At 69.2% G+C, this 55,885-nt stretch carries 52 protein-coding genes (1 of these 52 cut by a window edge); 27 read left to right on the top strand and 25 right to left on the bottom strand.

Going from position 1 to position 55,885, the window contains the following annotated elements; genetic code table 11:
* From ACYQ8L_RS03120 to mobB, 5 genes are all read left to right on the top strand, one after another.
* Positions 1-799 carry the 3' portion of a sigma-54-dependent transcriptional regulator gene (locus ACYQ8L_RS03120; protein ID WP_459940308.1) on the top strand. Its footprint begins 560 nt before the window's first position, so only the last 799 of its 1,359 coding nucleotides appear in the window; its start codon lies beyond the left edge, outside the window; the stop codon is at positions 797-799.
* A gap of 239 nt (positions 800-1,038) precedes the next feature.
* The gene (locus tag ACYQ8L_RS03115) at positions 1,039-1,782 is read left to right on the top strand and encodes a 4Fe-4S dicluster domain-containing protein (RefSeq protein WP_459940307.1); all 744 of its coding nucleotides are present in this window, start codon (positions 1,039-1,041) and stop codon (positions 1,780-1,782) included.
* A 32-nt stretch (positions 1,783-1,814) separates the two neighbouring features.
* Entirely contained in the window at positions 1,815-5,000 is a 3,186-nt protein-coding gene (locus ACYQ8L_RS03110; protein ID WP_459940306.1) for a molybdopterin-dependent oxidoreductase, read from the top strand.
* Positions 5,001-5,089: 89 nt separating this feature from the next.
* Positions 5,090-5,344: a hypothetical protein gene (locus tag ACYQ8L_RS03105; protein ID WP_459940305.1), complete on the top strand. Its 255-nt coding sequence runs from the start codon at positions 5,090-5,092 to the stop codon at positions 5,342-5,344.
* A gap of 9 nt (positions 5,345-5,353) precedes the next feature.
* Positions 5,354-6,460: a molybdopterin-guanine dinucleotide biosynthesis protein B gene (mobB, locus tag ACYQ8L_RS03100; RefSeq protein ID WP_459940304.1), complete on the top strand. Its 1,107-nt coding sequence runs from the start codon at positions 5,354-5,356 to the stop codon at positions 6,458-6,460.
* A gap of 145 nt (positions 6,461-6,605) precedes the next feature.
* Here the strand turns inward: mobB and ACYQ8L_RS03095 are convergent, their stop codons facing one another.
* The 9 genes from ACYQ8L_RS03095 to merA all read right to left on the bottom strand — a co-directional run bounded on the left by ACYQ8L_RS03095 (position 6,606) and on the right by merA (position 15,864).
* Positions 6,606-7,040, bottom strand: a complete 435-nt coding sequence (locus tag ACYQ8L_RS03095; protein WP_459940303.1) for a PIN domain-containing protein — start codon at positions 7,038-7,040, stop codon at positions 6,606-6,608.
* Positions 7,037-7,297, bottom strand: a complete 261-nt coding sequence (locus ACYQ8L_RS03090; protein WP_459940302.1) for a DUF6364 family protein — start codon at positions 7,295-7,297, stop codon at positions 7,037-7,039. The genes ACYQ8L_RS03095 and ACYQ8L_RS03090 overlap by 4 nt, the downstream gene beginning before the upstream one ends.
* 189 nt (positions 7,298-7,486) lie before the next feature.
* Positions 7,487-9,664: an MGH1-like glycoside hydrolase domain-containing protein gene (locus ACYQ8L_RS03085; protein ID WP_459940301.1), complete on the bottom strand. Its 2,178-nt coding sequence runs from the start codon at positions 9,662-9,664 to the stop codon at positions 7,487-7,489.
* A 10-nt stretch (positions 9,665-9,674) separates the two neighbouring features.
* Entirely contained in the window at positions 9,675-10,400 is a 726-nt protein-coding gene (locus tag ACYQ8L_RS03080) for a TVP38/TMEM64 family protein (RefSeq protein WP_459940300.1), read from the bottom strand.
* 40 nt (positions 10,401-10,440) lie between these two features.
* On the bottom strand, positions 10,441-11,259 hold the full coding sequence (locus ACYQ8L_RS03075) for a DUF547 domain-containing protein (protein ID WP_459940299.1): 819 nt from the start codon (positions 11,257-11,259) through the stop codon (positions 10,441-10,443).
* A gap of 82 nt (positions 11,260-11,341) precedes the next feature.
* Positions 11,342-11,518, bottom strand: a complete 177-nt coding sequence (locus tag ACYQ8L_RS03070) for a hypothetical protein (RefSeq protein ID WP_459940298.1) — start codon at positions 11,516-11,518, stop codon at positions 11,342-11,344.
* 237 nt (positions 11,519-11,755) lie between these two features.
* Positions 11,756-13,222, bottom strand: coding sequence for a dihydrolipoyl dehydrogenase family protein (locus ACYQ8L_RS03065; protein ID WP_459940297.1), 1,467 nt, complete (start codon positions 13,220-13,222; stop codon positions 11,756-11,758).
* Positions 13,223-13,913: 691 nt separating this feature from the next.
* A complete protein-coding gene (locus ACYQ8L_RS03060) occupies positions 13,914-14,438 on the bottom strand; it encodes a hypothetical protein (protein WP_459940296.1) in 525 nt (174 codons plus the stop codon).
* A 19-nt stretch (positions 14,439-14,457) separates the two neighbouring features.
* The gene (gene merA / locus ACYQ8L_RS03055) at positions 14,458-15,864 is read right to left on the bottom strand and encodes a mercury(II) reductase (RefSeq protein ID WP_459940295.1); all 1,407 of its coding nucleotides are present in this window, start codon (positions 15,862-15,864) and stop codon (positions 14,458-14,460) included.
* Positions 15,865-15,978: 114 nt separating this feature from the next.
* On the opposite strand from merA, the gene ACYQ8L_RS03050 reads away from it, so the two are divergent.
* Positions 15,979-16,179 carry a type II toxin-antitoxin system VapB family antitoxin gene (locus tag ACYQ8L_RS03050; protein WP_459940294.1) on the top strand — a complete coding sequence of 67 codons (201 nt, stop codon included), beginning with the start codon at positions 15,979-15,981 and terminating at the stop codon, positions 16,177-16,179.
* A gap of 196 nt (positions 16,180-16,375) precedes the next feature.
* On the opposite strand, the gene ACYQ8L_RS03045 is transcribed toward ACYQ8L_RS03050, so the two are convergent.
* Genes ACYQ8L_RS03045 through ACYQ8L_RS03030 form a run of 4 tightly spaced genes read right to left on the bottom strand, consistent with a single transcriptional unit; the run spans position 16,376 to position 17,884 of the window.
* The gene (locus ACYQ8L_RS03045; RefSeq protein ID WP_459940293.1) at positions 16,376-16,672 is read right to left on the bottom strand and encodes a 4Fe-4S dicluster-binding protein; all 297 of its coding nucleotides are present in this window, start codon (positions 16,670-16,672) and stop codon (positions 16,376-16,378) included.
* The gene (locus tag ACYQ8L_RS03040; RefSeq protein ID WP_459940292.1) at positions 16,669-16,989 is read right to left on the bottom strand and encodes a metal-binding (seleno)protein; all 321 of its coding nucleotides are present in this window, start codon (positions 16,987-16,989) and stop codon (positions 16,669-16,671) included. The genes ACYQ8L_RS03045 and ACYQ8L_RS03040 overlap by 4 nt, the downstream gene beginning before the upstream one ends.
* A gap of 21 nt (positions 16,990-17,010) precedes the next feature.
* Positions 17,011-17,397, bottom strand: coding sequence for a mercuric transporter MerT family protein (locus tag ACYQ8L_RS03035; protein ID WP_459940291.1), 387 nt, complete (start codon positions 17,395-17,397; stop codon positions 17,011-17,013).
* Positions 17,387-17,884: a MerR family DNA-binding protein gene (locus ACYQ8L_RS03030; protein WP_459940290.1), complete on the bottom strand. Its 498-nt coding sequence runs from the start codon at positions 17,882-17,884 to the stop codon at positions 17,387-17,389. The genes ACYQ8L_RS03035 and ACYQ8L_RS03030 overlap by 11 nt, the downstream gene beginning before the upstream one ends.
* Positions 17,885-18,162: 278 nt before the next feature.
* Between ACYQ8L_RS03030 and ACYQ8L_RS03025 the strand changes: the two genes are divergently transcribed.
* The 6 genes from ACYQ8L_RS03025 (at position 18,163) to ACYQ8L_RS03000 (ending at position 22,038) form a co-directional block, all read left to right on the top strand.
* Positions 18,163-18,393 carry an SHOCT domain-containing protein gene (locus tag ACYQ8L_RS03025; RefSeq protein WP_459940289.1) on the top strand — a complete coding sequence of 77 codons (231 nt, stop codon included), beginning with the start codon at positions 18,163-18,165 and terminating at the stop codon, positions 18,391-18,393.
* A gap of 147 nt (positions 18,394-18,540) precedes the next feature.
* A complete protein-coding gene (locus tag ACYQ8L_RS03020; protein WP_459940288.1) occupies positions 18,541-18,789 on the top strand; it encodes a type II toxin-antitoxin system Phd/YefM family antitoxin in 249 nt (82 codons plus the stop codon).
* On the top strand, positions 18,786-19,181 hold the full coding sequence (locus tag ACYQ8L_RS03015; RefSeq protein ID WP_459940287.1) for a type II toxin-antitoxin system VapC family toxin: 396 nt from the start codon (positions 18,786-18,788) through the stop codon (positions 19,179-19,181). The genes ACYQ8L_RS03020 and ACYQ8L_RS03015 overlap by 4 nt, the downstream gene beginning before the upstream one ends.
* A gap of 221 nt (positions 19,182-19,402) precedes the next feature.
* Positions 19,403-20,617, top strand: coding sequence for an ATP-binding protein (locus tag ACYQ8L_RS03010; RefSeq protein WP_459940286.1), 1,215 nt, complete (start codon positions 19,403-19,405; stop codon positions 20,615-20,617).
* A 48-nt stretch (positions 20,618-20,665) separates the two neighbouring features.
* Positions 20,666-20,830 carry a hypothetical protein gene (locus tag ACYQ8L_RS03005; RefSeq protein ID WP_459940285.1) on the top strand — a complete coding sequence of 55 codons (165 nt, stop codon included), beginning with the start codon at positions 20,666-20,668 and terminating at the stop codon, positions 20,828-20,830.
* A 167-nt stretch (positions 20,831-20,997) separates the two neighbouring features.
* Entirely contained in the window at positions 20,998-22,038 is a 1,041-nt protein-coding gene (locus ACYQ8L_RS03000; RefSeq protein ID WP_459940284.1) for an RluA family pseudouridine synthase, read from the top strand.
* Between the two features lie 23 nt (positions 22,039-22,061).
* On the opposite strand, the gene ACYQ8L_RS02995 is transcribed toward ACYQ8L_RS03000, so the two are convergent.
* Positions 22,062-22,871 carry a DUF3108 domain-containing protein gene (locus ACYQ8L_RS02995; protein WP_459940283.1) on the bottom strand — a complete coding sequence of 270 codons (810 nt, stop codon included), beginning with the start codon at positions 22,869-22,871 and terminating at the stop codon, positions 22,062-22,064.
* On the opposite strand from ACYQ8L_RS02995, the gene ACYQ8L_RS02990 reads away from it, so the two are divergent.
* From ACYQ8L_RS02990 to rho, 3 genes are all read left to right on the top strand, one after another.
* Positions 22,863-23,570: a purine nucleoside phosphorylase YfiH/LACC1 family protein gene (locus ACYQ8L_RS02990; protein WP_459940282.1), complete on the top strand. Its 708-nt coding sequence runs from the start codon at positions 22,863-22,865 to the stop codon at positions 23,568-23,570. The two genes, ACYQ8L_RS02995 and ACYQ8L_RS02990, sit on opposite strands and share 9 nt — an antisense overlap.
* Before the next feature lie 26 nt (positions 23,571-23,596).
* On the top strand, positions 23,597-24,214 hold the full coding sequence (gene coaE / locus ACYQ8L_RS02985) for a dephospho-CoA kinase (protein ID WP_459940342.1): 618 nt from the start codon (positions 23,597-23,599) through the stop codon (positions 24,212-24,214).
* Between the two features lie 354 nt (positions 24,215-24,568).
* Positions 24,569-25,822, top strand: a complete 1,254-nt coding sequence (rho, locus tag ACYQ8L_RS02980; protein ID WP_459940281.1) for a transcription termination factor Rho — start codon at positions 24,569-24,571, stop codon at positions 25,820-25,822.
* A gap of 95 nt (positions 25,823-25,917) precedes the next feature.
* Here rho and ACYQ8L_RS02975 read toward each other — a convergent pair whose 3' ends face one another.
* Positions 25,918-27,354, bottom strand: a complete 1,437-nt coding sequence (locus ACYQ8L_RS02975; RefSeq protein WP_459940280.1) for a putative nucleotidyltransferase substrate binding domain-containing protein — start codon at positions 27,352-27,354, stop codon at positions 25,918-25,920.
* Between the two features lie 348 nt (positions 27,355-27,702).
* Between ACYQ8L_RS02975 and ACYQ8L_RS02970 the strand changes: the two genes are divergently transcribed.
* From ACYQ8L_RS02970 to ACYQ8L_RS02955, 4 genes are all read left to right on the top strand, one after another.
* Positions 27,703-27,963 carry a DUF4212 domain-containing protein gene (locus ACYQ8L_RS02970; RefSeq protein ID WP_459940279.1) on the top strand — a complete coding sequence of 87 codons (261 nt, stop codon included), beginning with the start codon at positions 27,703-27,705 and terminating at the stop codon, positions 27,961-27,963.
* A 33-nt stretch (positions 27,964-27,996) separates the two neighbouring features.
* A complete protein-coding gene (locus tag ACYQ8L_RS02965) occupies positions 27,997-29,787 on the top strand; it encodes a sodium:solute symporter family protein (RefSeq protein ID WP_459940278.1) in 1,791 nt (596 codons plus the stop codon).
* Positions 29,788-29,974: 187 nt separating this feature from the next.
* Entirely contained in the window at positions 29,975-30,361 is a 387-nt protein-coding gene (locus ACYQ8L_RS02960; RefSeq protein ID WP_459940277.1) for a hypothetical protein, read from the top strand.
* Between the two features lie 112 nt (positions 30,362-30,473).
* On the top strand, positions 30,474-30,881 hold the full coding sequence (locus ACYQ8L_RS02955; protein WP_459940276.1) for a hypothetical protein: 408 nt from the start codon (positions 30,474-30,476) through the stop codon (positions 30,879-30,881).
* 79 nt (positions 30,882-30,960) lie between these two features.
* Here ACYQ8L_RS02955 and ACYQ8L_RS02950 read toward each other — a convergent pair whose 3' ends face one another.
* The 7 genes from ACYQ8L_RS02950 to ACYQ8L_RS02920 all read right to left on the bottom strand — a co-directional run bounded on the left by ACYQ8L_RS02950 (position 30,961) and on the right by ACYQ8L_RS02920 (position 42,860).
* The gene (locus ACYQ8L_RS02950) at positions 30,961-31,128 is read right to left on the bottom strand and encodes a hypothetical protein (RefSeq protein WP_459940275.1); all 168 of its coding nucleotides are present in this window, start codon (positions 31,126-31,128) and stop codon (positions 30,961-30,963) included.
* Between the two features lie 97 nt (positions 31,129-31,225).
* Positions 31,226-31,957, bottom strand: coding sequence for a DUF72 domain-containing protein (locus ACYQ8L_RS02945; protein WP_459940274.1), 732 nt, complete (start codon positions 31,955-31,957; stop codon positions 31,226-31,228).
* A 113-nt stretch (positions 31,958-32,070) separates the two neighbouring features.
* On the bottom strand, positions 32,071-37,602 hold the full coding sequence (locus tag ACYQ8L_RS02940; protein WP_459940273.1) for an Ig-like domain-containing protein: 5,532 nt from the start codon (positions 37,600-37,602) through the stop codon (positions 32,071-32,073).
* Between the two features lie 26 nt (positions 37,603-37,628).
* Complete coding sequence (locus ACYQ8L_RS02935; RefSeq protein ID WP_459940272.1) at positions 37,629-39,782, bottom strand: PilX N-terminal domain-containing pilus assembly protein; 2,154 nt, start codon at positions 39,780-39,782, stop codon at positions 37,629-37,631.
* A 2-nt stretch (positions 39,783-39,784) separates the two neighbouring features.
* A complete protein-coding gene (locus ACYQ8L_RS02930) occupies positions 39,785-40,408 on the bottom strand; it encodes a type IV pilus modification PilV family protein (protein WP_459940271.1) in 624 nt (207 codons plus the stop codon).
* Positions 40,408-40,974 carry a GspH/FimT family pseudopilin gene (locus tag ACYQ8L_RS02925; RefSeq protein WP_459940270.1) on the bottom strand — a complete coding sequence of 189 codons (567 nt, stop codon included), beginning with the start codon at positions 40,972-40,974 and terminating at the stop codon, positions 40,408-40,410. Before ACYQ8L_RS02925 ends, ACYQ8L_RS02930 begins: the two co-directional genes overlap by 1 nt.
* Positions 40,971-42,860, bottom strand: a complete 1,890-nt coding sequence (locus ACYQ8L_RS02920; RefSeq protein ID WP_459940269.1) for a GspE/PulE family protein — start codon at positions 42,858-42,860, stop codon at positions 40,971-40,973. The genes ACYQ8L_RS02925 and ACYQ8L_RS02920 overlap by 4 nt, the downstream gene beginning before the upstream one ends.
* Positions 42,861-43,124: 264 nt before the next feature.
* Between ACYQ8L_RS02920 and ACYQ8L_RS02915 the strand changes: the two genes are divergently transcribed.
* The 8 genes from ACYQ8L_RS02915 to ACYQ8L_RS02880 all read left to right on the top strand — a co-directional run bounded on the left by ACYQ8L_RS02915 (position 43,125) and on the right by ACYQ8L_RS02880 (position 52,994).
* Positions 43,125-44,885 (top strand): LysM peptidoglycan-binding domain-containing protein, encoded by a 1,761-nt coding sequence (locus ACYQ8L_RS02915; protein WP_459940268.1) that lies wholly within the window; start codon positions 43,125-43,127, stop codon positions 44,883-44,885.
* Between the two features lie 196 nt (positions 44,886-45,081).
* Positions 45,082-46,905, top strand: coding sequence for a TonB-dependent receptor (locus ACYQ8L_RS02910; RefSeq protein ID WP_459940267.1), 1,824 nt, complete (start codon positions 45,082-45,084; stop codon positions 46,903-46,905).
* 75 nt (positions 46,906-46,980) lie between these two features.
* A complete protein-coding gene (locus tag ACYQ8L_RS02905; protein WP_459940266.1) occupies positions 46,981-47,736 on the top strand; it encodes a hypothetical protein in 756 nt (251 codons plus the stop codon).
* A gap of 69 nt (positions 47,737-47,805) precedes the next feature.
* On the top strand, positions 47,806-48,699 hold the full coding sequence (locus tag ACYQ8L_RS02900; RefSeq protein WP_459940265.1) for an NHL repeat-containing protein: 894 nt from the start codon (positions 47,806-47,808) through the stop codon (positions 48,697-48,699).
* Between the two features lie 33 nt (positions 48,700-48,732).
* Positions 48,733-49,308 carry a TlpA family protein disulfide reductase gene (locus ACYQ8L_RS02895; protein ID WP_459940264.1) on the top strand — a complete coding sequence of 192 codons (576 nt, stop codon included), beginning with the start codon at positions 48,733-48,735 and terminating at the stop codon, positions 49,306-49,308.
* 2 nt (positions 49,309-49,310) lie between these two features.
* Positions 49,311-50,867, top strand: coding sequence for a cytochrome c3 family protein (locus tag ACYQ8L_RS02890; RefSeq protein WP_459940263.1), 1,557 nt, complete (start codon positions 49,311-49,313; stop codon positions 50,865-50,867).
* A 10-nt stretch (positions 50,868-50,877) separates the two neighbouring features.
* Complete coding sequence (locus ACYQ8L_RS02885; RefSeq protein WP_459940262.1) at positions 50,878-52,569, top strand: sensor domain-containing diguanylate cyclase; 1,692 nt, start codon at positions 50,878-50,880, stop codon at positions 52,567-52,569.
* The gene (locus tag ACYQ8L_RS02880) at positions 52,566-52,994 is read left to right on the top strand and encodes an NUDIX domain-containing protein (protein ID WP_459940261.1); all 429 of its coding nucleotides are present in this window, start codon (positions 52,566-52,568) and stop codon (positions 52,992-52,994) included. Before ACYQ8L_RS02885 ends, ACYQ8L_RS02880 begins: the two co-directional genes overlap by 4 nt.
* A gap of 103 nt (positions 52,995-53,097) precedes the next feature.
* Here the strand turns inward: ACYQ8L_RS02880 and ACYQ8L_RS02875 are convergent, their stop codons facing one another.
* The 3 genes from ACYQ8L_RS02875 to coaD are packed head-to-tail and all read right to left on the bottom strand — an operon-like array spanning position 53,098 to position 55,695.
* Positions 53,098-53,985 carry an SEC-C domain-containing protein gene (locus ACYQ8L_RS02875; protein ID WP_459940260.1) on the bottom strand — a complete coding sequence of 296 codons (888 nt, stop codon included), beginning with the start codon at positions 53,983-53,985 and terminating at the stop codon, positions 53,098-53,100.
* 7 nt (positions 53,986-53,992) lie between these two features.
* Positions 53,993-55,189 (bottom strand): pyridoxal phosphate-dependent aminotransferase, encoded by a 1,197-nt coding sequence (locus ACYQ8L_RS02870; RefSeq protein WP_459940259.1) that lies wholly within the window; start codon positions 55,187-55,189, stop codon positions 53,993-53,995.
* On the bottom strand, positions 55,186-55,695 hold the full coding sequence (coaD, locus tag ACYQ8L_RS02865; RefSeq protein ID WP_459940258.1) for a pantetheine-phosphate adenylyltransferase: 510 nt from the start codon (positions 55,693-55,695) through the stop codon (positions 55,186-55,188). The genes ACYQ8L_RS02870 and coaD overlap by 4 nt, the downstream gene beginning before the upstream one ends.
* Between the last annotated feature and the right edge of the window lie 190 nt (positions 55,696-55,885).

Below are 55,885 nucleotides of genomic sequence, written 5' to 3'. Positions count from 1 at the left end.
CGGGGGGCCCCTGGTCCGGGTGAACTGCGGGGCGATCCCGGCCTCGCTCCTGGAGGCCGAACTGTTCGGCCACGAGAGGGGGGCGTTCACCGGGGCCGACCGGCGGCGCAAGGGGATGCTGGAGCAGGCCCACGGCGGCACCCTGTTCCTCGACGAGGTGGGGGAGATCCCGCCGGCCATGCAGGTGAAGCTCCTGCGGGCCCTGCAGGAGCGCCGGATCCGGCGGGTGGGGGGCGAGGCCGAGATCGAGGTGGATTTCCGGCTCGTCACCGCCACCAACCGGGACGTGGCGGAGTTGGTGCGGCAGGGGGAGATGCGGGAGGACTTCTTCTTCCGGATCGCCGTGATCCCCCTCGAGGTGCCCCCCCTCCGGGACCGGCCCGGCGACGTGCCCCTCCTGGCCCAGCACTTCATCGAACGGCTGAGCCGGGCCCACGGCACCGAGCCCGTGCGCCTCTCCCCCGAAGCCCTGGAGCTCCTGGAGCGCTACCCCTGGCCGGGGAACGTCCGGGAGCTCGAGAACGTGATCGAGCGGCTCCAGGTGCTCACCCCCGGCGACACCATCACCCCCCGCCACCTGCCCCCCGAGATCCGGCGGACCCGCCCCGCCCGGGGCATGGTCTACGAGGTCGTCTCGACCCGGCTCACCCTGCGGGAGGCCGTCCAGCGGTTCGAGCGCCGCTTCATCGAGCGGGTGCTGGCCGAGGAGGGCGGAAACCGCACGGCCGCCGCCGCCCGGCTCGGGATCTCCCGCAAGAACCTCTGGGAAAAGCTCTCCTCGACCGTTACCGAACGGTAACATCGCAACCCCCAGATTTTCCCTCCGTGTCGGGCCCTCCAGCCCCTTCTGCGGATGTTACTCCGCGGTAACGCCTCCGGGCCCCGCCAGCGGGGATTCTTCCGGAGAAACCACGGGTTTTCCCTTGGCACCCCCCTTGCAGTCCACAACGCCTTCGATGGGTTTCGGGCCGCCGGACCGGATCCGGCGTTTCGGCTTCCCCCCACTCAGGTCCGGCAGCGGGCCGGCAGGAGGTGATCATGGCGGACACGGCGTTGCTCGAGCAGATGCGGCAAGACGTGGTGCGGGCCCTCAAGAAACCGCCGGAGAAGCGGCGGTGGGCCATGATCGTGGACATCCGCAAGTGCGTCGGCTGCCACGCCTGCACCGTGGCATGCAAGGCCGAGAACAAGACCCCGCCCGACGTGGAGTACCGGATCGTCCGGGACGCCGAGGACGGGGCCTATCCCAACGTGCAGCACTACTTCATGCCGGTGCTGTGCATGCAGTGCGAGAACCCGCCCTGCGTGAAGGCCTGCCGCGACGGCGCGATCTTCAAGCGGCCCGACGGGATCGTGCAGGTGGACTACGCCAAGTGCAACGGCTGCTCCAAGCCCGCGGCCTGCCCCTACGGGGTGCTCCACAAGGACGACGGCCGGTACTACACCGAGGGCACCCCCCGGCTGGAGCCCTACGAGACCGCCCCCACCTTCGAGTACGGGGAACGCCAGGTGCGCACCAACGGCGCCGCCCCCATCGGCCGGTGCCGGAAGTGCCACTACTGCCTCCACCGGCTCGAGGCCGGCATGCTCCCGGCCTGCGTGACCACCTGCATCGGCCAGGCCAACTACTTCGGCGATCTTTCGGACCCGGAGAGCGTGGTGGCCAAGGTAGCCCGGGAGCAGCAGATCTACCTCTTCGGCACCTCGTACAAGACCGGCCCCACCACCCGGTACGTGAGTTGGGGGCCGGGTGAGGACACCTGCGGCGCGTGTCACGACTAAACCGGACTTTCCCGAACGAAAAGGAGCGAGCGATGGACCGGAAGAAGATCGCGGAAACCGCCCAGGTGGTGGACGAGAAGGGGGTGAGCCGCCGGGGCTTTCTGAAGTGCAGCGCGTTTCTGGGGGGCTCGGCCATCCTGGCCACGAAGGTGGGCTGGGCCGTGGACCTGGTGCGGCGGGCCCAGGCCGGTGAGCTCAAGCCGGGCGAGGAGCTCGAGCTCGCCCGGGCCGAGAATGTGCTCTACTCGGTGTGCCTGCAGTGCCACACGGCCTGCACGATCCAGGGCCGGATCCTGGACGGGGTGCTCGTGAAGATCGGCGGGAACCCCTATAGCCCCATGAACCTCCTGCCCCAACTGCCCTACGCCACGAGCCCGTTCGAGGCCGCCCGGGTCGAGGCCCGGCTGTGCCCCAAGGGCCAGGCGGGGATCCAGTCCCTCTACGATCCCTATCGGATCGTCAAGGTGCTCAAGCGCGCCGGAAAGCGCGGCGAGAACAAGTGGCGGGTGATCCCGTTCCAGCAGGCGATCGACGAGATCGTGAACGGCGGCTATCTCTTCTCGGACGTGCCCGGCGAGGAGCGCCGGTACGTCAAGGGCCTCAAGGAGACCTACGCCCTGCGGGACGCCAAGCTCGCCAAGGCCATGGCCGAAGACGCCAAGGCGGTGGCTAAGAAGAAGATGACGGTGGCGGAGTTCAAGAAGAAGTACGCCGACCACCTGGACCTCCTCATCGACCCGGACCACCCGGACCTCGGGCCCAAGAACAACCGGTTCGTGTTCATGGCGGGCCGGATCGAGCACGGCCGCAAGGAGTTCGCCAAGCGGTGGCTCAAGGACAGCTTCGGCTCGGTAAACTGGTACGAGCACACGACGATCTGCGAGCAGAGCCACCACATCGCCTACGATCAGATGACGAAGCCCTGGAAGGGCGGGAAGTGGGGCGGCGGAAAGCACCACATGAAGCCCGACGCCCTGAACTCCAAGTACATCCTCTTCTTCGGCACCGGGGCGTTCGAGGCCAACTTCGGGCCCACCAACATGGCCGAGAAGATCACCGAGGGCATCGCCTCGGGCCGGCTTAAGATCGCCGTGGCCGACCCGCGGTTCTCGAAGACCGCGGCCAAGGCCTCCAAGTGGCTGCCCCTCAAGCCCGGCACCGACGCGGCCCTGGCCTTCGGCATGATCCGGTGGATCCTCGACAACAAGCGCTACGACGAGCGCTACCTGCGCTCGGCCAACAAGGCGGCCGCCAAGGAGGCCGGCGAGACCACCTGGACCAACGCCACCTGGCTCGTGAAGATCGAGCCCGACGGCCCCGGGGCCCTGCTCCGGGCCGACGAGGCGGGGGTCGGCGGCAAGGACCAGTTCGTGGCCATGGCCGGCGGGAAGCCCGCGGCCGTGGACCCCAACGACGACAAGAACGCCGTGGTGGCCGACCTCTTCTACGAGGGGGAGGTGAACGGCGTGAAGGTAAAAAGCGTGTTCCAGCTCCTGGCCGAGGAGGTCCGGAGCCGCTCGGTGGCCGAGTGGGCCGAGGAGTGCGGGCTGCCGGCCTCGGACGTGGAGGCCGTGGCCAAGGAGTTCACCTCCTACGGCAAGCAGGCCGTGGCCGAGCTCTACCGCGGGCCCGTGCAGCACACGAACGGGTACTACAACGGCCAGGCCATCATCACCCTGAACCTCCTGGTGGGGAACCCGGACTGGAAGGGCGGGCTCCAGGCGGGCGGCGGCCACTGGCACGAGATGGGCGACAAGGAGGACCAGCCCTTCGCCCTCAAGAAGCTCTACGCCGAAAAACTCACGAGCTTCGGGGTCACCCTGACCCGCGAGAAGCACAAGTACGAGGAGTCCACCCTGTTCGATGGCTACCCGGCCAAGCGGTGCTGGTACCCCTTCAGCGGCAACGTGTACCAGGAGATCATCCCGTCGGCCGGCATGGGTTACCCCTACACGATTGACGCCCTGTTCCTCCACAAGGGCACCCCGGCCTATGCGTCCCCGGCCGGGGACAAGAACATCGAGATCCTCCAGGACCTGGAGAAGGTCCCGCTTCTTTTTGCCTGCGACATCGTGATCGGCGAAACCTCGATGTACGCGGACTACCTCTTCCCCGACACGGCGATTTGGGAGCGATGGGGAACGCCGCACACCTCGCCCGACGTGCTCACGGCCGTGAGCAAGGTGCGCCAGCCCATGGTGAACCCGATGACCGAGGAGGTCTACGTGTACGGGGAGCGCCAGAACGTGGGCATGGAGGCCATCATGCTGGCCATCGCCGAGCGGCTCGGGCTGCCCAACTTCGGGGACGACGCCTTCGGCCCCGGCCAGCCGCTCAAGCGCGCCGACGACTGGTTCATCCGGATGGTCGCGAACCTCGCCAAGGGCGACAAGCCCGGCACCGAGGTGCCCGACGCCTCGGCCGAGGAGATGGAGCTCTTCTATAAGGCCCGCCGTCACCTGCCGGCCCACGTGTTCGACCCGGACCGGTGGAAGGCGATCGTGGGCGAGAAGCTCTGGCCCAAGGTGGTGTACGTGCTGAACCGCGGCGGCCGGTTCGAGGACTTCGAGCACGCCTACAAGGGCGACAAGGTCCACCACCAGTACAAGGGCCAGTTCAACCTCTACGCCGAACCGGTGGCCCTGGCGAAGCACCCGGGCACCGGCAAGCGGTTCTCGGGGTTGCCGGTGTACGAGCCGGTCAAGGACTTCCACGGCCGGCCCGTGGACGACCCGGGCTTCCCGCTGCACCTCATCACCTACAAGGACATCACCGGCGGCCAGTCCCGCACCGCGGGGAACTACTGGAGCCAGGGGCTCATGCTCCCCGAGAACTACATCCTCATGAACTCCCGGGACGCCAAAGCCCTGGGGCTCGAGGACGGCAGCCGGGCCAAGATCGTGTCGGCCTCGAACCCCGACGGGGTCTGGGACCTGCGAAACGGCCGGAAGGTGCCGATCGCGGGCCGGGTCAAGGTGGTCGAGGGCATCCGCCCGGGGGTGGTGGCCGTAAGCTGGCACGCCGGCCACTGGGCCTACGGGGCCTCGGACCAGGAGGTGGACGGGAAGCTGGTGCGGGGCGATCGCCGCCGGGCCACCGGGCTGTGCCCCAACGCCGCCATGCGGGTGGATCCCGTGCTCGGGGACATGTGCCTCACGGACCCGATCGGGGCGTCCTCCTCGTTCTACGACACGAAGGTCAAGGTGGTGCCCGCCTAGCGAGCCCCTGAAGGATGCGGAACGGGGCGGCGGCTTCGGCCCCGCCCCTTTCGCTCGGTTGCCCCGTGCGCCGGAGGGAAGGGGTTTCGATGAAGGGATTTCTCGCGATCGTGGTCGCCGGACTCGTGGGATGGGCCGTGGCGGCCTGGGCCGGGGAGACCGGTGGCCCCGCGGCCCAGCCGTCGTCCCCGTCCCCGGCCATGGAATCGGGCGCCGGGGCCGGCGCTCCGGCCCCGGAGGAGAAGGGGGTGGAGGAAACCGCGCCGGCCGGGCCCGCGGGGGAGCCGGCCCCGTCCCAGGGGCCTGCCGAGGACGACGAGGAGGAGGAAGACTTCGGATGCTGAGGCCGCGGGATGCGTGACGTTCGAACGGCCGTGGTGCTGGCCGACGCCGAGGACGGCCGGTGGGCCTGGGAACTCCAGGGCGAGGCCCTGATCCACCGGGTGCACCGGATCCTCGAGGGGTTTTTCGACGAGATCTTCGTCGTGAGCTCCGACCCCACGCCGTTCCAGGACCTGGGGTACAAGACCCTGGCCGACGAGTACCCCGACGCCGGGGTGCTGGGGGCCATCACCACCGGGCTCAAATACGTCTCGAGCCATTACGCCGCCGTGGTGGGGGCGGACATGCCGTTTCTCCACCCGCGGGTGCTCCGGCACCTCTACGGCCTCAGGAAGGGCTGGGACGTGGTGGTGCCCCGGGGCCCCCGGGGGTTCGAGCCCCTGTGCGCCGTGTACTCCAAGGCCTGCGTGGCGCCCATGGAGGAACGGATCGGGCGGGGGAACCTGAAGGTCCTCGACTTCATCAGCGACGTGCGCACCCGCATCGTGAACGGCGAGGACCTCCTGGCCCTCGACCCCGGCGGGCTCACGTTCCGCAACGTCGGCACCCGGGCCGACCTCGACGAGTGCCGGCTCTATCTCGCCCGGCTTCGCAGTTACGGGCCGCCCGCGGTGTCGTTCGTGGCCAAATCGGGCACGGGGAAGACCACGCTTCTGGAGAAGGTGATCGGCGAGCTCACCCGGCGGGGCTACCGGGTGGGCACCATCAAGCACGACGCCCACCGGTTCGAGATCGACCACGAGGGCAAGGACTCCTGGCGGCTTACCCGGGCCGGGGCGAGCCCCATGGTGATCTCGTCGGCCGAGAAGCTCGCCATGGTCCACCCCAACGCCCGGGGCGAGATGACCCTGGAGGAGATCATCTACCGGTTCATGACCGAGGTGGACCTGGTGGTGACCGAGGGCTACAAGACCGGGAGCCTGCCCAAGATCGAGGTGCACCGGGCGGCCCGGAGCCCCGAGCTCCTGTGCGCCGCCCCCGACGGCACCATCCGGGACCACCGGCTCATCGCCGTGGTGAGCGACCACCCCTGGAACCTGCCGGTGCCCGTGTTCCCCCTGGACCACCCGGGGCCGGTGTGCGACTTCCTGGAGGAACGCTTCCTGGGCGGGGCGTGAGCCCCCCGAACCCTCCCGTTTGTCCCCTCCTCCTTTGGCCGCGTCTCTCCCCCCATGGGACGCGGTTTCTTTTTTCCCGCCACCCGCCGTTCCCGGGGCCGGCGCCCGCCTCGAGATCCCGACGCCTGACGAGAGTCCACCCGGATCAGTGGCCCCCGCCGTTTCCCCCACCGTACAGCCGCACAAACACCTCCGGCCGCAGAGCGGGTGGGGTGCTGCTCCGGAAGTCCTCGACGTTACGGGTGACGATGCACTCGGCTCCGACAGCCCGCGCGGCCGCGTGGCACACGGCATCTTCGAGGTCGGGCCACGCGGAGGCGAGGGCCGATCGAACCACCTGCTCGTCCACCGGTGCGACCCGGAGGCGCTCCAACAGGTGGGCCGTGATCCTGGGGGCTTCCTCGGCTCCGACCCTTCGCCGGAGCAGGTAGAAGAGGGTGGTTACGCAGTGGGCGGCGATGAACCCTTGCACGTCTTTCCCGGACGCCAGGTCGAGGGCTTTTGCCGAGGCTCCCACGTGGGGCTCCCGGGCGAGAAGAACGTCGAGGACCACATTGAGGTCGAAGAGCACCGCCTTCACCGGTGCTTCTCCTCCCAATGCCTCCCGAGTTCTTCCTCGATCTCCTCGTCCGACCAAGGGGGCTCCGTCCCCCGGCCGGCGCCCAGCAAGGCCCGCGTCCAGTCGTCAAGCCCTTGGAGGGAATCGTCGTTTGCGTCTGCCGCGAGGGCCAGGAACTCCTCCACGGCCTTGGAGAGGGAAATGCCGCGGCTGGCTGCCCAGCGTTTCGCCCTCCTGATCACCTCTTCATCCATGCGCAGGGTAAGCTTTGTCTGCATCGCGGACTCCTGCCCGGGACTCGATGGGGGCCCCGGAACGAGGCCCCGGTTCCCTCCCGTCGGCCGGGGGGTGAGGGGTGTGGCCCCCCTCGGCCGCCGTCCAAGGGGGCGCCTGGCTGACGTAAAAAATCGCGTTCAGGTTACGTCAAACCCGCGGGGGTCGCAATTTCCACCGCGTCTTTTCCTGACTTACCGGTTCAGGCTCCAGTCGTACTCCAGGTACTCGAACGCCATCCGGGCGGCGTTTCGTCGGAGGAACCCCCGGAGCCGTTCGTCGGCCAGGTGGTCGCACAGGAGGTCCACCACCCCGGTGCGGCCCCCGAAGTCGGCCTCGTACCAGCGGAAGATCTGGGACAGGAGCACCCGGCCCTCCTCGGGGATCACGATCACCTCCGAGGAGTTCACGAAACTCCGGGCGGCCTGGTCGAGTTGGGTGTCGATCCGGTCGGCCTCGTAGGCGTCGATGGGGGCGCACGAACGCGACCCGCACACCAGGGCGAAGTGGATCCGGGGGTCCGGGGGCACCACGGCGAAGGCCCGGCGGGGGTCCCGCGCCCCGAACTGCCGGAACGGCCGGAAGGGAGGGCGGGCGTCGCCCCGGAGCACCCCGTGCTCGATGTCGTCGGGGGTGAACCGGTACGGGCCGATCCGGTAGCACACCCGGCGGAACAGTTCCGGCACCTCCTGGACCGACCGCCGGACCCCCAGGGCCACCACCGCGTCCACCACGATGGTGTTGTAGAGGTTCACCCAGAACGCGAGCTTCTCCCGGCGGCCCACCAGGAGGCCGGGGTCGAACGACCGGAGTGCCGCCGCGAGTTCCCTGTACCGGGCGTACTCGGCCGAGGCGCCCAGCCGCTCGTAGTCCACCCGCCCCCGGCGCGTGTCGTAGAACCGGCGGGCCAGGGCCCGCACGGCCGCCATGAGTTCGGCCGCGAGCCGCTCGGGCGCCACCCCTTCGGCCGCGGGCCCGTCGTTGAGTTCCCGCATGGGGGCCACGGCCCCCCGGACCCGGCGCCAGATCCCGGGTCCGGCCCGGTCGTCGCCGTGGAGCCGCTCGGCCAGGTCGATGAACAGGGCCGCGGTCCAGCTGAACCCCTCGGCGCCGTAGCCCGTGCCGTCGAACGAGTCGTAGTACTCCCGGAACCCGAACCGGATGGGGAGCTGCAGGAGGTCCTTTTCCACCGAGTCGGCCTTGAGGGTGTAGCCGTAGCGCCGAAGCCCCTGGGCCAGCATCCAGTTCACGTTGATCCACACCGGCCCGCGCCAGTAGTTCTCCCGGGCGAAGCCCTCTTGTTGGGTGTCGAAGTTGGGAATCGTGAAGCAGTTGCCCTGGTGCAGGCCGCAAAACGACGCGGTGTTGAGCCGTTCGTACAGGGCCCGGGCCTGCTCGGGGGTGGGGGCGCCGGCGTAGAGGGGCAGGAACCCGGCGGCCGTGTCCACCTCGATGGGCCGGTCGGCCACCAGGTCCCAGGCGTCGAAGATGCGGTGCTCGGGGTGCCAGAGCTTCTCCCGCAGGGCCCGTCGGGCGGCCTCGGCCCATTCCAGGGCCTCGCCCGGATCTTCCCCCAGGGCGCGGGCCAGCTCCGCCAGGGCCTCGTCGGCCCGGGCCAGCACCGCGTTGAACAGGGGGTCCTGCACGAGAAACGGGCACTCGGCCCGGATGGCCGCCTCGTCGTAGCGATGCCGCCGGAAGAGGTCCACCAGGAACACGTAGCGGTCGTAGTCGGCGTCGGTGGGCCGCATGGCCGGGTCGACCCCGTGGCCCAGGTCCCTTCTCTCGTAGGGGGGCAGGGTTCCGGGCTCGATCCGGATCCGCGAAAGGGGGTCGTCCCAGGTGGGGGAGTTGTCCATGCCCGACTCCCAGGGGTGGCGGATGTAGACGAGCCCCTCGCCCGCCGGATCGCGCTCCCGGTAGAGGTAGGCGTGTAGGGCCCGGAGCCGGGGGTAGACGCGCTCGAGCCACGGCCGCACGGCCCGGCGGTTCCGGGCGTTTCGCCACACCGCCTCCACGGCGATGGCCAGGACCGGGGGCATGGTGATGCCCGAGGTCAGAATCCCCTCTGGCGCGTCGGGCGACCGGTCGGCCTGCCAGAAGTCGGGTTCCGGGAAGTAGTGGCCCAGCGCTTCGGGGTTGAAGGCGATCTGGGGCACCATGCCGTTTCGCCACTGGGCCCCGAGCAGGCTTTCGATCTCCCGGCACGCCCGGGCCGTGTCGTAGTGGGAGAGCCCGATGGCGATGAACCCCGAGTCCCAGTTCCACTGGTGGGGGTAGAGGCCCGGCGCGGGTTTGGTGTAGGCCCCGGTCCAGTTGGCCTCCAGGATGCCCTTGGCCCGGGTCACGGCGTCGGCGAACAGGCGGGACATGGGGGGCGGGTCAGACCTTTTTCGCCAGGGCGGCCCGGGCGATCCGGGTGACGTACACGGTGACCGCCACGGTGGCCACGAGGCCCACCCCGTAGAGGATCCACTCGGCCGGGGTGCGGGTGCGCCCGCCGGCGCCCAGCCGGGCCAGGTCGCCGGCCAGGGACCCGATGTACACGTACATCGCCGTGCCGGGGAGCATGCCGATCCACGAGGCGAAGAAGTAGTGGCGCAGGCTCACCTGGGTGAGCCCGTAGGCGTAGTTCAGGAGGTTGAAGGGGAACACGGGCGACAGGCGGGTCAGCAGCACGATCTTCCAGCCCTCCCGGGCCACGGCGTCGTCCACGGCCCGGAACCGGGGGTTCCCCTCGATCTTCCGGGCCACCCAGTCCCGGGCCAGGTACCGGCCGATCACGAAGGCGGCCGTGGCCCCCAGGGTGGAGGCCACCGACACGATCGCGGTGCCCTCGATCACCCCGTAGATCGCCCCGGCCCCCAGGGTGATGACCGACCCGGGCACGAAGAACACGGTGGCGGCGACGTAGAGGGCCACGTACACGACCACCCCGGCCGGCCCCATCCGGTCGATCCAGTCCAGGGCGGCCACCAGCCGCTCCTGCACGGGAAACACCCGCACGGCCACCACGGCCGCGACCACGGCCGCGGCCGCGGCGAGGAGTTTGCCGCGCGACGAGCGGGGTCGGGGTGCCGGGGCGGGTTCGGCGGCGGGGTTCGCCATGGAGGCCTCCTTTCCTTCGGTGGGGTCGGGACGGGGTCGCCTACGGCCCGGCGTCGTTCAGGCTCCAGTCGTAGGCGTAGTCGATGGTTCCCCGGAACCCTTTCAGGGCCCGGGCGAGTTCGGGCCGGGCGTAGCGGGTTAGGTGGGCGAGCACCCCGGCCTCGGAGCCCCCGAAGTCCTCCTGGAACCAGTCGTAGATGCTCGAGAGCACCAGCCGGTCGCCCTCGAGCCGGGCCCCCCGGGGGTGGTTCACGTACTCCCGGGCCGCCCGGTCCAGGAGGGCCTCGGTGTTGGCGGCCGTGAACGCCTCGGGCCGGAGGTTGGGGCAGCCGATGCTGGCGCAGTTCACGGCGTAATGGACCCGGTTGTCCCGGAAGATGGGCCTAAGGATCCGGTGCTCGATGTCGTTCAGGGTGAGGTCCACCCCCTCGACCGCAGCGAGCTTGCGGTCCCAGGGGCCCGGCCGGAACCAGCCCGACCGGATGTCCCGGATGCTCTCCACCGGGTAGTTCTCGAGCACCACCCACACCGTCAGCGCGTTATAGAGGTTGATCCAGAAGGCCTTCTGCTCGGCCCGGTTGAGCCGGCCGACCGGCGTGGCCTCGAGCCGGTCCAGGTAGGCCCGTAGATTCGCCCGGTCCGCCGGCGTGACCGCGGCATAGCGCACCCGGTTGACCCCCGAGGGGTGGCCCGTGACGACGTAGGTCCGCAGGAACCGGTCCCAGGCCGAGTGGTCCACGGTCCGGGTGCTTTGGGGGTCGTGGGTCTGCCAGCGGGGCCAGAGTTCGGACTTGGGAGCGGCGGCCCCCAGGCCGGCCCACAGGCACAGGGCGGCCGCCAGGAGGGCGGATCGGATCATCGGCACCTCGCCGGCCCGGTGGGAGGCCGGGCCGTAGGGGGAACGAGAGCGGGCCGGGGATGTTCCCCGGCCCGCACGGCCGTCACCGGGACTTCTCGAGGGCGTTCAGCCCCTCACCCACGGTGAACTCCACCCCGCACTTGGGGCACTTGATGTGGGTTTCCTTTGTGATGGTCTGGCCTCCCTTGGCCTGGGGCCCGGCGCAGCCCACGGCGGCCAGGGCGAACAGGGCGGCGGACAGGATCGCGATGCGTTTCATGGTGCACCTCCTCGTTTCGCGTGCCGGGCGGGATTGCCCGGTGGATGGATTTTGGAACAACGGCCCCCGACCCAGCAGCCTCACTCAATGGGATCCAGTCGATCCCCATGGAACAACAGAGGGAGTTGCCTCCTCGCGTCCCAGCCTCCCCGCTTCCCGCATGTGGCTCCGTGTCCTCCGTGTTCTCCGTGGTTCCCAACAGACGGTCGACGGTTCGTCGCGGTGAAGCGGGTCTCCTTACTCCGGCGCGGGCGTGCAGGCCCGGCCCTTGAGCTGGAACAGGAACCGGAGCACCCCCTTGGTCCGGTCGCTGAAGAGTTTCTCGGCGAAGTAGGCTCCGGCGGCCCGCTTGGAGATCTCCGACAGGGTCGGGTACACGTGGATCGCCCCGGCCACGGTGGAGAGCTTCACCCCGCCCGCCAGGGCCACCACCCACTCGTGGATGAGTTCCCCGGCATGGGCCCCCACGATCTGGCACCCGAGCACCTTGCCCTTGGGGCTCACCAGCACCTTGATCTTGCCGTGGGGCTCGCCCTCGGCCAGGGCCCGGTCGTTCTCGGCGAACCGTTCCTCGAGCACCCGGTACTCCACCCCGGCCTCCCGGGCGCGCTTCTCGTTCAGGCCCACGCTGGCCACCTCGGGGTCGGTGTAGGTGCACCAGGCCACCTTGGTGTAGTCGGCCTTGCGCGGGAGCCGGAGGATCGCGTTGGTGAGCGCGATGCTCCCCTCGTACCCCGCCACGTGGGTGAACGGGAACTTCCCGTTCACGTCCCCGCAGGCGTAGATGTGCTTGACGTTGGTGCGAAGCCGCTCGTCGGTGGGGATGCCCCGGGGTGTGAACTCGACCCCGGCGGCCTCGAGCCCGAGCCCCTCCACGTTGGGCCGTCGGCCGGTGGCCACGAGGAGCGCGTCGGCCTCGATCGTCTCCTCCGGCCCCCCGCCCGCGGCCGGGGCCACGGTGAGCCGGACCCCGTCGCCGTGGGGTTCGGCCCGCACGGCCTTGGTGCCGGTGCGGATCTCCAGGCCCTCGGCCTCGAGCCGCTCCCGCAGGATCTCGGCCACGTCGGGGTCCTCGGGACCTAGGATCCGGTCCAGGAACTCCACCACCGTGACCCGGGCGCCCAGCCGCCCGAACGCCTGGGCGAGCTCGAGGCCGATGGGGCCCCCGCCGAGCACGAGGAGCCGTTCGGGCAGCCGGGTCTGGGCGAAGACGGTCTCGTTGGTCCAGTGGGGCGTGTCGGCGAGCCCCTCCACCGGCGGGAGGGCCGGCCGGGAGCCCGTGGCGATCACCCAGGCCCGGGCCGAGATCGACTCCCCGCCGAGGTCCACGGTGTGGGGGTCCACGAACCGGGCCTCACCGAAGCGTACCTCGGCCCCGAGCCGGCAAAACCGCTCGGGGGAGTCGTGCTCCTGGATCGTCTCGATCACGGCGCGCACCCGGGCCATGACGGCCGCGAGGTCCACGGGGGGGAGATCGAGTTCCGGAAGCCCGAACTCGGCCGCGCGCCGGGCCCGGGCCCATACGCCGGCCGTGCGGATCAGGGTCTTGGAGGGCACGCACCCGTAGTGCAGGCAGTCGCCGCCGAGCCGGTCGGCCTTCTCGATCAGGATCGTCTTGGCCCCGAACTGGGCCGCCCCGGCCGCCACGGTGAGCCCGGCGGCCCCGCCGCCCAGCACACCAAGGTCGTACTCCCGTTGCGCCATGGATCCGCTCTCCTCGTGCAGGGGATGTCTTTCCGGGCCGTTCGTCGGCGGCCGGGCCCGTGCCTTACGCGGCCCGCCGGTCCTCCTCCGCCGCGGTCGGGAATGTACCCTGTGGCGGGAGGATGGCAACCCCGGGCCGGCGGACGGGATCTCCCGTAGGCCGCGGGGCGGCCTGTTTGCGAAACACGGCCAGGGGGCAGGCGCCGGAGCATGCGCTGGTGGGCGGGGCAGGGGGTCTTCCTCCGGCTGTCGGCACCCGAACCGCCGCGCAGGTCAGGCCCCGGGCGGTTGCGTCATGGCCTGCCCGCCTAGACGCGGCGGGTTCCTGGCACGAGCGACGCAGGCACTGCGCGGCGTTCTGAGGGGGCCGCACCCGGCTCTCCGGAAGGCCCCCTGCCCCCGGAACGGGCTCGGGGCGCCCGTGTCAGGTGCCAGAGGACCGAGGACAGGGGACAGGCGGGTTCTGCCCGCTGTCTTCTGAACTCTGACCCCTGGCACGGAAGCGGCTCCCACAGGCGGGGAGAGTTGAGACGCGGAAATCCAGAAGGGTTTCGGCCTCCTAGCGTCCAATCCTCCCAGCCTCCCAGCGGAAGTATGGAAGGATCACGCGGGCCGGGGCCGGTAGGGCAGGGGGAACTCCCGGAGGGCGCCGTTCGCCTCGGCGATATTCCGGCGGTGCGAGGGCGGGCGCTCAGTACGCCACGTACACGTCTGCGCCCTCGAAGAGCCGGATCATCTCGGCGAGCCCCACCGGCTTCACGGCGGGGTCGATCCGGTCCTCGGGGATCTTGTAGAGGAGCATCATGGTGCGGTTGGCGTAGAGTTCCACGCCGTATTTCTCCTTGAGGAGCCGCACGTAGGCCCCGTAGTCCGCGGGAACCCGCTCCAGGGGGACGCCCAGTTGCTCGCTCAGGGACCGTCGCTCCCGCTCGGGCAGCTCGGCCTTGTCCAGGGGCGTGCGGTCCCCGCCGAACAGGCCCCCTTTCTTGATGGCCGTTACCCCGCTCGCGTCGAACAGGATCACCACCCGGTACCCCTTCTGCAGGGCGGCCCACGCCACGTTGGGCACGGCGCAGATCTGGGCGTCGTCGAGCTTGAGCGAGGTCTTGGCGTGGATGAGGAAGGTGTTCTCCGCGGTCGGGGTCTGTGCCGCCGCCGGGGCGGCGGACCCGAGGGCCAGCAGGGCCGCCGCGACCAATCCGAGCATCTTGTTCATGGGGATCTCCTTTCGCCGCCTATTCTACGCAGCAGCTCATGCGGGTGATGTCGCGCCGGAACGCCTGGGCCGCGATCTTGATTGCCTCCGAGTACGTGGGGAACACGTGCACGGTGTCGATCAGGTCGTCCACGGTGAGCCCGAACCGAACAGCCAGCACGGCCTCGTGCACGATCTCGGAGGCGTGGGGGCCCAGGAGGTGGGCGCCCACGACCCGCCCGGTTTCGTGGTGGGCGATCATCTTCACTAGGCCCCGGGTGTCGCTGGCGGCCAGGGCCCGGGGCACCCGTTCCAGGGGCACGGTGCGGCAGGTGCAGGTGCCGTGGCGGGCCATGTACTCGGCCTCGGTGACCCCGACCCAGGCGGCCTCCGGTTCGGTGAACACGGTGAAGGGGACGCTCGCGAGGTCGAGGGGGTTGCCCCCGCCCCCGAAGGCGTTTTCCACCGCGAGTTTTCCCTGCTTGGCGGCCACGGTTTCGAGGCACGGAGGGCCGGCCACGTCGCCGGCGGCCCAGACGTGGGGAACGTTCGTCCGGAGGTGTTCGTCCACCCGCACGAACCCGCCCGCCGCCTCAATCCCCGCGGCTTCCAGGTTCAGGTCCTCGATATTTCCGGTGACCCCGGTGGCCACCAGGATCTCCTCGGCCGCGATGTCCTCGGCCTCCCCTTCACGCTCCAGGGTCAGGCGTCGGCCCCCGGAGGTTCGGTCCACCCGGGTGACCCGGGCGGCGGTGCGAACCTGGATCCCCTCGGCCTCGAGACAGCCGCGGAGCGCCCGGGAGATCTCGGGTTCCGCGGCCGGGAGGATCCGGGCGGCCGCCTCCACCACGGTCACCGTGGCCCCGAACCGGGCGAACATCTGGGCGAACTCGAGGCCCAGGGCCCCGCCGCCGAGCACGGTCAGGCTCCGGGGCAGCCGCTCCATGGCCAGGGCCTCCCGGTTCGTGAGAAACCCGGCCTCGGTGAGCCCCGGGATCGGGGGCACCGGGGTGCGGCAGCCCGTGGCGATCAGAACCTGCTCGGCACGAACCTCGCGCTCCCCGACCCGCAGCACGTGGTCCGAGACGAACGCTCCCCGGCCATCGGCCCAGGTGACGTGGGAGAAGCCCTGGAGCACGTCGCGGTAGTTCGCCGCCCGGGCGCCGGCCACGAGCGCATCCTTTTCCGCGATCGCCCGCCGGAAGTCGAAGGCCGGATTCGAGGCGCCGACGCTCCGGAAGCGCGGATGGCGGGCCCCGTGAAGCGCCGCGGCCGCAGCCAGGAGGTGCTTGGTGGGCATGCACCCCACGTTCACGCAGGTGCCGCCGATGGGGAGCCCCTGGTTCACCAGCAGGGTGCGAACGCCCCGGCGATCGGCCTCGGTGGCCGCGGCAAACCCGGCGGCGCCCCCGCCCAGGATGACGAGATCGAACGTGTCTTCCGGCATCGTGTTGTCCGCTCCTTGTCGCGACGGACGAAGGGGGGCCGGGCCCCAGGCCCCTTGTCCCACACGGCGGTCGTGTGTAAGAGTCTGTGTGAAACCCGGTCCGGAGGAATCGCCATGCCCACGAACCTGGCCGTCGACGACCGACTCCTGGAGGAAGCCCGTAGGCTCGGGGGCCACAAGACCAAGAAGGCCACCGTCACCGAGGCCCTGGAGGAGTACATTCGTCACCGCAGACAGCAACAGATCCTCGAGCTGTTCGGCCAGATCGAATACGATCCGACCTATGACTACAAGGAGCAGCGAGGGCGCCGGTGAGGGTGCTCGTGGACACCTCCGTGTGGTCACTCGCCCTCCGGCGGCCACCCAAGGCGGCCCGCTTCACCCGCGCCTCGGCCCATCGGCGGGGTCTCAGCGTGTTCACTTCGGACAACGACTTCACGCGGTTCCGGGAGCATATCCCGGTGCGGTTGCACTCTCCCCGTTTCCCCTGAGGGAGCGAACCCAGACCCCTTTACCCGATCTCCACCGGCCGGCAGGTCATGGCGCCGCCGTCCACCGGGCAGACCTTGTGGCAGTGGCAGTCGCCCATGCAGTTGCCGGGGTTCACGACCCGGGCCTTCTTTTCGCCGCCCACCGCGACCATCTCGTAGCACCCGCCCAGGCACACCGCCACGCATTTGCCGCAGCCGAGGCACTTCTCGGGATCCACCTCCTGCACGTACATGGGGATCCAGGGCGAGCCGTCCTGGCGGCGGAAGGTGAGGTAGGTCTCCTCGGAGCACAGGCCCCCGGAACAGCAGTCGCTCATCGCGTTTTTCCTCCTTCGGAAACGGACGTGGCCCGGAACCCGGTGGATTCCACGGCCTCGATCAGGATTTCCTGGCTGGTTCGGGCGGGGTCGTAGGTGACCACCGCTTTCTTCTCCCGAAAGCTCACCTCGGCCGCCTGCACCCCCTCGACCTTCTGGAGGGCGGCCTTCACGGCGAAGGTGCAGGCCGCGCAGGTCATCCCCTCCACCCGGAGTATGGCCGTGCGGTTCTCGGCGCAGCCGGCAGGCCGGGGAGATGCCGCCAACGCACCGAAAATGAGCAGCAAAGTGAACAAAGCCTGCCCGATCCTTATCATTCCTTCACCTCCCGCTACGCATCAGCCCATCCACAAGGGCAGGAACCGGGGGAACCAGAACAGGGCTGCGGCGAGCACCGTGGCAATCCACAGGATCACCCGCTGCACCCGAAGCGACGCAGGCGTGCAGCAGGCCTCCCCCCGCCAGGGCCGCCAGTAGGCCCGGTAGAACCCGTAGCCCAGAAACACCACCATCAGCGCCGCGAACCACGGCCGGTAGGGCTCGAGCCGGGCCAGGGCGGCCGCGCCGGTGATCCCGGCGAACACGGCCAGGAGTGGCCCGATGCAGCAGGCCGAGGCCAGCACCGCGGCCGCCACCGCGCCCACGGCGCCCAGGGCGGTTCCGCGGGGGGCGCCGGACCGGGACGCGGCGCAGGGTCCCCCGGAGCGGGTCGAGTCAGCGGTCATGAAGGTCCTCCTCTCCAGACGGGGGGGCCGGGTGTGGCGTGTCGCGGTCGCTCCCAGGGACGTCCGCCTCCAGGGCCTCCAGGATCGGGCAGTCCGCGGCCGCGCCGCCCCGCGCGCAGGCGTCGGCCAGACGGGCCAGGGCGGCGCGCATCCGACCGAGCGCTTGGAGTTTCCGGTCGATGTCCGCCATCTTGGTCAGGGCCCGGGCGCGCACCGCGGCGCAGTTCCCGCCCGGGTCCAGCCTGAGTTCCAGAAGTTCCGCGATTTCCCGCAACGTGAACCCCAGATCCTTGGCCCGGCGGATGAACCGGATCCGGGCCACGGCCTCGGGCGGGTAGGTGCGGCGGCCCGACGGGGGTTTCTCGGGTTGCTCGATCAGGCCCTTTCGCTCGTAGAACCGCACCGTTTCCACCCCCACCCCGGCCGCCTCGGCCACCCGGCCGATGGTGAGTTCGCCGCGGATCCGGTTGGGGCGTTGGAATGGCATGGGACTCTCTCCCGTTTCGATGGGGCACGGCATTGGCGTGTGCCTCGGCGACGCGTCGCCGGTGGGTTGCTCCGGCACTCGCATACCAGCCTACCACCCGTACCTAAGTACGGAAGCAAGGGGGTCGGGAACGTTTTTCTGGCTCGCGCGGTTGCTCACCGCGGTGCACGGATTAGGGTTGCCGTCGAGGGCGAAAACCGGGGCCGGCCCGTCGAGGAAACGCGCCCCTCGGCCGGTGGCCGTAGCGAGATCGGCAACGAAAGACGGAGGTGATCTGGATGATGGGGCACGGACCGATGGGCGGCGCCATGCCGGGGTTCGGGTGGCTCGTGATGATCCTGTTCTGGGGGATCGTGGGCGTGGGCGTGGTGCTGGCGGTGCGTTGGTTCCTGGCGCAGCAGCCGCGCCGGCGGGACGAGACGCCCCTGGAGATCCTTAAGCGCCGCTACGCCGCAGGTGAGATCTCCCGGGAGGAGTACGAACGGATGCGGCGGGACCTCGAAGCGTGACCCTCACGAGGACGCCTGCCGTTCGATCGAGCGACCGGCGGGGGGCGGCTCACCTTCTGGGCGGGTCAATCCGGCCGGAACGCCGGACTGGACGGTGCCGATCGAGTGGACTAAGGTGTGTTAGTCCGGAGGGCAGGAGGTGGAATCATGCGCACCGTCAATATCCACGAGGCGAAGACCCATCTTTCGCGACTGGTTCGGGAGGCCGCCCGGGGAAAGCCTTTCGTCATCGCACGGGCCGGCAAGCCGTTGGTCAAGGTGGTGCCCTACGAAGGAGACGAGACCGCACCCGGGCGGCTGGGTTTCATGCGGGGGGAAATCGACGTGCCGGAGGACTTCGACGAGATGGGCGCGGAGGAGATTGGGGCTCTGTTCGGGGGCGAAGATGAACGATGAGGCTTCTCCTTGACACCCATGTGCTCCTGTGGGCGGCCGGCGCTCCGGAAAGAATTCCTGAACGCTGGCGCCTGCGGCTCGAAAACGGGTCCAACGAACTCGCCTTCAGTTCCGCGAGCATCTGGGAGGTGGTGATCAAGCTGGGGCTGGGGAGGAAGGATTTTCGCGTGGACCCGGAGCGGCTGCGTCGGCGGCTCGTGGGGCATGGGTACGTCGAAGTTCCGGTCACCTCGGATCACGCTTTGGGAGTCTCCGCCCTCCCGGCGCTGCACAGCGACCCGTTCGACCGCATCCTCGTGGCCCAGGCCCGGGTGGAGGGGTTCGGTCTCCTGACGGCAGACCGGAAGCTGCTGCAGTACGGCGAGCCGGTGCTGGACCTGTTCGGGTGTTGATGAATCCTGTGGGGATACAGGGGCAGGATCTTTGGGCCCGCCCAATGGGCGGCAGGCGCCGTTTTCTCGTCCTGACGGCCCGGGCCTTCCCGTCTCAGAGCGCTTCAAGCACGTCCCAAGCGACCCATGGCTCGCGCGACCCACGATCCGAGCCACGCCTTTCCCGCCGCCCGCCCCGCCCTTGAGATTACTCGTGGCATTGAGTAAATTTACTCACTATCATGAGTGCCGTTCCGCTTCCTCCTTTTGAGCGCGGCCAGGCCAAGGTCCTCGCGGCCCGGCTTGCGGAGCCGCGGCGGTTCATGCAGGTGGTCTCCGGCCCCCGCCAGGTCGGCAAGACGACACTTGTGTGTCAGGTGCTGAGCCGGCTCGACCTGCCGACGGTGTTCGTTTCCGCGGACGAACCGGTTCCCGGCGACACCGCATGGCTTGCCGCCCAATGGGAGCGAGGACGGCTCGCCGCTGCTGGCGCGGGGAAGGCCGGAGCGGTTCTGGCTCTCGACGAGATCCAGAAGATCCCCCGGTGGTCCGAGGCCGTAAAGCGACTTTGGGACGAAGACACCCGCGCCGGAACACCGCTCAAGGTCGTCTTGCTAGGCTCCGCGCCGCTCCTCATGCAGCGTGGGCTCACGGAGAGCCTCGCGGGGCGGTTCGAGGTGATCCACCTGCCCCACTGGTCCTACCCCGAGATGCGCACCGCCTTCGGGTTCTCGCCGGACGACTATCTCTATTTCGGCGGTTACCCGGGCGCCGCCCCGCTCGCCGACGACCCGGTACGATGGCGCCGCTATGTGCTGGACGCTCTCGTCGAGACGACCATCGCGCGCGACGTGCTGATGATGACGCGGGTGGATAAACCCGCCTTGCTCCGGCGTGTGTTCGACCTGGGCTGCCGTTACTCGGGGCAGGTCTTGTCCTACACCAAGATGTTGGGCCAGCTTCAGGATGTGGGGAACACGACCACCTTGGCCCACTACCTCGACCTGCTCGGCCGGGCCGGCATGCTCACCGGCCTGCAGAAGTATGCGGCTCGACCCGTGCGGCGAAGAGGCTCGAGCCCAAAGCTCCAGGTGCTGAACACAGCGCTGATGACCGCGATCACAGGCCTGGGGCCGGAAGAGGCCCTGACCGACAGGGAGTTCCGCGGCCGTCTCGTGGAGTCGGCCGTGGGAGCGGATCTCGCCAACGCGTCCGCGGGAGGCGTGTGCCAGTTGTACTACTGGCGCGAGCGCAACCGCGAGGTGGACTTCGTGCTCCGGGCAGGCCGCCGGCTCGTTGCGATCGAGGTCAAGAGCGGCCGCCCCCCCCACGCTCTGCCCGGACTGAGCCATTTTGCCCGAGCCTTCGCGCCGACCCGCACCTTGATCGTGGGGGGAGATGGAATTCCCCTGACAGAGTTCCTCGAAAAGCCCGTGGAGCACTGGTTGGGCCCTTAACAAAGGGCGCCGATCGGCGGTTCGTCCTCGCGCAGGGAGGTTCTGGGCATGCGCACCGTCAACATCCACCAGGCGAAGACCCATCTTTCGCGACGGCTCCGGGAGGCTGCCCGGGTCAGGCCCCGGTGTGGGGGCGGCGTCCACGCCGCGATCCGGGCCGAGGGCCCGGGCCTGGGTTTCCGGCAGGGCGATCAGGACCCCCCCGAGGTTTGAGGGTTCACCTGGTGTTTCGCTCGTTGGCGCTGCAGACGAGCCCGGCCAATACTCTGGCGTCGTGGGAACAGTGCGCCAGGTGGGGCCCCGACGGCGTTGACCCGACCCCTTCCGCTCGGGTATGCACGGGCCCACCTCGGACACCTCTCCCAAGGAGACCCGGGCCCGTGGCGAGCGCTCCCCGTTCCGACATCCACCGCCTGACCGTGCCCCCCGAGGCGCGGGGCGAGAGGCTCGACCGGTTCCTGGCCGGCCGGGACCTGCCCGTGAGCCGATCGCGGCTCCAGGTCTTGATGGCCGAGGGGCGGGTCCGGGTGGACGGCCGGGTGCCCAAGCCGAGCCGGAAGCTCCGGGGGGGCGAGGCGGTGGAGGTGGAGATCCCGCCGCCGGAGCGGTGGGACGTGGAGCCGGAGGAACTGCCGATCCAGGTGATCCACGAGGATCCCTGGCTCGCCGTGGTGGCCAAACCCCGGGGCATGGTGGTGCACCCGGCCCCGGGCCACCGGGGCGGCACCCTGGTGAACGCGCTGCTGCACCGGCTCCGTGACCTTTCGGGGGTGGGCGGGGTGCTCCGGCCGGGCATCGTCCACCGGCTCGACCGGGACACCACGGGGCTCATCGTGGTGGCCAAGGACGACGAGACCCACCGGATGCTCCAGAACCGGTTCCGGGCCCGCTCGGTCGAAAAGGTCTACCTTGCCGTCGTGATCGGCCGGATGCGGGGCGAAGGGGTGATCGACCGGCCCATCGGCCGCCACCCCACGAACCGCAAGAAAATGGCTGTGGACGCCCCCCGGGCCCGGCCGGCGGTCACCCGGTGGCGGGTGCTCTCGGAGCTCCGGGGCGCGACGCTTCTCGAGGTGCGGATCGAGACCGGCCGCACCCACCAGATCCGGGTGCACCTGGCGAGCCTGGGCCGTCCGGTGGCCGGGGACCCCGTGTACGGCGGCGCGGCCCGGGCCCGAGGGGTGGGGGATCCCGAGGCCCGCCGCCTGCTCCTCGCGGCCCCGGCCCAGGCCCTCCACGCCTGGACGCTGGGGTTCGAGCACCCCCGCACGGGGGAGTACGTGCGGTTTACGGCCCCGGTGCCCGAGGACCTGGCCGCGTTGATCCGGGGCCTGGGGGGCGAGGTGCCAACGGGCAATGAACGCAACCTCGGGGAAGGGGCTCGCCCCGCCGGCCGGTCCGCGGCCGATGGAGGCCGGTAGGCGCGGGAGCGGCCGCGTGGCCTCTATCTCCCTCTCCCCCCGGTCGGGGGGAGAGGGGCGGGGTGAGGGGGGGCTAGACCGGGCGGCAGGTGGGCCGCGGTGAGCTCCGCGGTGAACGAGCCCACGATGACCTCGCTTTGGAGCTTCACGGGCATCCGGCGGGCGTCGTCGGTGAGCCAAATGAAAATGCGCGCGCCGGGGCTCTTTTTGAAGATGCCGCCGATCCCCTCGATCTTGGGTTCGATCTTCACCGTGGCGAACCGGCCGGCCGGGGTCTCCACGGTTTCGCGGCCGAGGACCGCGACGGTGCCGGTGACGAGCTTCTTTCCGTCGGTGATGTCAAGATGCACCGGCGCGTCGTCGGGCACCGGGCGCGTGCGGTAGGCGTAGAAGCTCGACAGGGGATCCTGGACCCCCGGCGGGACGAGGAGCTCCTTCTTGAGGTTGCCGTTCCGGAAGTACCGGGACGTGCCCCGCTCCGGATCGAACAGCACCTCCACCTCCCGGGGATCGCCCCAGCCCTCCTTGGCGCGCTTGAAGTAGCGCAGGGGTACCAGGCTCTCCAGGGCCACGGTGGAGTCCACCCGGTTTCGCACGGGGTACAGGGTGTCGATGTAGGGCAGGGTGCGGGCCTCGGCCCGGAACCGCACGGTGCCGCCGGGGCCGGGGAGGACCTCGAGGCTCGCCCGGGCGGCCGGGATCACGCCCCACCGCACCCGAAACTCGAGCCGTTCTTCCACGAGGTCCGCGAGCCGGGGCGGGGGCGGCAGGGCCAGGGCGGACGAGGCGGCGAAACACGCCGCAACCCAAAGGAGAATCGCGCGATGCACCATGGGGCCAGCATACCCGAACCAGGGCCGGGTTCCCAGGCGTGGCTGCGGGCCCCGGGGCTCGGCGCCGTCCCCGGCCTCGTCCACGGGTTCACGACCCGGGGCGCGGGAAGCTTCGCGCCGGAGCCGCCGGCCGGCTGGCCCGGGGCGGCCGGGGGGCGGCGGCTCCGGCTGCTGCGACAGGTCCACGGCGCGGCGGTGGTGCCCCCGGATCACCCGGCGCCCTTCCCCGAGGCCGACGCCTGGGCCGGGGCACCCGGGCCGGGGGTGCTCCTGGGGGTGCGCACGGCCGACTGCGTGCCGGTGATCGCGGTGCACCCCCCGACCCGCCGGGTGGCGGTGATCCACGCCGGATGGCGGGGCACGGCGGCCGGAGTGGTCTCGGCGGCCGTGGGCGCCCTCGGGGCGCCGCCGGGGGAGCTCCTCGCGGCCGTGGGGCCGGCCATCGGGGCGTGCTGCTACGAGGTCGGCGAAGAGGTGGTGGAGGCGCTGGGGCGGGGGCCCTGGGCCCGGCGCCGGAGGGAGCGGTGGTTCGTGGACCTGCGGCGGCGGGTCACGGCGGAACTGGCCAACCTCGGGGTTCCCCCCGCACGCATCGAGTGGGTCGGGGGGTGCACCGGGTGCTCGGGGGCGTTCTTCTCCCACAGGGCCCGGGGCGATACCGGCCGGATGCTGGCGTTCGCCGGATGGGGGGCGCCGTGATCCGGTCGTGGCCCGAGGATCGGCCGATCCGGCTCGTGGGGCTCACGGGCGGGATCGCCACGGGCAAGTCCACGGCCGCCCGGGCGTTCGCGCGGGCGGGGGCCGTGGTGATCGACGCCGACCGGGTGGCCCGCCAGGTGGTGGAGCCCGGCACCGAGGGGCTCGAGGCCGTCCGCGCCGCCTTCGGCGACGGGGTCCTCCGGCCCGACGGGTCGCTGGACCGGGAGGCCCTGGGCCGGATTGTGTTTGCCGACGCCGAGGCCCGGGAGCGGCTCAACCGCATCCTCCACCCCCGCATCCAGGCCGAGGTGGACCGCCGGGTCCGGGAGGCGGTGGCCGCCGACCCGAAGGCCCTGGTGGTGTACGACGTGCCGCTGTTGTTCGAGACCAAGGCCGAGGGCCGGTTCGACCTAGTGGTGGTCGTGTACGTTCCCCCGGAACTCCAACTTCGCCGGCTCATGCTCCGGGACGGCCTGGCCGAAAAGGAGGCCGGGCAGCGGCTCGCCGCCCAGATGTCCATCGACGAGAAGGCCCGGCGGGCCGACGTGGTGCTCGACAACCGCGGGCCGCCCGAGCGCCTGGAGGAGGCCGTGACGGCCTTGGTGAGGCGCATCCGGGCCCACAACCGGCGCTTTTGGGGTTGACAAACGGGGCCGGAACCGCTAGAAAAGCCGCGACTTCGAAACGTTCAGATCCCATCGCCCTTCCGGTCTTCCCCGTCTGGACCCACTCCCAGGGATCGGTAACGCGCCGCAGAGAGCCGATTTCGGCGGATCCAAAACGTCACCAGTTCTGAGTGTTCCGAATCTCCAGCTCCGCCGTGGAGCCGTGCGCATTGCGGTTCCGGCGGGCTCGCCCCGAACGAACACCCATTTCGGTTTTTCCCGACCGCGAACCCGACAACCAACCCATCATCCACACCCATCGAGACCATGAAAAACACCGAACGCAGAGGCGGGCGTCGCAGTGCGCCCCAGGAAGGCACGAAAGCCGTCCCCATGCACCTCCAGGAGCTCAAGGAAAAGCCCATCGCGGAACTCACCGAGATGGCCGAGAACCTGGGCATCGAGGATGCCCACCGGCTCCGGAAGCAGGACCTCATCTTTGCCCTGCTCAAGGCCCAGGTGGAGCAGAACGGGAGCATCTTCGCCGAGGGGACCCTGGAACTCCTGTCCGATGGCTTCGGGTTTTTGCGCTCGCCCGATTACAGCTACCTGCCCGGTCCCGACGACATCTACGTGTCGCCGAGCCAGATCCGGCGGTTCAACCTGCGAACGGGCGACACCGTGGGCGGCCAGATCCGGCCCCCCAAGGACTCGGAGCGGTACTTCGCGCTGCTCAAGGTGGACAGCATCAACGGCGACCCGCCCGAAAAGGCCCGGGCCCGGATGCTGTTCGACAACCTGACGCCCATCTACCCCAACGAGCGCCTGAACCTCGAGGTGGAGACCGACCCCACCAACTACTCGATGCGGATCGTGAACCTGATCGCGCCCATCGGGAAGGGGCAGCGGGGGCTGATCGTGGCGCCGCCCCGCACCGGGAAGACGGTGCTCCTGCAGCAGATCGCCAACGCCATCACCACGAACCACCCCGAGGTGTTCCTCATCGTGCTCCTGATCGACGAGCGGCCCGAGGAGGTCACCGACATGAAGCGGTCGGTGAAGGGGGAGGTGGTGTCGTCCACCTTCGACGAGCAGGCCCAGCGCCACGTGCAGGTGGCCGAGATGGTGATCGAGAAGGCCAAGCGGCTCGTGGAGCACGGCAAGGACGTGGTGATCCTCCTGGACTCCATCACCCGGCTCGCCCGGGCCTACAACACCGTGGTGCCCCACTCGGGCAAGATCCTCTCGGGCGGCGTGGACTCCAACGCCCTGCACAAGCCCAAGCGGTTTTTCGGCGCGGCCCGGAACATCGAGGAGGGCGGAAGCCTTACCATCATCGCCACCGCGCTCATCGACACCGGCAGCCGCATGGACGAGGTGATCTTCGAGGAATTCAAGGGCACCGGCAACATGGAGCTCCACCTCGACCGGCGCCTGGCCGACAAGCGGGTGTTCCCGGCTGTGGACATCCAGCGCTCGGGCACCCGGAAGGAGGACCTCCTGCTTCCGCCCTTCGAGCTCAACCGCGTCTGGGTGCTCCGGAAGGTGCTCTCGCCCCTGAGCCCGGTGGACGCCATGGAGTTCCTGCTCGACAAGATGCGGGGCACCAAGTCGAACGCCGAGTTCCTGGAGAGCATGAGCGAGTGAGATGGCTGGGCAGCGGGGCGGCTGGGCGGCGGGCCGCGCGGCCGGTTCCGGTTTTCCGCTGACCGAAGACCGATGACCGTGGACCGACGACCGCCTCATCGGATGAAGTCCAGCCGGTACCGGCTCCGGATGTACTGGAGGAACCAGCCCACCTCCTCCAGGGCGCGCTTGAACTCGTGCTTCTCCCGGGGGGTGAGCCGCAGGGGGTCGAGGTAGTTGTCGGGGAGGCGGCCCTCGGCGAGATTTCGCACCTGGTGACGCAGCCGGAAGCCGACGAGGGTGGTGAAAGCGTCGTCAAGCCGCTCGGCCTCGGCCGGTGTGATCGCTCCCCGCTCCCGAAGCGCTTCGATCTTGTCCCAGGTGGTGCCCTCCAGGATACCCGCCTCCAGGGCCAGGAGGCTCACCCCCTCGGTCAGGGCGAAGATCCCCGCCTTCTTGAGGTCCACCCGGCCCTTGTGCTTCCCCCGGCGCTCCGTTCGGATCCGGCCGAACCAACCGAGCGGCGGGGGGAACCGCACGATGTTCTTCGCCACCCGGGGGAAGAACAGGCTGTGGCGCCGGGTGAGTTCCAGGATGTGGTCCTTGATGCGGCGCTCCAGCGAGGGGTCGCCCCACAGGGTCCGCAGGTCCTGGAACATCCCGAAGTTCACCATGTTCTCCCCGGTGGGCACCGTGATCCACTGCTCCACCAAGGCCATCCATTCCGAAAGGGTGTGCCGCCATTGGGGGTTCGAGGCCATGGTCCCCCCGGGGCAGGGGGGCACCCCGATCTCCACCAGGGTCTCCACGAGCCGCACGCAAAACCGCTCCACGTCCCACCGGCTGGATTCGTCGAGATCGTCGGCGAACACGGCGGCGCTGTCCTGGTCGGTCCGGAGGGTCTGCTCCCCCCGGCCCTCGCTGCCGAGCACCAGGTAGGCGGCCCGGGGCGGGAGCTTCACGCCCTCGGCCTCCAGGATCTCCGCGGCCTTTCGGGACACCTCATCGTTGAACTGGGAGATGAACCCCACCAGGTCCCGGGTGCCGGCCCCGGCCCTCAGCGCGAACCGCACCATCTCGGGCACCCGGGCGTTCACCCGTTTCAGTTCCTCGAGGGATCGCGCCCGGGTTACCTCGTCGCGCAGGTAGAGCGGGCTGTTCGTTTGGAGCCCGAGGATGTCCGTTCCCGTGACCACCCCCACCATCCGGCCCCCGGCGTCCACCACCAGGAGCCGGTGAATGTTGTGCCGGGCCATGAGGTACACGGCCTCGTAGGCCGGGGCCTGGTCGGCCACGGTGAGAACCGGCGAGCGCATGACCTCGCGCACGGGAATCCCCCCGAGGTTCCCCCCCGACCGGGCCACGAGCCGCCGGAGGTCCCGGTCGGTGAACACCCCCACGGGAACCCCGTTTTCCTCCACCACCACCCCGGAGATCCCCTTCTCGTCCATGATCCGGGCCACCGACACCACGTCGGTGTCGGGGGCGCAGGTCACCACCGGCCCCTTGCAGACTTCCCGAACCGGGGTAAATAGGAGCCCTTCCTCCCGCATGGCGCATCTCCCACTGGAAGCCCGAGGCATCATGGCCGAAACCGGCGGATTTCTCAACGATTTTTCTCGCGGTGACGCCCCAACCCGCGTTGCGTCGCGGCGTCAGGGTTTCGCCGGATCAACCCCACGCTTGTCGGATCAAACGCGATTTATTTTTCGCTTGACGCAGCCGAACAGGGTTTGTACCTTTGTGAGCCTGTGGCGACACGCCGTTTGACCAAGGACCGTTTTCGGGGGGCCGGTCGCCGCCCGGCGCACAGCGGCGGAAAGGAGGGAGAGCCGGGACGAAACGAGGAGGAGGCAGAGAAGTCTGGAGTTTCACGATCACAGGTAAGGAGGGTCATCGCCATGGAGCGAAGTACACAACTCGTCGCCTACTGGAAAGAGAACCTCAAGTACATCTCCATCCTGCTCGCCATCTGGTTCGCCGTGTCCTACTTGGCGGGTATCCTGTTGGTGGACGTGCTCGACCAGATCAAGATCGGCGGGTTCAAGTTGGGGTTCTGGTTCGCGAACCAGGGTTCCGAGATCATATTCGTTATTCTGATCTTCGTCTACGTGAAGTTGATGAACAACTTGGATCGCAAATACGGGGTTCACGAGGACTAGGTTTGACTGGTCCGTTCGGATAAGGAGTGATCCATGGGTATTCTTGGTTGGACTTGGGTAATGGTGGGGATCACCTTCTCCATCTACATCGGCATCGCCATCTGGGCGAAGGCCGCCACCACGGGCGACTTCTACGTCGCGGAAAAGCAGGTGCACCCCATCCTGAACGGCATGGCCACCGGCGCCGACTGGATGAGCGCGGCGTCCTTCATCTCCATGGCCGGCCTCATCGCCTTCCTGGGCCGCGACGGTTCCATGTACCTCATGGGCTGGACCGGCGGATACGTCCTCTTGGCCATGCTCCTCGCGCCGTATCTCCGGAAGTACGGGAAATACACGGTGCCCCAGTTCATCGGCGACCGGTACTACTCCAACACCGCCCGGGCCGTGGCGATCATTTGCGCCATCTTCGTCTCGTTCACCTACGTGTGCGGCCAGATGCGCGGTGTGGGCGTGGTGTTCTCCCGGTTCCTCGAAGTGCCGATCAACACCGGCGTGGTGATCGGCATGGCCATCGTGTTCATCTACGCCGTGCTGGGCGGCATGAAGGGCATCACTTACACCCAGGTGGCCCAGTACTGCGTGCTTATCGTGGCGTACCTTATCCCGGCGATCTTCATCGCCGCCATGCTCACCGGTAACCCCATTCCGCAGCTCGGGTTCGGGAGCAAGATCAGCGCGGGCGGGGCCCAGGTGCTCCACGACGCCTCGGCCCAGGGGAAGTACCTGCTCGATGTGCTGGACCAACTGCACACTGACCTCGGGTTCAAGCAGTACACGATGGGGAACCGGCCCAAGATCGACGTGTTCTTCATCACCTTCGCCCTGATGGTCGGTACGGCAGGACTCCCCCACGTGATCATCCGGTTCTTCACGGTGCCCAAGATCCGCGACGCCCGTTCCTCGGCCGGTTGGGCCCTCGTGTGCATCGCGATCCTCTACACCACGGCCCCGGCCGTGGCCGCCTTCGCCAAGACGAACTTCATCAAGACCGTGCACGGCAAGGCCTACACCGAGGCCCCGAGCTGGTTCAAGAACTGGGAGAAGACGGGTCTCATCGCCTGGCTCGACAAGAACGGCGACGGCATCATGCAGTACGCGCCGGGTGCCCCCTTCAAGGGGAAGCCCAAGTTCAAGGAAGGCGCCAAGGGCAAATACGGCGAGCTCGTCGTGACCAACGCCCCCACGGACTCGAAGAACGAGATCTACGTGGACCGCGACATCATGGTGCTGGCCAACCCCGAGATCGCCAAGCTTCCCAACTGGGTGGTCGCCCTGGTGGCCGCCGGTGGTCTGGCGGCAGCGCTGTCCACGGCGGCCGGGCTGCTGCTCGTGATCGCCTCGTCGCTCTCCCACGACCTCATGAAGGGCATCATCAACCCGGACCTCTCCGAGAAGGCCGAGCTCATGTGGGCCCGGATCGGGGCGGGGCTTGCGGTGGTGATCGCCGGGTGGTTCGGCATCCACCCGCCGGGGTTCGTGGCCCAGGTGGTGGCCTTCGCGTTCGGGCTCGCGGCCTCCTCGTTCTTCCCCGCCATCATCATGGGGGTCTTCAACAAGAAGACGAACAAGGAAGGCGCGATGTGCGGCATGGTGGTGGGTATCGTGTTCACCGCCGCCTACATCATCTACTTCAAGTTCGTGAACCCGGCCGCCAACAACCCGCAGCACTGGTGGTTCGGGATCAGCCCCGAGGGCATCGGCACCGTGGGCATGATCCTCAACTTCATCGTGATGTGGGTGGTGTCGAAGTTCACCCACGAGCCGCCCCAGGAAGTGCAGGAACTCGTGGAAAGCCTGCGCTATCCCCAGGAAGCCCGGTAAGGGTAGCCTGCGGATCCGAGGGCGTGCGGCCGCCGGTTTTCGGCCGGGGCCGCACGCCCTTTTTTTGCGCGTGCGGGATCGGGCAGAATGGGACGGCCAGGCCGCCGGGCGGCCGAGCACCTTCCCGGTGATTGCCGGCCCACCGGCGACCGCAGACCGGAGACCGCGAGACGGAGGTGAAAAACCCATGGCACCGATCAGCCGGCCCATCCGGGCCAGCTTCGGGCTCATCCTCGGCACCGCGGCCGGGGTGAGCCTTTTGACCGGCATCATCCCCTGGGTGCTCGGGATGCTGCTCCCGGTGGATTCCCTTTGGATCCGGATCCAGGTCGGGGGGTACATGAATTTCGTGGCCGCCGTGTGGGCGGTCGTGGGAGCGCTCATCGGGGCTTTCCCCGGGTCGCGTTCGGGCTCGGGCCTTCTGGGCGCGGCCGGGCTCGCCACTGGCCTCACCCTGGCCCGGGCGCTTCCGGACGCCCACTGGACCGTTGTGGCCCTGGGCGCGGCCACGGGTCTGGCCTATGGCTCGGTGGGCGGATTTCTGGTGGGGCGGGTGCTGGAACGGAGCGGCTAGCGGTGCCACCGGAGGTTGGAAAAATTTTTCAGGGTTTCCTCACGCGCTTTTCATCCTCCTCTAATGTGGACAATTTATGATATACTCCGTTGTCCCCAAAGGAGGAACAGCCGTGAGCAACCAGGCCCACACCCCCATGGATCCCCGACGCGCCGCCACCTGGGCCATGCGCCTCCTGCGGCGGCAGGTGCCCGATCCCTCGCCCGAGCAGAAATTGTGGCTTGCGGTGATTGAGCACGCCGTGCGGGACGCCTACGCCGATCCCGAGGCCGACCCGGCCCGGAGGGCCGAGGCCCGGGCCTGGCTCGAGTCGGAGTACTTCACCGACGTGGCCGTGGCCATCGGGCTCCACCCGGGCGAGTCCCGCAAGGTGATCCGGCGGCTGGCCGAGTTTTCCCTGGGCGTGGAGTGGCGGGTGGAACCCCACGAGGCCATCCCGCCGGAACTCCAGGCCGTGGCCCGGATGCGCTCCGATCCCCGGGACAACGACCCCGGGGCGGCCCACAGCGCACCGGCGTAAGCCGGGAACCGCCAGCCGCGGGTAAAAATCGAGGCCGCCGTCGGGCGGCCTCTTTTTGTTCGGAAGCGTCGCCCCCGGCTCAGGTGCCGCCCCCCTCGTCGTCTCCCTCCCCCTCCTCGCCGTAATACTCGCACAGGGCTAAAAGGGCCCCGTCGTCGAGCTTCTCGTGGATCTTCCGGGCAAAGTCGAGCTTTTTCACGTAGGCCTTCCCGGCCTCCGTGGGGTTCGTCTTCTTCTCTCGTGCCATGGTCTCCTCGCGTAGAAAAAGGGGATACGCCGCCGATCTTTCTGATCGGCGGGCAGAACCGCGGGCTAAAGCATCCATAGATTACTATAGCGGTCGTTTAGGGGAAAGCCCGTGAGGAGTCTCTGAGAAGGGCGAGAAAGCGCCGGCCGTCGTCCCACATGTGATCGTTGTTGAAGAACACGAATCCGGCGCGGCCGGAGACGCGGCGGGCCAGAACCTGGAGCTCGACGTCGGCGTACCGGTACCGGTACCCGCCCCGGCCGTGGAGGCGGAGGTACACGGGGTCCGCCGTGACCGGGTCGGCGGCGAAGGGGTCCACGGCGTGGACGAGACCGAGGTCCCGGCAGAGCCCCGCCACGAGGTCCGCCGGCCAGGGCCCCCGGGGCTCCCAGGCCCGCAGGAACCGCTGGGGCCCGATCCCGCCGAAAAACCGCCGGAGGTTCCCCACGTTCTCCGGGGTCGGCCGAAACGAGGCCGGGCACTGGAAGAGCACCGCGGCCGCGCCGAGGGCCAGGGCGGCCTCCCGGGTCACGGCCCACCCCTGGGCCACCTCGGCGGTGGGCCGGAAGAACCCGTACCGGTCGCGGCGCTCGGGCGGCACGGCACGGCCCAGCCGCCGGTACGTGGGGCTCGTGGCCGGGTGGGTCACCACCTGCCAGGCCTTGAGGGCGAACACCGCGCCCTCCGGCGCCTCGGCCCGCCAGCGTCGCAGGGTCTCCACCCGCGGCGGCCGGTAGAAGGTCTGCTGCACCTCCACGGCCCGGAACCGCTCCCAGTACCGGGCCCGGGCCACGGGGAATCCCGAGCATCCAATCCAAAGCGTCTTCACGGCATCCGCTCCGACCCGAACAATCCTACCGGGCCCCCGGAGTGGCGCAAACGAAACCCCCCGGGCCCCTGCAGGGCCCGGGGGGGGCGGGATCTGGCGCCCGGCGATGCGGGTTACGGGCAGTCGATGGAGAAGTCGTCGAACACGGCCGTGGCCAGTTTGTTGTTCTGGTGGGCCGTGACGGCGAGGCCCACATAGACGTCGCCGGACATCGACACCGTCAGGGAGGCGGGGGACCCGCCGTCCATGTACTGCGTAAACGTGGTGCCGTCGGTGGAGTAGTACGCGGTAAACGTGTTGCCCACCTTCCGGAGTCGCAGCCAGTAGGGGAACGATACCGAAAGCGTGTCGCCGGTGCCCTTCGCCATGCCGCCGCTGGTTTCGCGGCCCTGGAGGCGCTGGTTCTTGTTCCCCGGTGTGGCGAACAGGTCGACGAAGCTTGCGGCCGGGTCAAGACTGTCGCGAACCATGATTCCGGCCTTCGACCAAGGGTTCGTGTTAGTCAGGGAAAGAATCTTGACGGTGACCTCGAAGTCGTCGGACGCGGTGAGTCCCGTGCGGTACATGAAGTGGAACTGATCCGACGTGCCCCAGATGTCCGCGCCGCCGCCCTCCACGGTCAGCACGCCCCCGCTCTCCGTGGCGCTCCCCGTTTTCCCGGGTCCGCCGATGTCCACGCTGGTCCACGCCGGGTCGAGGGCGCCGTCGTCAAAGTCGTCGGAGGCGGCCACCGAGCAGGTGGCGGGAAGTACCGTGATGTCCACGGCGTCGGTGCACCTCGGCACGCCGCCGTCCGATGCGGTCACGGTGAGGGTGCCCTCGGAGAGGGCCGTCACCGTGGTGGTCAAGCCGGTGGCCGGGGACACCGTGCCCACCGTTGCGGGCGAGGCCGTCCACGAAACCGTCCCCGTGTTGAACCGGGCCTCCACCGTGGTGGTCTCGCCCACGTGGATCGTGGAGTCGCCGGTGACGTTGACTTCGAGGGTACAGGGGATGGCGTTGATCGTGACCGTGGCCGTGTCGGCGCATCCCGCATCGTCCGAGGCGGTGAAGGTCACCGTGCCGTCGGAGACGCTCGTGAAGTTGACCGAGGTCCCGGTATCCGAGTCCGGATCCACCAGGGAAATGTCGTCCGGGGTCCAGGTGACCGTGCCCACCCCGCCCGTGGCCGTGAGCGAAATCGGGTCGCCCACGGTCACCGAGGCGGGGGGCAACGAGATGGAGAGCCCGCAGTCAACGCTGAGGAGCGTCTCGTCGTCCGAGAACCCGCCCACGGCCCCGGTCCAGTCGGGGCAGGTGCCCGAGGTGTCCCGGGCCGTGATTACGGTGGACCCGGCTCCTACCCCGTGGGCCAGCCCCGTGGCCGGGTCGATCGTGGCCACCGAGGTGTCGCTGGAACTCCACTCGAACGACACCCCGGCCGGAGTGTTGAGCACCGCGAAGGACTGCATATCGCCCGTCGTGATGGAGGGGTTCTGGGGGGAGATGGTCATGCGGTCGCATGGGTCGGTGACCTCGATGGTGGCCCAGGCGAAGCAGTTGTTGGCATCCACCGCCTTGATGCGGGTCACCCCGATCGCTTTGGCCGTGACGAGCCCCGAAGAGTCCACCGAGGCGATGGCGCTGTTCTCGCTCGTCCACTGCACCGTGCCGTCGGCGTTCAACGCGCTGAGCCCCAGGGTGTCGCCGACGTCGACGCTCGCCACAGACGGTGAGATCTCGAGCGTGCAGCAGGCGATGCACAGCTCCTCGTTCTCGCCGCTCTGGTTCAAGGTGTAGTTGTACCAGATCTCGGGGGTGCCGCTCCCGGAGTATCCCCGCTCGGCCGTGATCGCCCCGAAGATCGAGGGGCTCCCGGAGAACTCCGCGGCCCCGTCCAGGTAGATGCCCCCGTTGATGTTGATCGAGGAGAGGGTGACGTCAAACCGGTTACCGGAAGGATCTGGCCGGATCGGCAGATCGTCCTCCGTGATCGGGAAGGCCGGATCCAAAACGTACCCGTACTCCGTATCCACTTCGGGCGGGGTCTTGACGTTCAGGTTGAATCCCCCGCCGCCGCCGGCGAAGTCCACGGACCCGGCGATGTAGATGATGCCCTCGGTATAGAAGTTGTTCCCCAGCGAGAAGCTCGGCAGGTCGGTCAGAGCCGCCTTGTCGATCTCCGCCCCCGTTTTCGACGGCGGGGCCGTGGTGGTGCCGAAGGTGTCGATGAAGATGTACTCGCCGTCGTGGTATCCATTGCCCTGGCCCGGGCTAGGCAGGTCGAGCAGGGTCTGGAGGTCGGACACCGTGACGTTGCTGGCGGGATTGCGGAGTTGCCCCCCGGGCAGGGTGTACCAGTACACGCCCCGCTGCTGGGCCAGGGCCTTCATGGTGTCGTAGTCGAGCTCCCGGAGCATCTCGCTGATCTTCTCGTAAGAGATGTTCCGGAAGTAGTTGCCGTAGATGTCTCCCAGGAAATCCCCTTCGTTCCCGGTGAGGAACGGCCGGTCGAGGTCGTCAGGGTTGGTGTTCGGCACGGGGGCGCCGCTTCGCTGGATGAAGTTGCCGCCGGAGCCGTCCACCTTCTTCCCGGCGTAGAGGTCGAAGAACCGGTCGGAGTTCTTGGAGCCGGTGTACCTGCTCCCGTTCAGGGCGGCGGAGGAACTCTTCTCGATGAACTTGGGCGTGGAGGCCAGTTCCACGTCGCCCCGGATCACCACGTCGCCCCAGTGGATCTTGAAGTTCCCGTCCCAGGTTCCGCCGCCGCCCGAGGTGATAGCGTTGGGGAAGCAGATGGGCAGGGGCACGGTGAGGTTGAACGCCTTCTGGCAGTCGTGGGTGCCGGTGATCGCGGCGAGGGTGGTCCCCACCGACAGGGTCTGGCGGTGGTCGTCGCCGGAGTCGGTGGGGTCGCGGTAACCGGCGAACACCCGCACGGTCTTGCCCGAGGGGTAGGTCAGCACCCCGTCGAGTTCCGTGGCCGTTTCGTTGGCCTCCAGGGGAAGCCCGGCCACCGACCGGAAGTAAAGGGGCGGCGACGCCGTGGCCGGGTAGGGATCGAGGTCCACCTCCTCCCGGTCTAGGTAGTCCACGACGCCGTCATCGTCGGTGTCGGCCAGGGTGTAGACCTCCACCGCGTCGTAGAGCCGCTGGGGCTGCCACTGGCAGTCCTCGACCTCGAAGTAGAGGGCGTCGATGTTCGCGATGCAGCTCACCTGGCCGGCCCCGTTCCCCACCTCGGTGGCGTACGCGGAGTCGGGGAACACCCGGAGTTCCACGCACTCGCTCGTAACCTCGATCGTCACGGGCCCGCACGTGCCGAGCACCTTGGTGGGATCGGCCGGGTCCAGGTACTCGGCCGTCACGGTGAGCACGTCGCCGTTTCTCGCGTTCCCCAGGTACAGATCGGCAGAGGCCGTGGACGACGGACCTCCCGAGAGCGTCACCGTGGTTTCCGTCGCGATGGCCGAGGGGCTGAACGAGCCGTCCCCGCCGGTGGAGGTGACCGTGAGTTTCACCGGCTGGCCGTCGCGGTTGCACCCGCTCACCGTGATGGTGGTCGCCCCGGAGCACTGGGTCAGGGTGGCCGGCGCCGCGGTGAGCTGGCAGTCCACGCAGGCCTCGAGGGTCAGCGTGTTCGGCCCCAGGGTGGCCTTGGGCGTGCCGCCGTCCTCCAGGGTCAGGGTGAGCTGGGGATGGATCTGTTTCCCGGCCTGCGGGCCCAGGGTGCAGTCGGGCGGGGTGTAGGTGACCTGGTAGTCGGGCGGGGTCGCCGTTGTGGTGATGGCCGCCGGGGTCACCGCCCCCTGGTCGTCGGGGTTGTTGGGCGAGGAGGTGTCGTTCGTGAGGCCCGGGGTCACGTGGTACCCGCCGCCCAGGGCGTAGATCGGGTTCTGGTAGCAGTCGAACACCCGGAACGTGTCGCTCACCGCCGGGCTCGGGCAGTCGGTGTGGGTCGTCCCCGCGATGTTCCCGGTGAGGGTCCCGAGAGTCTTGGGTGGCCAGGGGCGAAACGTCATGCCGAACCGCCACGTGTTGGCGGCCGGGGTCTCGGTGATGTCGTGGTCGTTTTCGTCGATGGCCGTGATGCCGTCGGTGAGCCAGGCTGGGGCGTTGGCATTCCGGACGAACAGCCGGAAGTACCCGTTCACGTCCTGGGGCGCGCCGTAGGGCCCGGTGTCAGGGGCCGTGACCGTGAAGGTCTGGCCGGTGGAGGTAAATGACGAGGGGTCCACGTCGCCGAACGTGGCCCCGGTGCCGTCCACCGCCTCGAACGAGAGCGGGGTCGTCGTGTCGGGGTCCACCTCGTTGCCGCACTGGTCGTAGGCCCGGGCCCGGAACGTGAACGATCCGGCGGCCGAGCAGGTCTCGTCGGAGGTGTCGATCCAGGCGCCCCCGTCGGCCGGTCCGTGGGGGATCTCGGTGAGTTCCACCCGCACGGGGTCCCCGGGCTCGAACGATACCGGCACGGAGTTGATCAGGGTGAAGCTCGCCGGGCCGGTGGGGCGGCAGTCCACCACGGCCTGGGCCGACACCGCGATCGTTTTCGCCGTTCCCGTGTAGTACACGGTGACCGAGGCGTCGCCGTTGGAGTCGGTGGTGGCCGTGGCCGAGAGGGCCGAGCCGCCGCTCACGAACGAGGCGCCCGAGGCGGCCGGCAGGCTGAAGGCCACCGTGGTCCCCGCCACCGGGTCGCCGTACTGGTCGGTCACGTTCACCTTGATGTCGGAGCTGGCCGGGCACGCCGGGTTCGTGGGGTCGGCGTTGATGGTGAGCCGGCCGCAGGTGTTGGCGTAGAGGTTCCGGGGGGTGACCCGGGTGGTGAAGGTGCGTCGGCGGTACCCGTCGGTCACCGTGACGTCGGAGGCCGACGGGTCGCCCGAGGAGTCGTAGCTCCCCACCGTGCCGGCCGGGTACACGAACGAGGCCGAATAGCGGGGGTCCTTGTTCCGGGTTCTCAGGGTGAGCTCGATCTCGACCGAGCGCACCCGAGCCCGCTCGGTCTCGTCCAGGACGTAGGGGGGCGTGGGGTTACTGGGAATCGGGTTTCCGTTGTGGTCGTAATAGCGGAACACCAGGTTCTCGACCCGGGCGGCCACCGCCTCGAACCTCGGGGTGCCCGTGTCGTCGGGGGTGATGCGGTAGAGGGTGTAGGGCGGGCCGGAGAGGACGAGGGGGATCGCCAGGTCGAAGGCCTCGGTGGCCTCCACCTCGCGGTCGCCGTCCGCGTCGAAAAAGGCCCGCACCGTCCGGGATGCCTTCGCCACCGCCGGATTGTCGCCCACCCGCTCGGTGGCCGCGCCCGAGGGCTTGGAGAGGGCGTAGGTCACGATCTCGGAGGCCGTCACGACCCCCTTGTCCGAGTCCCGGTAGGGGTCGTCGTACTGCAGCGTCAGGTAGTGGTCGGAGGCCGCCAGGATCACCTGCCCGCGCATGGATACGGTGGTGCCGACGGCGGGCGCGAACGCCCCGGTCTGCTGGATGGCCTTGACCATCAGGTCCTCGGCCATGCGGGCCTCCTGCTGGAGCCGCAGCACCTCGTCCTGGGTGGAGTAGGTGCGCTGCTGGGCCACGAAGAACTGGTAGAGCCCCGCCAGAAGGATCAAGGCCACGGCCATCGTGACCAAGAGCTCGACCAGAGTAAAACCCCTTCGGTACCGCATGATCCCACCTCCTCAGGTGTGGGCCCCTACTCCTCGCGCCAGGCCGCCCGCTCGATGCTGTAGATGCTCGGCACGTAGGGCGGCCAGTAGTCCTGGTTCAAAAACCCCGTGTCCCATCCGAAGAATCGGGCTGGCGGACTGTAGACGTCGCCCGTGCCGCTGCCGCAGCACCGGAACTCCGCCGTGGCCTGCTGGCTGAACCAGAGGTTGATGAGGCACCCCGTGATGTGGCACTCGTCCCCGGACCAGTTCTCGATGAACCGGGGGAAGTTGTGGATGCCCGCCTCCTCGCCCGAGCCGCCGCCCGACCGGAAGTCGAACCGACCGGTGAAGAACGCGGCGTTGAACCCCGAGTTGCTCGCGCCGTTCTTCGTGTAGGCGCCCCCGGTCTGGCCGAACTGGCTTGGGCCCCAGTTGTTGGAAAGGAGCGTCACGGCGTCGGACACGATGGCGAGCCCCCCGGGGCCCGCCGGCGCGTCCCCCGCCCCCGGGGAGGTGACGTTGAGGTCGCCGTCGATGTACACGGGGTTGTCGGTGACGAGGCTCGTGCGGGTGACCAGCGTGGGGGAGGCGCCGTCTTGCCGGTCGTTGAGTTGCCTCGTGCGGCCCGCCCGGGAGCCCACGATCTTGACGGCCTGGAGGTTCCCGGCGCCGGTTCCCGTGGCGAGCCCCCCGCCGGAGAGGGACCGGCTCACGTAGATCAAAAGGCTTCGGCCGTCCCCCAGGGGGTCGACGCTGCTGTCGAAGGCCCCGTTGTCCGACCAGTCCAGGTAGTCCCGGTACCAGAGCTCCAGGCGCTGGAGGTCGATCACCGTGAGGTCCACCTCCTTGTTCTCCCGGGGGTCCTCCCGTTCCAGGATGCAGGGGTAATAGGGGTTCATGTTGCCCCGCGTGCCGTCGTAAGGGCCGCCCCCGGTCTCGTCCGCCGTGACGGGGGCCTCGGGGGAGTAGACGATCGTGCCGGGGATGAGGTCGGCCACGGTGGCGGCGCTGGTGCCGTCGGCCCGCACCTTGGCCCCGGCGGGCCAGGCCGCGAAATTGACCGGGTTCCCCAGGCCGTCCACCTGGTAGTTGGTGACGAGGTCGGTCACGTCCTCTTGGGCGCCGCCGTGGGGCGTGAAGTAGATTTTCAGGGCCCCGGCCACCACCACGATCTTCATGCCGTCCACGCCCGGCTTCTTGGGATCGTCGGCCGCGTCCTCGTAGAAGGCGTCGCGGGTGAGGGTTTGGTACGAGGCGCTCGGCATCCGGTCCACCCCGACCCGCACGTGGAAAGTGCCGGCCGTGTCTACAAACCGCCCTTCCTCGGCGGCGGCGTTGGCCGCCGTGATGTCGGTGTTGATCTGCTCGCAGTCGGCCGAGGTCACCGGGATGGTGGGCGGGGAGGTGAGGTTGCGGACCCGCACGTACACGGGCCCCGACGAGCGGCTCCCTACCGTGTTGTTCTCGTACAGGTACTCCCCGTAGCGGATCTCGCCGTGAACCGTGAGGATGTTGGGGGCCCCGAACCCGGCCCCCTCGGCGTAGTCCTGGAACCAGATGCCGCCCCCGGTTCCGGGCGCGAAGTAGAGGCTGCCGTTCGTGTGGACCCGTCCCCAGGAGCGCATGGTGGGCCCCGGGTGCCAGGAGAGGTCGTCCTCGAAGAAGATGTAGTACTGGACCAGCGGGGTCTCGAGCACCCGCACGGTTTCGCCCATGGCCTCGCTGCCAAGGTCGCCCGTGGCCCGGGCCTCCACCTGGTACTCGTAGGCGAAGTGGACGATCTGCTGGTTGTTCTCGACCGTGGTGAACAGAAAGGGCTCCGGCTCGGCCCCCGGGTTGGAGGGGTCGAGGGAGTTGATGATCCGGAACTCTGTGGTGAACCCGTTGAACGGGTTGTCGTAGGGGTCCCCCGCCGCGGTGGAGGGCTCGGTCCAGTCCACCGTGAGCCCCGGGGCGAAGGGTCGCAGTTCGTCGCGGAACGCCGCCATGACCCGGCCCGCGCCCACCTCGAGGGCGGCCTCGGCCGCGTAAAACGCCTCCTTGCTGGTCCGCTGGTTTCGGGCGAGTTGGGTGTCCAGGGTGGCGTTGAGGAGGCTCCCGGCCCCCAGGAGGGAAAGGAGCGCCAGGATCACCAAGGCCGCCACGAGCACGGTGCCCCGGTCCGGCCTTCTCTTGGGTGTGGGTTTCCGGCGTCCCATGGTCACTGCCTCCGGTGCACGAGGCTTTCCAGGTGGACCTTCCGGGTCGTGCCGAACCGGTCGGTCCAGGAGCACTCCACCGCGATCCGGGCGAAGTTGGTCTGGCCCGAGATGGCGATCGGTTCCACGGTCCAGACCCGGTCGATGGTGAACCCGGTTCCTTCCACCGTCACCGTATCGGTCGCGCCAAACACGCCGTCGCCGGCCGCGCCGTCGCCGTGGGCCCCGTCGTCGTACATCACCTCGTACACCGCGCCGTTCGAGGTGGTGAGCGTTGTGCCGCCGTTCGAGCCCGAAAGGAGCCCGGCCACGGTCTTGAGGGTCCCGCCGTCGTCCACCGAGGTGAACGAGGGGTTCGTGCTGATCAGGTAGTCGAAGTCGAACACGCTGAACCGGTCGCCCCGTTCCGAGGTGGCGTAGGAACGCAACTGCTCCATCTTTTCCTGGGCCGCCACGGTGGCGGCGGAGAGGAGGTGGCTGTAGGAGTTCGCCCGCACGTAGGTGATGCTCATCTTGGCCACGGCCAGTAGCCCGATGGCCAGCACCACCAGGGCCACCAGGGTCTCGACCAGGGTAAACCCCCCGTCCCGGCGTCCCCGCGTCCAACGATTCCACCGGGCCCCCATCACATCTCCTCCCACGACGACGAGGCCGTGTCGTAGCGGTAGAGGACGACCTGGCCGGCCCGGGTCACCTCCACGGCCCGCAGGCGGTCGTTTCGCACCCCCTTGTCGCCCGACGGCATGAGGTAGAAGGCGCCGGGCTGGGTCAGGAGGCCGTTGGGCAGGAAGGTGGCCCGGCTGTTCGGGAACGTCACGGCCGAGGTGAGGGTGGAACCGTCCACCCCGGTTACGGAGTTGTAATCGAGCTTCACGTTGGGGAACTCGGTGGCGAGGGAGATCGTCTTGACCACGGTGTTGGCGGTGGACCAGTTGTTGTCGTCGTCCTCGTACACCGTGATCGTCTGGGCGGTCCCGGCGTCGAACACCACGTGGTGGGTTTTGTTCTTGGCGATGGCCCGCATCCGGGCCAGGTTCATCTCGGTGGCGAGCGCCTTGGCCGCCCGGTCCACCCGGTATTTGGGAATGGTCTTGAGGATGCCCGGGGTCACGACGAGCCCCAGGATGCCGATGACGGCGATGGTGATCATGAGCTCCACCAGGGTGAAGCCCCGGCGGCGGTGTGCCCTCATGGCTTCGTTCCTCCCCGGACCGTGGGGTGTTCACCCCCGGATACCGTGCAAGCCGCGTTCCGTTTCAGGCCCGGCGCGAGCACCGGTTCCTCGGGGTCGGGCGGGGTGACCGCGAGGACCTCGAGCGCCGTGGTGCGGCCGGCCGCGACCAGGGCCGCCCCGGCCTCCCGCAGGGTGCGCATGCCCCCGGCCCGGGCCAGGGCCCGCAGGTGGGCCGTGGGCCGGGTCTGGTGGATCGCCTCGGCCAGGTCCGGCGTCACCGAGAGCACCTCGTAGACCCCGGTGCGGCCCAGGTACCCGGTGCGGCGGCACCGGGGGCAGCCCTCGCCCCTCCGCTCGGCGGTGTCGGCCGAAAGCCCCAGAGCCTCGGCGTGGGCCGGCTCGAGGGGCCGGAGTTCCGCACAATGGGGGCACGGGGTGCGCACGAGCCGCTGGGCCAGCACCCCGAGCAGGGTCGAGGACAGGAGGTAGGGCTCCACCCCCATGTCGAGGAGCCGGGTCACGGCGCTCGGGGCGTCGTTGGTGTGAACCGTGGAGAGCACGAGATGCCCGGTGAGCGACGCCTGGATCGCCATCCGGGCGGTCTCGGCGTCGCGGATCTCCCCCACCATGATGACGTCCGGGTCCTGCCGGAGCAGCGTCCGCAGGGCCGACGCGAAGGTGAGCCCGATCTGGGGCTGGACCCCCACCTGGTTGAAGGCCTCGACCACGTTCTCTATGGGGTCCTCCACCGTGGAGACGTTGCGGGCCTCGGTGGCGAGCCGGCGAAGCGCGGCGTACAGGGTGGTGGTTTTGCCCGAGCCCGTGGGCCCGGTCACGAGCACCAGGCCGTGGGGCCGCGCCAGGAACCCCTCGACCGCCTCGAGATCCCGGCCCTCGAGCCCCAGGTCGGGCAGATCGTTCTCCAGGATCTGGGGGTCGAAGATCCGCAAGACCACCTTTTCCCCGAAGGCCACGGGAAGGGTCGAGACCCGCAGTTCCACCGACCGGCCCTCGTGCTCGGTCTTGATGCGGCCGTCCTGGGGCAGGCGCTTTTCGGCGATGTCCATGCGGGCCAGGGTCTTGAGGCGCGACACGATGGCCCCGTGGACCCGGCGGGAGAACCGGTGCACCGTGTGGAGCACCCCGTCGATCCGAAGCCGCACCGTGGACTGCTCGCGCTTGGGCTCGATGTGGATGTCGCTCGCCCGCTGATCCAGGGCGTAGCGGAGCAGGTGGTCCACGGCCCGCACGATGTGGCTGTCGGCCGAATCGAGGTCGGCCTCGGGCCGCATCCGGAAGAACTGCTCCAGGTTCTGAAGGTCCGGCAGTTCCCCGAGGTCCCGCTCGGCCGCGGCCACCGAGGTCTGGAACCCGTAGATCTCCCGGATGAGCCGCAGGATCTCCCGCCGGGCCGCCAGATGCACGGCGAGCCGGCGGCCGAGCCGCTGGCGCACGGTGTCGAGGGCCGCCACGTCGAAGGGGTCGGCTACGGCCACGGGCACCGGGTCGGCCTTGGGATCCAACACGAGCACGGCGTGGCGCCGGGCAAACGCCCGGGGCAGGCACCGCACGATGGCCGCGGCGTCGAGCTTGAGGGGGTCGATCTGGATTCGGGGCACCCCGGCTGCCCGGGCGATCCCCTCGAGCACCCGGTCGGCGTCGAGGGGGCGGTCGGCCCCCGGGGGGACGAGGCCGAAGGAGAGCAGGAGCTCCACGGGGTCGGCCCCCAGGTCCGGCCCCAGGCGCCGGCGGAGCGCGGCCTCCTGGATCGAGGCCCGCTCGCGCACGTACCGGGCCTGGGTCTCCGTCAAAAGCCCCGGCCGGAGGCAGACCTCCACCAGGAACGCCACGTCGAGAACGCCCCGGGCGGGCACCTCGGGTTCGGGTCGGCACGGGTCCTGCAACAGCGAATCTCCTTGTCCCGAATCGGGGTCGTCTGCTAAGAAACCCCGGCGGCCCCTTCTCGAAGGGCGGACGAATGCCGAGCGGCTTCGTCCAGGCGGAACCGGCAAGCCCCGGGACCGACCGGAAGCGCTCGGACGGCGACGCGGGGCCCGGTATGCTACCCGGCCCCGGGGCCGGGGGCCAGGGGCGGCCCGCCGTTCCCCACACGGATCGGCACGGCGAACGGAAAACTCAAGGCGGCGGGGCGGAAAGGAGTCGGCGGGTTGCGGCGTTGGAGCGCGGTGGTCGGGGGGCTGTGTCTGGGGATCGCGGCCTGCGCCGGCTCGGCCCCGGTGCGGAAGGCGGGGGGGCCGGCGCCGGTGCCGGGCCGGAATACGGTGATCTCGGCGGGGCCCGCCGTCCCCGAGGCGCCGGCCACCGGGCCGGTCGCGGCCTCGGCCGAACCCCACAGCGAAACCCCAGCGCCCAACCCCGTGGGGGAGTCGCCTCCGGCTCCGGCCGGTTCCCCCCCGGCCCCCCCTGCGCCCAAACCGGTCGCCGGGGAGGCGCGCCGCCCCGCCCCCGCGCCCGAAGTGGCGGAATCCTCCCCTCCCGCTCCCCCTGGCGCTCGGCTGTTGCCCGAGGACGAAGGGGCCCCTCCCGCCGGGGCCCCGAGGGAATCCGCGACGGCGCCGTCCGCGCCGGAAGCGGTCGCGGCGGCCGAGCCGGAGGCGCCCCCGGGCCTGCCCATCCCCGACCATCCGGCCGTGTCGGCCCTGTTGGACGAGTTCTCGGGCGCCCGGCGGCGGAGTCTGGAGATCGCGTTCGAGCGGGGCGAGCGGTACCTGCCCATGATCCGGCGGATCCTGGCCGAGGAGGGGCTGCCGGAGGAGCTCGCCTATCTCGCCCTCGTGGAGAGCCATTTCGAGCCCGACGCCCGGTCCCCGGCCGGGGCGGTGGGCATGTGGCAGTTCATCGAGACCACGGCCCGGGCGAGCGGGCTTCGGGTGGACTGGTGGGTGGACGAGCGGCTCGATCCGGAACTGGCCACCCGGGCGGCGGCCCACCACCTCCGGGAACTCTACGAGCAGTTCGGGGACTGGGAGCTTGCGCTTGCGGCGTATAACGCGGGGCCGGGCGCCGTGGGCCGGGCCCTGCGGCGCTGCGGCGCCACCGACTTCTGGGGGCTCGCGGCGGCCGGGGAGCTGCGCAGCGAAACCTGCCGGTACGTGCCCAAGTTCTACGCGGCCGTGGCCATCGCCCGGGAGCCCGAGACCTACGGGCTTTCGTGGCGGCGGGACGTGGAGCCGTGGGACTACGACACGGTCTGGGTGGAGGCCCCGGTGGATCTCGCGACCGCGGCCCGGGCGGCCGGGGTGGGCCGTCGAAGCCTCGCGGAGCTCAACCCGGCCCTTCTGCGGGGCTGCACTCCGCCTGGGACCGGCGGCGCATACCCCCTGCGGGTGCCGCCGGGCCGTGGGGCCCTGGTGGCCGAGGCGTTGGAACGCCTGCCCCCGGAACAGCGGCTCTCCTTCGAGCGCTACCGGGTGCGGCCGGGGGACACCCTGTGGGGCATCGCCCGGCGGTTCGACACCCGGGTGGCGGCCATATCGGAGCTGAACCGGATCCGGTCGGCCCGGAGCCTCCGCCCGGGCCAGGAACTGGTCGTGCCCGTGCCCCGCGGGTTCAAGCCCCGGCGCCGGCCGGCCGATACGGTGGCCGCCGCCGACGGCTACCGCGTGAAGCCCGGGGACACGCTGTGGGGGATCGCCCGGCGGTTTGGAACCTCGGTGGACGAGTTGCGGCGGTGGAACGGGTTGGGCCGCTCGTCGCTTCTTCGGCCCGGGCAGGTGCTTCGGGTCCGGCCCGAACGGGTGGCCTCTAGCGCGGTCCACGTGGTGGAGCCCGGGGACACGCTGTGGGGCATCGCCCGCCGGTACGGGGTGGAGCTCTCGGATCTCCTGGATCTCAACGGATGGGGGGCCGACCGGGTGCTTCGGCCCGGCGACGAGGTCCGGGTGCCGGCCGGGGCGTCCGGCGGATGACCGGGTGTTCTCGTTGACACAAGCCCCGGCGTTCTGCTAGAAAACGCCGGACTTTCGGCCATGTGGGGTGGCCTGGGGCGCTCTTTTTCGTTTCTTGATCTTTTGGTTTCGGGGGCCGGCCCGAGGGCCGGTGCTGCTAGATGAAACCGCGGCTGGGTTTCGGTCGCGGCAGGTTGCGGAGGAACGGACGGGACGCATGCCCCAGCCCCGGCTTTCCCTTGTTGCGCTTCTCGCCTGGGCCGCCCTGGCGCCGGCCGGCGTGCGGGCCGCCACCTGGTCCGTGGACGCCACGATCTCGGACGAGCGGAAAACCGAGGTCACGGCCGAAGGCAGCGAGTCCACCGAGACGGTGGACCAGTCCTACTCGATTTCCTACGAGCTTCCCCTCCATTCCGATCTCGCCTTCTCCGTCGAACTCGGCCTGGACATCACCGACGAGATCAACGAGCCGGGGTACGACACCCGCCAGGTGGATCCCTCGGTGGATCTGGAGTTCCAGGGGCCGTGGTGGACCCTGACCGGGAGCTGGGAAACCTCTGTGAAGTCGTCCCACGACCCGGCCGAGGAGACCACCCGCGACGACTCCTGGAGCGCGGAACTGACCATGGAGCCCGAGGGCGATGCGCTCCCGGACCTGAGCTTTACCTTCCAGCGCGATCTCTCCAAGGAAGGGGGCGTCACCCAGACCGTGGACACCTCGCGCGAGGCCAGCCTCGACTACGCCTTCTGGGACCTTCTGGAACTCTCCTTCGACATCCAGCGCGACGACACCGACGACCGGATCAACCCCGACTCCGACACCGAGGACCGCCAGTACAGCTTCGACATCTCGTTCGACCGGGAGTTCGGCGAGCGGTTCAAGCTGGAGGCCCAGTGGACCAACGAGCGCCAGCAGAGCCTCACGCTGGCCGACGACGGAGACATCCTGGAGCGGGACGACAGCCTGAAAAACAACGTCCAAGTCCAGGCCACGTTCACCCCGCTGGACGATCTGGAGTTGAGCCTCGACCGGGAGATCGACTGGGACAAGGACCTGGAGCTGGCCACCCCGGTCGACGTGACGGATACCTGGACCGGGGAGGTGAGTTACGGCCGCTCCCTCACCGAGACGATCGACATCGACCTGAGCTACTCCGACGAGCGTAAGGACACCCGGGGGGCCGATCCGGGGTCCTACGCGATCACCCGGGACTATTCCGCCGCGATCGACTTCAGCCCCCTGGAGAACCTGACGATCTCCCCCTCGTTCGACCGGAGCGACAAGGACGAATGGTTCGACGACCCGGCCGAACCCAAGGACGAGTCGGTGGACGACACCTGGGAGATCCAACTGGACGCCTCGGTGTGGGACGACCAGGTCCAGCTTTCCCTGACCCGCACCTGGAACAAGACCACGGAGCAGGGCGACCGCACCACCGACGAGCGAAAGTGGGACGTGGAGTTCACGATCGCTTACGAGGGGGTGCCGGGCCTCACCTTGGAGCCGGACTACACCTACACCGAGGACGAGGACCTCCTGACGGAGCAGACGGACATCGAGCGCCAGTGGGAGGTGGGGATCCAGTACGAGCTCACGCTCGGGGACGTGACCACCCTGAGCCTCGACCACACCTACACCCGCACGAGCACCGACCCGGCCGAGGGAAAGGCGACCATCAAACGGGACGACGACACCGATGTGACGCTTTCGTTCTCGGATTTTCTCGCGGGGATGAGCCTGGAGTTGAGCCTGACCCGCTCGGCCTCGGACGAGAGCGAGGACGACAAGGGCCCGACGGTGGACTACACGTACTCGGTGACCTACGACTGGAGCTTCCTCGACCAATACGACCTGAGCTACGAGTACCAGTTCGACAAGAAGAGCGACGCCGAGGACACCCGCAACCACCAGGTGACCCTGTCGGCGGAGTTCCTGGAGGGCCTGCTCACGATCAGCTTCGAGTGGGAGCTCGATCAGCAGCTCGAGGGCGACAGGCGGGACACCCACCGGTACCTGATTGAGGTAGAGGGGCAGTTCTGATAAGGTGGCGCCGGTTTCTCGGCGCTTTGGACGAGCGAAACCCGAGGACCCGAGACTTGAGGAGGAGGAGACACCATGCGGCGGATGCTCTGGGCGGTGGGCGCGATCGCGCTGGCCACCATGATGGGATGCGCGGGGGCGTCGGTCAAAACCTATGCAAAACCCCCTGCCGGCCAACGCCAGTACGGCAAGGTGAAAAAGGTGGCGGTGCTGCCCTTCGACAGCGTCGTGGAAGGGGCCCAGGCGCCGCGGATCGCCGGGGACCTCTTTCTCCAGGAGCTCCTGAACCGCGGAACCTTCGACGTCGTGGAGGAGCCCCGGTACGTCAACGAGCTCATGAAGAAGCTCAAGCTCCGCAACACCGAGGGGCTCGACCGGGAGATCGTCCGGAAGATGGGCGAGGAGCTCCAGGCCCAGGCCCTCATCCTGGGGGATCTCCTCGTGTTTGGCCAGGAGGAGAACTCCGAGATCGTGGAGTTCGCCCTCCAGGTGAACATGATCGACACCGAGTCCGGTGACATCCTGTGGAGCGGCCGCACCTACGCCCGGTCGAGCACGACCCTGGGCGAGATCCTGGGGGTCAACAAGGGGCCCTCGCCCAACGACGTGGCGGCCCGGGGCGTGGCCCGGCTCGTGGCCCGGCTCGACGCCGAGTTCCGGGCGGCCCGGGAGGCCGAGGTGCAGCGGATGCTCGAGGCGGCCAAGGCTGCGGAACTGGCGGGAGAAGAGGGAGCCCCGGCCCCGGCCGCCGGGGAGCAGAAGCCCGCCGAGCCCGAGGTGGCCCCCGAGAAGCAGACCGAGGAGATCCTCCTCCAGGTGAAGCCGAAGTAGCGGCGGAGGGCAGGGACCCTGCTGAACCATCGAACCCGGCTTTGGCGAAGCGCCCTGGCGGGGGGGCTTGTGGCCGTGCTGGCGGCCTCGGTCGGCCTGGCGCGGGAACTCTCCTGGCGGTTCGACGAGGCCTACGGCGAGCGGGGCCGCGGCCGAAACGAGCTCCGGGACCCGGTGGACGTGGCGGTGACGGCCGGCGGCGAGATCGTCGCCTTGGACCGGGACCGCGAGGCTCTGGTGTGGTTTTCCCGGGCCGGCCGGTGGGAGAGGACCCTGGGTGGGAGCCGCGGTGCCGGGGAGGTCCGGCTCGACCGGCCGCGGCGGTTGGGGCTCGGGCCCGACGGCCGCCTTTGGGTGGTCGATACCGGAAACCACCGGCTGGTGGTGGTGGACAAGGAAGGCGCCGAGGCATTCGTTCTCGGAAGCCTCGGCAGCGCGGACGGCCGCTTTCGGCACCCGGCCGATGTAACGTTCGACGAACGGGGGCGTCTTTACGTGGCCGACGCCGGAAACGAGCGGATCCAGGTGTTTCGGCCCGACGGCGGGTTCCTCGCGTCCTGGGACCGACGAACCGGGGGGCGGCGCGACCACCTGGAAACGCCCGTCGCGGTCGCGTACACTCCCGAGGGGCGCGGGGGAATCTGGGTCCTCAACGAGGGGTGGCGAAGGCTCGAGCGGTTCGACCTCGAAGGCTCCTGGGAGGAAACCTTGGATCTCTCGGGTTGGCTGCCCGAGGGGGCGAAGTTGGTCGCCGTGGAGGTGGACCCCGTATTCTATCGGATGTTCTTGTCCGACGCCGGGTCCGGGAGGGTGTGGGTCCTGAACCGCCGGGGGGAGCGGGTCGCGGAGATCGGGGACGGGGTGGCCCCGTTTCGGCCTGCCGGGTTCGTGGTAGAGCGCGACTGGGACCTTTACCTGGCCGACCGGGCCGGCGCGCGGATTTTGAGGTTCACGAGGGAGTGATCGGTTTTCCTAGCGGAACCGGGAGAGGGGAACATGCTTCGGAAAGCCCTGTGTGCGTGGATCGTGGCGGCTGGCGTGGCGGCGCTCTGGGCGGGCGCCTCGGCCGCGGAAGAAAAGAAGATGACCCCGCTCGACATCCCGATGATCGGGGACATTGAGATGCTGAAGCCCGGGGACAAGGCGCCGGACTTTACGCTCGAGGACATCGAGGGCCGGCCGTTCCAGTTGGCGAAGGAGGCGCCGGGGAAGGTACACCTCCTCGTCTTCTGGTCCATCTTCTGCGAGCCGTGCAAGGCGGAGATGCCGATGATCGAACGGCTCTACGAGGAGTACCGCGACAAGGGGTTCGAGGTGATTGCGGTGGCCCTCGACGGCGAGCCGATGAAGAAGAGCATCCAGGGGCTGGTGAAGCAGCAGGGGTACACGTTCCGGGTGTTCATCGACAAGCTTGCCCCCGATGAGTCTTTCGTGGTGGCCGACCCCTACGGCGTGGCGGGCACGCCGACCCTGTACCTCGTGGGCAAGGACGGAAAGATCGCCTTCGCGGAGGTGGGATTGACCGACAAGGAGGTCCTCGAGGCGGAAGTCAAGAAAGCCCTGGGGCTCTGATCATGCGGCGCTCGGTCCGGGCGATCTTCGGGGCGGGAATCGGGGGGGCGGTCCTGTTGCTGGCCGCCCTTCCCGCTGTTTCGGCCGAGAAAGTACAACCTTTCACAGGGATGACCATCCCCGGCGACACGTTCGACCTGGCCGACCACCTGGGCAAGGTTCCCATTTTGCTCGATTTCGGCTCGATCTACTGCTCGAGCTGCGTCCAGTCCATCCCCAAACTCGTCAACCTCCAGAACAAGTACGGCGCCGAACGGCTACGGGTGGTGGGGGTGAACCTCGACACCTACAACGTGGCCCGGGTGCGGCGGTTCTACGGGCAGTTCAAGGACATCCTCTCGTTTCCGGTGGTGCTCGATCTTCAGCTGAAGATCAGCCGGGCGTTCGGGATCACCACCCTTCCCACCTACGTGCTGGTGGACCGCAACGGCGAGATCGTCCAGACCGTAGTGGGGTACAACGAGGAGCGCTGGAAAGAGCTCGAGGAGACCGTGCGCCGGGTCGTGGAGGAGGGGGCCACCGCCGCGCAGGTGGGGGCGGCGGTGGAAAACGTGGTCCTCCTCGCCCCGGACAATTTCACGAAGACCTACCAGGACTCGATCTCGGTGGTCGGTCTCACCGGGGGACGGAAAGGGCCGTTCGTCCTAAGGCTCAACGGCGGGAGCGAGAGGGAAGCCAAGAGCTACGGTAAGATGTTCTGGGTCCGCACCCCCCTGAGCCTCGGGTCCAACTACATCGAGATCCGGTACCCCGAAACCGAGGGAGGCGAAGGGAACCTCGCGATCGTGCTGTTCCGGGAACCCGTGATGGGCGAGGGGCTGCAGTCGCCCTTTCCGGAGTACCAGTTCCACACGCCCGACCACGAGGACCGGTGCCGCAATTGCCACCAGATGGAGCCCGAGGGCGGCGGGGAGGTGACGGTCATCACCACGTTCTGCCTGCGGTGCCACGGGTACCTCACCGACCAGAGCTGGGTCCACGGGCCGATTCCGGTGGGTGGATGCAGCCCCTGCCACGATTTCACAAGCAAGCCCCACAAGTACGACCTGGTGACCCAGGGGTCGGACCTGTGTTTCACCTGCCACGACGACATCCGGGCCAAGTTCACCCGGACGTACGTCCACGGGCCGGTGGTGATGGGGTTTTGCACCGTTTGTCACAGCCCCCACGGGTCGCCGTTCAAGTTCCAGATCCGGTTGCCCCAGGGGGACCTGTGCCTGTCGTGCCACGAGAACATGAAGGAGAAGATGAACCGGTTCGTGCTCCACAAACCTTTCGCCGACGGGAACTGTTCTGGGTGCCACGATCCCCACTCGTCGGACAACCCGAAGTATTTCCTGAAGGGGGAGGGGGAGGGCTTGTGCCGGCTGTGCCACGACGAGGACACCATGGCCCGCCATAAGCATCCCGTGGGCCGGCCGCCCAAGTTCACGGTGCCGGGCATGCGGCTCGATCCGGAAGGAAAGCTCATGTGCCTGAGCTGCCACGACCCCCACGCGTCGGACAGCGACCGCATGGCGCCCGTGCAGGGCGGCTGTTCGGGCTGCCACCAGATGTGAGGAAGCCCCGATGTCGGAAAAGGTCCCCACCGGGCTCGGTGTCCGGCTGATTCTGGTCTCGGCGGCCATCGTGGCGCTGGCCGCCCTGGTGGTCGGGGCCGTGGTCACGAAACTCAGCGAAGACGAGGTAAAGGCCCGGCTCCGGGCCGAGGCGGACGACCTGGCGCGGATCGTGGAGGAGGTGGCGGGTGCCGGATCCGGGGAGGCCGACCTGTCCCGGGTGGTGCTGCGCAACCGCTTGCGGCGCGCGGGGGGGGCCTGGGTGGTGGACCGGGAGGGGCGGGTCGTGGCCGCGCCAGCCGGCATGCCGGAGGCCGCTAGCCTGGGTGAGGTGGAGGTCGAGCTCCTGGCGGCCCACAAGCCCCTGGAGGCCCTGGGAGACCGCACTCAGGGGAACCGGCTGAAGCTGGCGGCTGCGGCCGAGGGGTACGAGGCCGGGATCGGGATCGCCACCCTGTTCGGCGAGGACCGGATCGTGGCGTTCCGCGTGCTCAAGGACCGGGGCTGGGTGGTGGCGGTGGACGAGCCCTACGCGTCGTCGAGCAGCATTGCCGCGAGTCTCAAGAAATACGTGCTTCTGACCTGCGCGGTGCTGGGGGTGGCCATCCTGCTGAGCACGGCGCTGTCCGTGTCGCTCGTGATCAAGCCGTTCTACCGGGAGCGCCTCGAACTCCTCGGCCGCGTGGAGGCCGCCAACCGAAATCTCCGCAAGCTCCATGAGGTTTCGGTGAGCATGCAGAAAACCCTGTCCCTGGAGGACCGGATCCGTACGATCCTCGGGGCGGCCCACGAGGTGCTGGGGCTCGACCGGATCTTCCTCTTTCTCCCCAACCCCGAGGAAACGGTGCTCGAGTGTAAGGGCGCGTTCGGAAACCAGGACGAGCCCCCGGAGGAAATCCGCCTGCCGCTCGGGCCGGGCGGTGGGGTGATCGCCCAGGCGTTCCTGCAGAAGCGCACCTACCGGGTGGAAAACGCCCGGGAACTGCCGTCGGAGCTGCGGCTCCAGCCCCCCTACGATGAGATCCGGGCGCTCCGGAGCCGGAGCTTCATCGTGATCCCGATGATCGTGGAGAGCGACTGCGTCGGGGTGGTGGCCGTGGACAACCAGCTCAGCAAACGCCCGATTCCCGGCGAGGTCATCGAGACCCTCGAGCTTTTCACGAGCCAGGCCGCCGTGGCGATCGAGAACGCGCGCCTGTACCAGCAGCTCAAGCTCTATGCGAACGAACTCGAGGTCACCGACCATCTGACGCAGCTTTTCACGTTCTTCCACTTCAAGAAGCTCCTCCAAGGCGAGATCGACCGGGCGCGGTTGACCGGGTCGCCGCTGTCGCTTCTGGTCGTGCGGATCGACAACTTCGCGGCCTACAACGAGCGGTTGGGTCAGAAATTCGGCGACGAGGTGCTAAAGCGCGTGGCCGAGGTGATCCGGGCGAAGAGCGGAGGAAAGGAAGTGATCGGCCGGTGCTTCGGTTCCACCTTCGCGGTGCTGATGCCGGGGATGGACGCCGAGGCGGCGCGCCAACGGGCCGCGGATCTGGTCGCCGCCCTGGAGGAGCAGTCCTACCCGGGCGAGGACGCCCTGGCCGAGGGACGCCTGCGGTTCGTGGCGGCCTGGGCCGAGTACCAGAGGGGTGAGGCCGCGAACGCCGAGGAGTTCTTCTCCCGGGTGAACGAACAGACGAAAGAGGCCCGGGCGTGACGGGGTACCGCAATCCCCTGCCGACGGTGGACGTGGTCATCCTCCGGGACGACGGGGTGGTTCTCGTACGGCGCAGGAACCCGCCCCACGGGTGGGCTCTGCCCGGGGGGTTCGTGGAGGAGGGGGAGTGCCTGGAGGCGGCGGCCGCCCGGGAGGCGTTTGAGGAGACAGGGCTTCGGGTGCGGTTGCGGGAGCAGTTCTTCACCTACTCGGATCCCCGGCGAGATCCGCGCCGCCACACGATCACGACGGTGTACCTGGCGGAGGCCGACGGGGAGCCTGCGGCCGGAAGCGACGCGGCCGACGTCAAGGTCTGGTCGTGGGATCGTCTGCCCGAACCCCTTTGTTTCGACCACGGGCGGATTCTGGCCGACGTGCGCCGCTATCTGACCACGGGGGAACGGCGAAGGCTGGAGAACGGCTAGAACGCTGGGAAGCCGGGAAGCGTGTCCTCCCTCACCCCGGCCCTCTCCCCCCGGTGGGGGGAGAGGGAGTCGCCCTCTTCCGGGGGCGCCCCCCCGTGTCCCTCTAGTGCATTCGCAGGTAGCAGCAGTGGCCGAAGGGCCGGCCTGAGCCGCAGGGGCAGGGGGCCCCCAGGTCGGGCCTGGCCGGATGGGAGGGAACCGGCTCGCCGGCGCTTTCGGCCTCCTGCTCCTCCCGGCGCCAGCGCTCCTGGCGTTTCTCGATCTCTTCCGGATCGTAGAAGGTGAGCCAGTCCCTCTGGTAGTATTCCAGGCCGGCGTCCCCGGTCCGGTCCTCCAGTAGGTCGTCCACCTCCCAGTCGTAAAACACGCCCTGGTAGTCCGGATCGTCCCGGTGCCGGGCGGCCTCCTCGCGCCCGAAGGCCAGCAGGAGGTCGCGGTAGCGGCGCGCCTTGAGGTCCACGAGCACGTTGGCCGCGGTCTGCCGAAGGTACAGGGGTTCCTGGGGGCTTCGCAGGATCGCCGCGGCCGTCTCGGTCACCTCCCGGGTCCGGCGGCGGTGGCCGATGGCCGCGGCCACCGCGGAGGCGAGCGCCACCGAGCGGGCCCCCGGCCCCGCGGTCACGTCGGCCACGATCCGCATCAGGGGCACGTGGGCCACGTCGCCGATGCGGCCGAAGATGCTGGGGAGATCCTCGGTCACCCAGTCGCAGTCAAAGGCGTCGGCCCAGCGGAGCGCCGTGAGGAGGGGAACGAGGGCATCCCCGGTCTCCATCGCCCCCAGGATGTAGGTGGCGTGAACCACGGCCCACCACTCCGGGAGTTGCTGGGTCCACGCCCGTTTGTCGGACACGATCTCGGCAAGCCGCGGCAGCATCCGGTCCCCGCGGCGCAGGAACTCCTCCACCGCCTCCCGGGGCAACCTGTCCCCGGCGGTGTAGAGGAGTTCCACCAGTTCGTCGTCCGTAAGCCCCCGAAACCTCTGGTCGGCCATCGGTTTCCTAGTCGCCGAGGCGGGCGGCCGCCTCCGCGAACCGGCGGAGCCCTTCGCGAATCGCGTCGTCCGAGGTCGCGTAGGAGAGTCGCAGGTGGCGGTCGGAACCGAAGGGTTCCCCGGGAACCACGGCGATCCGGGCCTCGTCCAGAAGGTACGCGGCCAGGTCCGCGGGGCATCCGATCTCCCGGTCGCCCCACCGGCGCCCGAGGAGGCCCGCCACGTTGGGAAACACGTAGAACGCACCCTCCGGGGAGCGGCAGGTGACCCCCGGGATCCGGTTGAGGGTCTCCACGATCAGGCCCCGGCGGGCCTCGAACGCCCGGCGCATCTCCTCCACGCAGTCCTGGGGGCCGGTCAGGGCGGCCACGGCGCCCTTCTGGGCGAAGCTCGTGGGGTTCGAAGCCGACTGGCTCTGGAGGGCCTCCATGGCGGCGATCGCCTCGGCCGGCCCGGCCGCGTACCCGATGCGCCACCCGGTCATCGCGTAGGTCTTGCTCACCCCGTTCACGATGACGGTGCGGTCCCGGAGTTCCGGCGCCACCTCCAGAATGCTCGTGAACCGCGCTTCCCCGTACACGAGCCGGTGATAGATGTCGTCGCTCACGATCACCACGTCCCGGCCCCGGAGCACCTCGGCAAGCGCCACGAGGTCCTCCCTGGTGTAGAGTGCCCCCGTGGGGTTCGAGGGGCTGTTGAGCACCAGGGCCTTGGTGCGGGGCGTGAGGGCGGCCTCGAGGGCCTCGGGCCGCATCCGGAACCCGTCCTCCTCGGCCGTCGGGAGGATCACCGACCGACCGCCGGCCAGTTGGATCTGGTCCGGATAGCTCACCCAGTAGGGCGCCGGCACGATCACCTCATCACCGGGCTCGAGGAGCACCTGGAAGAGATTGAAGAGGATGTGTTTGGCGCCGCACGCCACCGTGATCTCGTTCGCCCCGTACCGCAGGCCGTAGTCGGCCTCGATCCGGGCGCCGACGGCCTTCTTGAGCTCCGGCGTGCCGCCGGCCGGCGTGTAGCGCGTGTCCCCCCCCCGCAGGGCTTCCACGGCGGCCTCCACGGCGTGGGCCGGGGTGCCGAAGTCGGGCTCCCCGGCCCCGAACCCGATCACGTCGATCCCCTGGGCCCGAAGCTGTTTCGCCTTGGCCGTAATCGCCAGGGTGGGGGAGGGCTTCAGCAGTTTGGCGCGAGAACTCAGCTTCACGGGTTACCTCCGTTCGTGGGGGGCCGGCGAAACTTGGCGCGAAGCGCGTCGATCACCAGGTCGGGGGCCAGATCTTTGATGCAGCCCCCGAGCTCGAACACCTCCTTCAGGATTCTCGAGCTCACATAACTGTAGTTCTCTTTCGAGGCCAGGAAGAACGTGTCCATCTCGGGGTAAATCTTCCGGTTCATGAGGGCCATCTGGAACTCGTACTCGAAATCGCTGACGGCCCGCAACCCGCGCACCACCACCCGGTAGCCGTTGCGCCGCAGGTACTCCACCAGCAGCCCCTGGAACGCATCCACCTGGACCTTGGGCTGGTCGGCGAACACGCGCCGTATGAGCTCGATGCGCTCCTCCACCGAGAACAGGGTGCGCTTGTCCCGATTCACGGCCACGAGCACCACCACCCGGTCGAACACCTCGGCCGTGCGCTCGATGATGTCCACGTGGCCGTTGGTGATGGGGTCGAAGCTTCCGGGGTAAACCGCCACCGATTCGCTCACGATGTCCCTCCAGGGGGCGCCGGTGTCCCTCTCGCGCCCAAGGTCGGATCGGGCGCGGCCACCGTGTCAGGAGTCAGTGGACAGACGACAGGGGAATTCTCTGACCTCTGACTTCTGAATTCTGGCCCCTGATACGGCAGCCGCTCCCACAGGTTGACCGGCGCGATGACGTCGGGATCCCGAATGTTCT

It is taken from the genome of Deferrisoma palaeochoriense (assembly GCF_054656955.1).
Note: the sequence above shows the minus strand (reverse complement) of the source record. Positions and strands in the feature narration are given on the sequence as shown.

Excerpts from the sequence above, each read along its gene's own strand:
- ACYQ8L_RS03020 (WP_459940288.1), top strand. The coding sequence starts at position 18,541 with ATGCGCACCGTCAATATCCACGAGGCGAAGACCCATCTTTCGCGACTG.
- ACYQ8L_RS02935 (WP_459940272.1), bottom strand. The coding sequence starts at position 39,782 with ATGGGACGCCGGAAACCCACACCCAAGAGAAGGCCGGACCGGGGCACC.
- ACYQ8L_RS03115 (WP_459940307.1), top strand. The coding sequence starts at position 1,039 with ATGGCGGACACGGCGTTGCTCGAGCAGATGCGGCAAGACGTGGTGCGG.
- ACYQ8L_RS02960 (WP_459940277.1), top strand. The coding sequence starts at position 29,975 with ATGGCACCGATCAGCCGGCCCATCCGGGCCAGCTTCGGGCTCATCCTC.
- ACYQ8L_RS02970 (WP_459940279.1), top strand. The coding sequence starts at position 27,703 with ATGGAGCGAAGTACACAACTCGTCGCCTACTGGAAAGAGAACCTCAAG.
- ACYQ8L_RS03085 (WP_459940301.1), bottom strand. The coding sequence starts at position 9,664 with ATGTCCCGCCTGTTCGCCGACGCCGTGACCCGGGCCAAGGGCATCCTG.
- ACYQ8L_RS03075 (WP_459940299.1), bottom strand. The coding sequence starts at position 11,259 with ATGATCCGATCCGCCCTCCTGGCGGCCGCCCTGTGCCTGTGGGCCGGC.
- merA (WP_459940295.1), bottom strand. The coding sequence starts at position 15,864 with ATGCCGGAAGACACGTTCGATCTCGTCATCCTGGGCGGGGGCGCCGCC.
- ACYQ8L_RS02905 (WP_459940266.1), top strand. The coding sequence starts at position 46,981 with ATGCGGCGGATGCTCTGGGCGGTGGGCGCGATCGCGCTGGCCACCATG.
- mobB (WP_459940304.1), top strand. The coding sequence starts at position 5,354 with ATGCGTGACGTTCGAACGGCCGTGGTGCTGGCCGACGCCGAGGACGGC.
- ACYQ8L_RS03025 (WP_459940289.1), top strand. The coding sequence starts at position 18,163 with ATGATGGGGCACGGACCGATGGGCGGCGCCATGCCGGGGTTCGGGTGG.
- ACYQ8L_RS02895 (WP_459940264.1), top strand. The coding sequence starts at position 48,733 with ATGCTTCGGAAAGCCCTGTGTGCGTGGATCGTGGCGGCTGGCGTGGCG.
- ACYQ8L_RS03045 (WP_459940293.1), bottom strand. The coding sequence starts at position 16,672 with ATGAGCGACTGCTGTTCCGGGGGCCTGTGCTCCGAGGAGACCTACCTC.
- ACYQ8L_RS02975 (WP_459940280.1), bottom strand. The coding sequence starts at position 27,354 with ATGCGGGAGGAAGGGCTCCTATTTACCCCGGTTCGGGAAGTCTGCAAG.
- ACYQ8L_RS03030 (WP_459940290.1), bottom strand. The coding sequence starts at position 17,884 with ATGCCATTCCAACGCCCCAACCGGATCCGCGGCGAACTCACCATCGGC.
- ACYQ8L_RS02910 (WP_459940267.1), top strand. The coding sequence starts at position 45,082 with ATGCCCCAGCCCCGGCTTTCCCTTGTTGCGCTTCTCGCCTGGGCCGCC.
- ACYQ8L_RS02965 (WP_459940278.1), top strand. The coding sequence starts at position 27,997 with ATGGGTATTCTTGGTTGGACTTGGGTAATGGTGGGGATCACCTTCTCC.
- ACYQ8L_RS02885 (WP_459940262.1), top strand. The coding sequence starts at position 50,878 with ATGTCGGAAAAGGTCCCCACCGGGCTCGGTGTCCGGCTGATTCTGGTC.
- ACYQ8L_RS03060 (WP_459940296.1), bottom strand. The coding sequence starts at position 14,438 with ATGAACAAGATGCTCGGATTGGTCGCGGCGGCCCTGCTGGCCCTCGGG.
- ACYQ8L_RS03005 (WP_459940285.1), top strand. The coding sequence starts at position 20,666 with ATGCGCACCGTCAACATCCACCAGGCGAAGACCCATCTTTCGCGACGG.
- ACYQ8L_RS03065 (WP_459940297.1), bottom strand. The coding sequence starts at position 13,222 with ATGGCGCAACGGGAGTACGACCTTGGTGTGCTGGGCGGCGGGGCCGCC.
- ACYQ8L_RS02925 (WP_459940270.1), bottom strand. The coding sequence starts at position 40,974 with ATGAGGGCACACCGCCGCCGGGGCTTCACCCTGGTGGAGCTCATGATC.
- ACYQ8L_RS02875 (WP_459940260.1), bottom strand. The coding sequence starts at position 53,985 with ATGGCCGACCAGAGGTTTCGGGGGCTTACGGACGACGAACTGGTGGAA.
- ACYQ8L_RS03105 (WP_459940305.1), top strand. The coding sequence starts at position 5,090 with ATGAAGGGATTTCTCGCGATCGTGGTCGCCGGACTCGTGGGATGGGCC.
- ACYQ8L_RS02995 (WP_459940283.1), bottom strand. The coding sequence starts at position 22,871 with ATGGTGCATCGCGCGATTCTCCTTTGGGTTGCGGCGTGTTTCGCCGCC.
- ACYQ8L_RS03070 (WP_459940298.1), bottom strand. The coding sequence starts at position 11,518 with ATGAAACGCATCGCGATCCTGTCCGCCGCCCTGTTCGCCCTGGCCGCC.
- ACYQ8L_RS03110 (WP_459940306.1), top strand. The coding sequence starts at position 1,815 with ATGGACCGGAAGAAGATCGCGGAAACCGCCCAGGTGGTGGACGAGAAG.
- ACYQ8L_RS03050 (WP_459940294.1), top strand. The coding sequence starts at position 15,979 with ATGCCCACGAACCTGGCCGTCGACGACCGACTCCTGGAGGAAGCCCGT.
- ACYQ8L_RS02930 (WP_459940271.1), bottom strand. The coding sequence starts at position 40,408 with ATGGGGGCCCGGTGGAATCGTTGGACGCGGGGACGCCGGGACGGGGGG.
- rho (WP_459940281.1), top strand. The coding sequence starts at position 24,569 with ATGCACCTCCAGGAGCTCAAGGAAAAGCCCATCGCGGAACTCACCGAG.
- ACYQ8L_RS02890 (WP_459940263.1), top strand. The coding sequence starts at position 49,311 with ATGCGGCGCTCGGTCCGGGCGATCTTCGGGGCGGGAATCGGGGGGGCG.
- ACYQ8L_RS02950 (WP_459940275.1), bottom strand. The coding sequence starts at position 31,128 with ATGGCACGAGAGAAGAAGACGAACCCCACGGAGGCCGGGAAGGCCTAC.
- ACYQ8L_RS03035 (WP_459940291.1), bottom strand. The coding sequence starts at position 17,397 with ATGACCGCTGACTCGACCCGCTCCGGGGGACCCTGCGCCGCGTCCCGG.
- ACYQ8L_RS03080 (WP_459940300.1), bottom strand. The coding sequence starts at position 10,400 with ATGGCGAACCCCGCCGCCGAACCCGCCCCGGCACCCCGACCCCGCTCG.
- ACYQ8L_RS02990 (WP_459940282.1), top strand. The coding sequence starts at position 22,863 with ATGCACCATGGGGCCAGCATACCCGAACCAGGGCCGGGTTCCCAGGCG.
- ACYQ8L_RS03010 (WP_459940286.1), top strand. The coding sequence starts at position 19,403 with ATGAGTGCCGTTCCGCTTCCTCCTTTTGAGCGCGGCCAGGCCAAGGTC.
- ACYQ8L_RS03040 (WP_459940292.1), bottom strand. The coding sequence starts at position 16,989 with ATGATAAGGATCGGGCAGGCTTTGTTCACTTTGCTGCTCATTTTCGGT.
- ACYQ8L_RS03015 (WP_459940287.1), top strand. The coding sequence starts at position 18,786 with ATGAGGCTTCTCCTTGACACCCATGTGCTCCTGTGGGCGGCCGGCGCT.
- ACYQ8L_RS03090 (WP_459940302.1), bottom strand. The coding sequence starts at position 7,297 with ATGCAGACAAAGCTTACCCTGCGCATGGATGAAGAGGTGATCAGGAGG.
- ACYQ8L_RS02940 (WP_459940273.1), bottom strand. The coding sequence starts at position 37,602 with ATGCGGTACCGAAGGGGTTTTACTCTGGTCGAGCTCTTGGTCACGATG.